Annotated in this window: 52 protein-coding genes (2 of these 52 cut by a window edge); 27 read left to right on the plus strand and 25 right to left on the minus strand. The window is 60.9% G+C overall.

Annotated elements, in window-relative coordinates; translation table 11 throughout:
- Positions 1–313: the beginning of an FCD domain-containing protein gene (locus ACF6ZU_RS22740; RefSeq protein ID WP_392887182.1), read on the minus strand. Its footprint begins 620 nt before the window's first position; 313 of the gene's 933 nt are visible here — the first part of the coding sequence; its start codon is at positions 311–313; the stop codon falls past the left edge of the window.
- A 276-nt stretch (positions 314–589) separates the two neighbouring features.
- Between ACF6ZU_RS22740 and ACF6ZU_RS22745 the strand changes: the two genes are divergently transcribed.
- From ACF6ZU_RS22745 to ACF6ZU_RS22800, 12 genes are all read left to right on the plus strand, one after another.
- Positions 590–1,564 carry a spermidine/putrescine ABC transporter substrate-binding protein gene (locus ACF6ZU_RS22745; protein ID WP_392887184.1) on the plus strand — a complete coding sequence of 325 codons (975 nt, stop codon included), beginning with the start codon at positions 590–592 and terminating at the stop codon, positions 1,562–1,564.
- A 96-nt stretch (positions 1,565–1,660) separates the two neighbouring features.
- A complete protein-coding gene (locus tag ACF6ZU_RS22750; RefSeq protein WP_392887186.1) occupies positions 1,661–2,521 on the plus strand; it encodes an ABC transporter permease in 861 nt (286 codons plus the stop codon).
- A complete protein-coding gene (locus tag ACF6ZU_RS22755; protein WP_392887188.1) occupies positions 2,518–3,324 on the plus strand; it encodes an ABC transporter permease in 807 nt (268 codons plus the stop codon). The genes ACF6ZU_RS22750 and ACF6ZU_RS22755 overlap by 4 nt, the downstream gene beginning before the upstream one ends.
- The gene (locus ACF6ZU_RS22760; protein WP_392887190.1) at positions 3,317–4,396 is read left to right on the plus strand and encodes an ABC transporter ATP-binding protein; all 1,080 of its coding nucleotides are present in this window, start codon (positions 3,317–3,319) and stop codon (positions 4,394–4,396) included. The genes ACF6ZU_RS22755 and ACF6ZU_RS22760 overlap by 8 nt, the downstream gene beginning before the upstream one ends.
- Positions 4,397–4,430: 34 nt before the next feature.
- Complete coding sequence (locus ACF6ZU_RS22765; RefSeq protein WP_392887192.1) at positions 4,431–5,714, plus strand: nucleotide disphospho-sugar-binding domain-containing protein; 1,284 nt, start codon at positions 4,431–4,433, stop codon at positions 5,712–5,714.
- On the plus strand, positions 5,707–6,075 hold the full coding sequence (locus ACF6ZU_RS22770) for a cupin domain-containing protein (protein WP_392887193.1): 369 nt from the start codon (positions 5,707–5,709) through the stop codon (positions 6,073–6,075). The genes ACF6ZU_RS22765 and ACF6ZU_RS22770 overlap by 8 nt, the downstream gene beginning before the upstream one ends.
- Positions 6,076–6,215: 140 nt before the next feature.
- Positions 6,216–6,560 (plus strand): cupin domain-containing protein, encoded by a 345-nt coding sequence (locus ACF6ZU_RS22775; protein ID WP_392887195.1) that lies wholly within the window; start codon positions 6,216–6,218, stop codon positions 6,558–6,560.
- A 5-nt stretch (positions 6,561–6,565) separates the two neighbouring features.
- Positions 6,566–7,633: an aminoglycoside phosphotransferase family protein gene (locus tag ACF6ZU_RS22780; protein WP_392887197.1), complete on the plus strand. Its 1,068-nt coding sequence runs from the start codon at positions 6,566–6,568 to the stop codon at positions 7,631–7,633.
- On the plus strand, positions 7,620–9,128 hold the full coding sequence (locus ACF6ZU_RS22785; protein WP_392887198.1) for an aldehyde dehydrogenase family protein: 1,509 nt from the start codon (positions 7,620–7,622) through the stop codon (positions 9,126–9,128). The genes ACF6ZU_RS22780 and ACF6ZU_RS22785 overlap by 14 nt, the downstream gene beginning before the upstream one ends.
- Before the next feature lie 18 nt (positions 9,129–9,146).
- Positions 9,147–10,112 carry an NTP transferase domain-containing protein gene (locus ACF6ZU_RS22790; protein ID WP_392887200.1) on the plus strand — a complete coding sequence of 322 codons (966 nt, stop codon included), beginning with the start codon at positions 9,147–9,149 and terminating at the stop codon, positions 10,110–10,112.
- Entirely contained in the window at positions 10,105–11,583 is a 1,479-nt protein-coding gene (locus ACF6ZU_RS22795; protein ID WP_392887202.1) for an aldehyde dehydrogenase family protein, read from the plus strand. Before ACF6ZU_RS22790 ends, ACF6ZU_RS22795 begins: the two co-directional genes overlap by 8 nt.
- Positions 11,584–12,104: 521 nt before the next feature.
- The gene (locus ACF6ZU_RS22800) at positions 12,105–12,620 is read left to right on the plus strand and encodes a hypothetical protein (RefSeq protein ID WP_392887204.1); all 516 of its coding nucleotides are present in this window, start codon (positions 12,105–12,107) and stop codon (positions 12,618–12,620) included.
- A 600-nt stretch (positions 12,621–13,220) separates the two neighbouring features.
- On the opposite strand, the gene ACF6ZU_RS22805 is transcribed toward ACF6ZU_RS22800, so the two are convergent.
- From ACF6ZU_RS22805 to ACF6ZU_RS22835, 7 genes are all read right to left on the minus strand, one after another.
- Positions 13,221–14,693, minus strand: a complete 1,473-nt coding sequence (locus ACF6ZU_RS22805; protein ID WP_392887206.1) for an aldehyde dehydrogenase family protein — start codon at positions 14,691–14,693, stop codon at positions 13,221–13,223.
- Positions 14,686–15,513, minus strand: a complete 828-nt coding sequence (locus ACF6ZU_RS22810) for an ABC transporter permease (RefSeq protein WP_392887208.1) — start codon at positions 15,511–15,513, stop codon at positions 14,686–14,688. Before ACF6ZU_RS22810 ends, ACF6ZU_RS22805 begins: the two co-directional genes overlap by 8 nt.
- Position 15,514: 1 nt before the next feature.
- Positions 15,515–16,432, minus strand: a complete 918-nt coding sequence (locus tag ACF6ZU_RS22815) for an ABC transporter permease (RefSeq protein ID WP_392887210.1) — start codon at positions 16,430–16,432, stop codon at positions 15,515–15,517.
- Positions 16,433–16,463: 31 nt separating this feature from the next.
- Entirely contained in the window at positions 16,464–17,606 is a 1,143-nt protein-coding gene (locus tag ACF6ZU_RS22820; protein ID WP_392887212.1) for a PotD/PotF family extracellular solute-binding protein, read from the minus strand.
- A gap of 39 nt (positions 17,607–17,645) precedes the next feature.
- Positions 17,646–18,764: an ABC transporter ATP-binding protein gene (locus ACF6ZU_RS22825; protein ID WP_392887214.1), complete on the minus strand. Its 1,119-nt coding sequence runs from the start codon at positions 18,762–18,764 to the stop codon at positions 17,646–17,648.
- 104 nt (positions 18,765–18,868) lie between these two features.
- Entirely contained in the window at positions 18,869–19,678 is an 810-nt protein-coding gene (locus tag ACF6ZU_RS22830) for a response regulator transcription factor (RefSeq protein WP_392887215.1), read from the minus strand.
- A gap of 269 nt (positions 19,679–19,947) precedes the next feature.
- Positions 19,948–20,154 (minus strand): hypothetical protein, encoded by a 207-nt coding sequence (locus ACF6ZU_RS22835; protein ID WP_392887216.1) that lies wholly within the window; start codon positions 20,152–20,154, stop codon positions 19,948–19,950.
- 232 nt (positions 20,155–20,386) lie between these two features.
- Here ACF6ZU_RS22835 and ACF6ZU_RS22840 point away from each other — a divergent pair, with 232 nt between their 5' ends.
- A complete protein-coding gene (locus ACF6ZU_RS22840; RefSeq protein WP_392887218.1) occupies positions 20,387–20,581 on the plus strand; it encodes a hypothetical protein in 195 nt (64 codons plus the stop codon).
- A gap of 60 nt (positions 20,582–20,641) precedes the next feature.
- Here ACF6ZU_RS22840 and ACF6ZU_RS22845 read toward each other — a convergent pair whose 3' ends face one another.
- On the minus strand, positions 20,642–21,679 hold the full coding sequence (locus ACF6ZU_RS22845; protein ID WP_392887220.1) for an AraC family transcriptional regulator ligand-binding domain-containing protein: 1,038 nt from the start codon (positions 21,677–21,679) through the stop codon (positions 20,642–20,644).
- 9 nt (positions 21,680–21,688) lie between these two features.
- Positions 21,689–22,603: a GGDEF domain-containing protein gene (locus ACF6ZU_RS22850; protein ID WP_392887222.1), complete on the minus strand. Its 915-nt coding sequence runs from the start codon at positions 22,601–22,603 to the stop codon at positions 21,689–21,691.
- A gap of 418 nt (positions 22,604–23,021) precedes the next feature.
- Here ACF6ZU_RS22850 and ACF6ZU_RS22855 point away from each other — a divergent pair, with 418 nt between their 5' ends.
- From ACF6ZU_RS22855 to ACF6ZU_RS22875, 5 genes are all read left to right on the plus strand, one after another.
- Entirely contained in the window at positions 23,022–25,550 is a 2,529-nt protein-coding gene (locus ACF6ZU_RS22855; protein ID WP_392887224.1) for a TonB-dependent receptor, read from the plus strand.
- Between the two features lie 66 nt (positions 25,551–25,616).
- Positions 25,617–27,515: a phytase gene (locus ACF6ZU_RS22860; protein ID WP_392887226.1), complete on the plus strand. Its 1,899-nt coding sequence runs from the start codon at positions 25,617–25,619 to the stop codon at positions 27,513–27,515.
- A gap of 97 nt (positions 27,516–27,612) precedes the next feature.
- Complete coding sequence (tolQ, locus tag ACF6ZU_RS22865) at positions 27,613–28,314, plus strand: protein TolQ (protein WP_392887228.1); 702 nt, start codon at positions 27,613–27,615, stop codon at positions 28,312–28,314.
- Positions 28,315–28,327: 13 nt separating this feature from the next.
- Positions 28,328–28,774, plus strand: a complete 447-nt coding sequence (tolR, locus tag ACF6ZU_RS22870) for a protein TolR (protein WP_392887230.1) — start codon at positions 28,328–28,330, stop codon at positions 28,772–28,774.
- Entirely contained in the window at positions 28,771–29,577 is an 807-nt protein-coding gene (locus ACF6ZU_RS22875) for a TonB family protein (protein WP_392887232.1), read from the plus strand. The genes tolR and ACF6ZU_RS22875 overlap by 4 nt, the downstream gene beginning before the upstream one ends.
- A 49-nt stretch (positions 29,578–29,626) precedes the next feature.
- Here the strand turns inward: ACF6ZU_RS22875 and ACF6ZU_RS22880 are convergent, their stop codons facing one another.
- The 6 genes from ACF6ZU_RS22880 to ACF6ZU_RS22905 form a co-directional block, all read right to left on the minus strand.
- Positions 29,627–29,962, minus strand: a complete 336-nt coding sequence (locus ACF6ZU_RS22880) for a DUF6124 family protein (RefSeq protein WP_392887233.1) — start codon at positions 29,960–29,962, stop codon at positions 29,627–29,629.
- Between the two features lie 350 nt (positions 29,963–30,312).
- The gene (locus ACF6ZU_RS22885; protein ID WP_392887235.1) at positions 30,313–32,499 is read right to left on the minus strand and encodes a lipase family protein; all 2,187 of its coding nucleotides are present in this window, start codon (positions 32,497–32,499) and stop codon (positions 30,313–30,315) included.
- A gap of 12 nt (positions 32,500–32,511) precedes the next feature.
- Complete coding sequence (locus ACF6ZU_RS22890; RefSeq protein WP_392893884.1) at positions 32,512–33,306, minus strand: hypothetical protein; 795 nt, start codon at positions 33,304–33,306, stop codon at positions 32,512–32,514.
- 13 nt (positions 33,307–33,319) lie between these two features.
- Positions 33,320–34,093: a hypothetical protein gene (locus ACF6ZU_RS22895; protein WP_392887237.1), complete on the minus strand. Its 774-nt coding sequence runs from the start codon at positions 34,091–34,093 to the stop codon at positions 33,320–33,322.
- Complete coding sequence (locus ACF6ZU_RS22900) at positions 34,090–34,944, minus strand: DUF4123 domain-containing protein (RefSeq protein WP_392887238.1); 855 nt, start codon at positions 34,942–34,944, stop codon at positions 34,090–34,092. The genes ACF6ZU_RS22895 and ACF6ZU_RS22900 overlap by 4 nt, the downstream gene beginning before the upstream one ends.
- Positions 34,941–37,010: a type VI secretion system tip protein VgrG gene (locus ACF6ZU_RS22905; RefSeq protein WP_392887241.1), complete on the minus strand. Its 2,070-nt coding sequence runs from the start codon at positions 37,008–37,010 to the stop codon at positions 34,941–34,943. The genes ACF6ZU_RS22900 and ACF6ZU_RS22905 overlap by 4 nt, the downstream gene beginning before the upstream one ends.
- Before the next feature lie 389 nt (positions 37,011–37,399).
- On the opposite strand from ACF6ZU_RS22905, the gene ACF6ZU_RS22910 reads away from it, so the two are divergent.
- Both ACF6ZU_RS22910 and ACF6ZU_RS22915 read left to right on the plus strand, forming a co-directional pair.
- Complete coding sequence (locus ACF6ZU_RS22910) at positions 37,400–37,615, plus strand: molybdopterin-binding protein (RefSeq protein WP_392887244.1); 216 nt, start codon at positions 37,400–37,402, stop codon at positions 37,613–37,615.
- Positions 37,616–37,761: 146 nt separating this feature from the next.
- Complete coding sequence (locus tag ACF6ZU_RS22915) at positions 37,762–38,988, plus strand: RtcB family protein (protein WP_392887246.1); 1,227 nt, start codon at positions 37,762–37,764, stop codon at positions 38,986–38,988.
- 9 nt (positions 38,989–38,997) lie between these two features.
- On the opposite strand, the gene ACF6ZU_RS22920 is transcribed toward ACF6ZU_RS22915, so the two are convergent.
- Both ACF6ZU_RS22920 and ACF6ZU_RS22925 read right to left on the minus strand, forming a co-directional pair.
- Positions 38,998–39,426: a hypothetical protein gene (locus tag ACF6ZU_RS22920; RefSeq protein WP_392887247.1), complete on the minus strand. Its 429-nt coding sequence runs from the start codon at positions 39,424–39,426 to the stop codon at positions 38,998–39,000.
- A gap of 118 nt (positions 39,427–39,544) precedes the next feature.
- Positions 39,545–39,958, minus strand: coding sequence for a VOC family protein (locus ACF6ZU_RS22925; protein ID WP_392887248.1), 414 nt, complete (start codon positions 39,956–39,958; stop codon positions 39,545–39,547).
- Between ACF6ZU_RS22925 and ACF6ZU_RS22930 the strand changes: the two genes are divergently transcribed.
- Positions 39,957–40,166: a hypothetical protein gene (locus ACF6ZU_RS22930; protein WP_392887249.1), complete on the plus strand. Its 210-nt coding sequence runs from the start codon at positions 39,957–39,959 to the stop codon at positions 40,164–40,166. The genes ACF6ZU_RS22925 and ACF6ZU_RS22930 overlap by 2 nt on opposite strands.
- A gap of 17 nt (positions 40,167–40,183) precedes the next feature.
- On the opposite strand, the gene ACF6ZU_RS22935 is transcribed toward ACF6ZU_RS22930, so the two are convergent.
- The gene (locus tag ACF6ZU_RS22935) at positions 40,184–40,786 is read right to left on the minus strand and encodes a TetR/AcrR family transcriptional regulator (RefSeq protein WP_392887251.1); all 603 of its coding nucleotides are present in this window, start codon (positions 40,784–40,786) and stop codon (positions 40,184–40,186) included.
- Entirely contained in the window at positions 40,773–41,624 is an 852-nt protein-coding gene (locus tag ACF6ZU_RS22940) for a 3-hydroxybutyryl-CoA dehydrogenase (RefSeq protein WP_392887253.1), read from the minus strand. The genes ACF6ZU_RS22935 and ACF6ZU_RS22940 overlap by 14 nt, the downstream gene beginning before the upstream one ends.
- 166 nt (positions 41,625–41,790) lie before the next feature.
- Here ACF6ZU_RS22940 and ACF6ZU_RS22945 point away from each other — a divergent pair, with 166 nt between their 5' ends.
- The 3 genes from ACF6ZU_RS22945 to ACF6ZU_RS22955 all read left to right on the plus strand — a co-directional run bounded on the left by ACF6ZU_RS22945 (position 41,791) and on the right by ACF6ZU_RS22955 (position 45,563).
- Positions 41,791–42,819, plus strand: a complete 1,029-nt coding sequence (locus tag ACF6ZU_RS22945) for an AraC family transcriptional regulator (RefSeq protein WP_392887255.1) — start codon at positions 41,791–41,793, stop codon at positions 42,817–42,819.
- A 170-nt stretch (positions 42,820–42,989) separates the two neighbouring features.
- Positions 42,990–43,586, plus strand: a complete 597-nt coding sequence (locus tag ACF6ZU_RS22950) for a DUF6338 family protein (protein WP_392893886.1) — start codon at positions 42,990–42,992, stop codon at positions 43,584–43,586.
- Between the two features lie 162 nt (positions 43,587–43,748).
- Positions 43,749–45,563, plus strand: a complete 1,815-nt coding sequence (locus ACF6ZU_RS22955; RefSeq protein WP_392887256.1) for an ABC transporter ATP-binding protein — start codon at positions 43,749–43,751, stop codon at positions 45,561–45,563.
- Between the two features lie 3 nt (positions 45,564–45,566).
- On the opposite strand, the gene ACF6ZU_RS22960 is transcribed toward ACF6ZU_RS22955, so the two are convergent.
- The 3 genes from ACF6ZU_RS22960 to ACF6ZU_RS22970 form a co-directional block, all read right to left on the minus strand.
- Positions 45,567–46,523, minus strand: coding sequence for an alpha/beta hydrolase (locus ACF6ZU_RS22960; protein ID WP_392887257.1), 957 nt, complete (start codon positions 46,521–46,523; stop codon positions 45,567–45,569).
- A gap of 202 nt (positions 46,524–46,725) precedes the next feature.
- Positions 46,726–47,724, minus strand: coding sequence for an NAD(P)H-quinone oxidoreductase (locus ACF6ZU_RS22965; RefSeq protein ID WP_392887260.1), 999 nt, complete (start codon positions 47,722–47,724; stop codon positions 46,726–46,728).
- 42 nt (positions 47,725–47,766) lie between these two features.
- A complete protein-coding gene (locus tag ACF6ZU_RS22970) occupies positions 47,767–48,978 on the minus strand; it encodes a YbfB/YjiJ family MFS transporter (protein WP_392887261.1) in 1,212 nt (403 codons plus the stop codon).
- Positions 48,979–49,090: 112 nt separating this feature from the next.
- Between ACF6ZU_RS22970 and ACF6ZU_RS22975 the strand changes: the two genes are divergently transcribed.
- Positions 49,091–49,963, plus strand: coding sequence for a LysR family transcriptional regulator (locus ACF6ZU_RS22975; protein WP_392887264.1), 873 nt, complete (start codon positions 49,091–49,093; stop codon positions 49,961–49,963).
- Between the two features lie 101 nt (positions 49,964–50,064).
- Here ACF6ZU_RS22975 and ACF6ZU_RS22980 read toward each other — a convergent pair whose 3' ends face one another.
- Positions 50,065–50,787 (minus strand): pirin family protein, encoded by a 723-nt coding sequence (locus tag ACF6ZU_RS22980; RefSeq protein WP_392887266.1) that lies wholly within the window; start codon positions 50,785–50,787, stop codon positions 50,065–50,067.
- A 313-nt stretch (positions 50,788–51,100) separates the two neighbouring features.
- On the opposite strand from ACF6ZU_RS22980, the gene ACF6ZU_RS22985 reads away from it, so the two are divergent.
- Positions 51,101–52,051 carry a GlxA family transcriptional regulator gene (locus ACF6ZU_RS22985; RefSeq protein WP_392887268.1) on the plus strand — a complete coding sequence of 317 codons (951 nt, stop codon included), beginning with the start codon at positions 51,101–51,103 and terminating at the stop codon, positions 52,049–52,051.
- A 179-nt stretch (positions 52,052–52,230) separates the two neighbouring features.
- Entirely contained in the window at positions 52,231–53,724 is a 1,494-nt protein-coding gene (locus ACF6ZU_RS22990; protein WP_392887270.1) for an ATP-binding protein, read from the plus strand.
- A gap of 21 nt (positions 53,725–53,745) precedes the next feature.
- On the opposite strand, the gene ACF6ZU_RS22995 is transcribed toward ACF6ZU_RS22990, so the two are convergent.
- Positions 53,746–56,293, minus strand: the 3' portion of a protein-coding gene (locus tag ACF6ZU_RS22995; protein ID WP_392887272.1) for an ATP-binding protein. It continues 278 nt past the right edge of the window; only the last 2,548 of its 2,826 coding nucleotides appear in the window; its start codon lies beyond the right edge, outside the window; the stop codon is at positions 53,746–53,748.

Raw genomic sequence — 56,293 nt, forward strand, 5'->3', positions numbered from 1 at the left:
CCATGCGGTCGCGCAGGACCGAGGTCGCCAGTTCTTCTTCCTCGGCTTGTGGCAGCGCGGCGTTGAACGCCTGGCCGTCCGGTGCGGCGAGCAATCGATAGCCTTTGCCGGCTTCGTGGCTCAACAGGTTTTCTTCCAGCAGGACTTTCAGGGCGCCACGAATCAGCGTGCGTGATACCTGAAAGGTCCGCGCCAATGCTTGCTCGGCCACCGGATCACCGGCCACCAGTCCGGTTTCCTGGGTGTGCTCCAGGATCCGCCGGGCGAGTTCCAGGTGATTGGTGCGGGGTTTTTTCTCGGGTGTTGTGCTCAAGCGTCTTATCTCTGTTGGTCGCTGCGACTCAGGTGCTCATCTTATGTCATGCACCGTAAAACCGTCAGGCGCAAAAAAACCGTTGACATACTTCCATGCTGGTCCTAATTTCTAAAAAAAAACACATGCAATCGTTTCTCTTTTTGCCGTACTGCCTTCGAACACAAAAAAATAAACAATCGTCGGGTGAGTATTATGAGAAAGCTGAAAGGCCTTATGTGTCTGGGATTGACCGCCTCCCTGGCGATCGCTTCACAGGCCGCAAGTGCAAAAGACATGGTGATTTCCATCTGGGACGGATACATGGCCCCGGATGCGCTGGACAAGTTCAAGGCCGCCAGCGGCGTCGACGTCGACAAGGCGTTGCACGCGACCAACGAAGAAATCATGGGCAAGCTCATGGCATCTGGCGGGGAAGGCTATGACGTGGTGTTTGTCTCCTCTCCCTTCGCCGAAGTCCTGCACAAGCAAGGCCTGCTGGCCGACATCGATCCGGTCAAAGTCCCCAACCTGAAAAACCTCTACCCCGAAGCCACCCAGCTCGAATACGACAAGGGCAACCATTTCTCGGTGCCCTACACCTGGGGCACGACCGGGATCTGCTACCGCTCCGACAAGGTCACTCCGGCGCCGACCAGCTGGAACGAGTTGCTCAACCCGAGCGATGCGCTCAAAGGCAAAGTGACCATGCTCGCCACCGACCGCTGGATGCTCGGCGCCGGGTTCCTGGCCAAGGGCTGGTCGGTCAACGACAACGACACCAGCCACATCGCTGCGGTACGCGATCAGCTGATCGCCACCAAGAAACGCATCCTCGCCTTCGACGACACCACGTTCTATTCCAAGCTCGCTTCCGGCGAATCGCTGATGGCGCATGCCTGGGATGGCTGGTGCAACTACGGCACCCAGGCCAACGCGGCGATCAAGTTTGTCGTGCCGAAGGAAGGTTCCGACCTGTGGGTGGACACCATGGTCGTGCTGAAAAGTTCGAAGCATCAGGAGCAGGCGTTCAAGTTCGTCAACTTCATGCTCGCCAAGGAAAACCACGTCTGGGTCGCGGAAAACATCCTCTACAAAGTCCCCAACCAGGCCGCAATGGCCGGTTTGTCCGCTGACCTGCTCAAGCAATACCCCAACCTGACAATCGCCCCGAGCGAGTTGTTGAAGATGGAGCAATTGCGCGACCTGGGCGGCACTACGCAAAAGGCCTACACCCGGGCTGTCACCGAAATCATGGCGGCGCAGAACTAAGCCTTGAACACGTAAGCCGCAACGATACGAGGCATGCCCGGCATGCCTCGCCACGCTCGCAAGCCGCCTCTGTTCCGGGGCGGGAGGATATGGGTAATGAGTGCTTTGCATGCTGACAGGCGTCTGTCGGCCTGGCTTCTTGCGCCCGGCTTTGGCTGGCTGCTGATCTTTCTGGTGGTGCCGTGTCTGTTGGTGCTGGTCTACAGCTTCGTCGAACGCGGTGCCTACGGTGGTATCGATTGGCTGTTCACCTGGGAAAACTACCAGCGTGCGTTCGATCCGCTGTACCTCGGCATCCTGCTCAAGTCAGCCAAGATCGCCGGGCTGGCGACACTGTTCGCCGTGCTGATCGGCTACCCGGCCGCATACGCCATTGCCCGCGCGCCTCGGCGTCATCAAGCGGTGTTTCTGTTCCTGGTGATGCTGCCATTCTGGAGCAACTACCTGATCCGCACCTATGCCTGGATTGTCCTGCTCAATCGCGAAGGTCTGATCAACCGGATGCTGCAGTTGTTCGGTTACAGCGGCGATCCGATCAACCTGCTGTACACCGAAGCGTCGGTGGTACTGGGCCTGGTCTACAACTACATCCCGTTTGTGATCCTGGCGATCTTCTCCTCGCTGTCGCGCATCAACAACGAACTCTGGGACGCCTCGAAAGACCTCGGCGCCTCGGGCTGGATGACCTTCCGCCGGATCATCCTGCCGCTGAGCGTGCCCGGCGTCGCGGCCGGCGCGGTATTTGTCTTCGTCCTGAGCATCGGCAACTTCATCACCGCCGACCTGTTGGGCGGCAAGCAGGTGCAGATGGTCGGCAACCTGATCTACGCGCAATTCCTCACGGCGCGGGACTGGCCGTTCGGTGCGGCGCTGAGCTTTTTCCTGATCGCGATCATGCTGATCCTGTTGTTCATCCAGGCCCTGGTGGCCCGTCGTGCAGAAGGAGGCCGCGCATGAGCCAGCCTCGCTCTATCGGCGGCACCGTGCTCAGCACGCATTTGGGTTTGGTGTATGCCTTCCTGTATGTGCCGATCCTGGTTTTGATCCTGCTGTCGTTCAACAAATCCGGATTGCCGACCGCCTGGGGCGGCGTCTCGCTGAAGTGGTACGTGGCGCTGGCGCACAACTCGGCGATTTTGTCGGCGGCCCTCAACACCCTGATCGTCGCGTTGTCGGCAACCTTCATTGCCTGTGTGCTCGGAACCTTCCTCGCCCTCGGCATCGAGTTGCGCCGCAAGGGCAGCGAAAAGGGGCAGGTGGTCGACACCCTGCTGATGGCGCCGATGATCATTCCCGACATCGTCCTGGCGATCGCGCTGTTGAGCTTCTTCAACCTGCTCAAGGTCGGGCTTGGCCTGCACTCGATCATCATCAGCCACGCCGTGTTCAACATCGCCTTCGTCTGCGCGGTGGTGCGCACGCGGCTCAAGCATTTCGACTATTCGATTCTCGAAGCCTCGATCGATCTCGGCGCGAGCTGGTTCACCACCTTCCGCCGGGTGCTGTTGCCGGCGATTTTCCCCGGCGTGCTGGCGGGCGGATTGCTCTCGTTCACGCTGTCGGTGGACGAATTCATCATCGCCTTTTTCAACTCCGGTTCCGGCCAGGCTTCCACCACGTTGCCGATGCAGATCTACGCCATGATCCGCTTCGGCGTCACCCCGGAAATCAATGCCCTGGCGACGCTGGTGATGCTGGTCAGCATCACCGCGCTGCTGGCTTCGCAGCGTCTCAACAAGGCTCCTCGCACCCATGAATAATTCATCTGCGGTACTGATCCTGGACAAGGTCAGCAAGTCTTATGGCAACGGCCTGGCGGTCGACGAGGTGTCGCTGAACATCCGCGAGAACGAGTTCTTCGCGCTGCTCGGCCCTTCCGGCTGCGGCAAGACCACGCTGTTGCGCATGCTCGCCGGTTTCGAAACCCCCAGCGCCGGTTGCATTTACCTGGACGGCAAAGACATCTCGCCGCTGCCGGCCAACAAACGCCCGTTGAACCTGATGTTCCAGTCCTATGCGCTGTTTCCCAACATGACCGTGCGCAAGAACATCGCTTACGGCCTGGAGATGGAGCGCTTGCCCGAAGCGGAAATCCGCCGTCGGGTCGATGACGTGCTGAACACCGCGCAGCTCGGCGAACTGGCCGAGCGCAAGCCCGATCAGCTTTCCGGTGGGCAGCGCCAGCGCGTTGCCCTGGCGCGGGCACTGGTCAAACGCCCGCGGGTGTTGCTGCTCGACGAACCCTTGGGCGCGCTCGACAAAAAGCTCCGGGAAAAGATGCAGCTCGAACTCAAGCGCCTGCAACTCGAAAGCGGCATCACCTTCATCATCGTCACCCACGACCAGGAAGAAGCGCTGGTGATGTCGGACCGCATGGCGGTGCTCGACGGCGGCAAGGTCTGCCAGTGCGGCAGCCCCACCGAACTTTACGAAAACCCCAACAGCCGGTTCGTCGCCAATTTCATCGGCGTCAGCAATCTGTTCGAGGGCGTGCGCTCGGGGGCGAGCACGGTGCGGGTCAACGGTCAGGAACTGGCGGTCGAGACCGACACGCCGCTGGTGCCGGGGCAAAAGGTCGCGGTCGTCGTCCGCCCCGAGCGCCTGCAGGTGTTGGCGGCGGAGGAGGAGAGCTGCGCCAATCAGGTGAGCGGCCACATCGTCGAAATCGCCTATCACGGCCTCGACACCAACCTGCATGTGCAGACCGCGCTCAGCGACAAGGCGCTGATCGTGCGGGTGCCGTCCTCGCAGTTCGAATTCGCTCATTTTGCAATTGGCATGAGCGTCCGGCTCGGCTGGCAGGCTCGCCACGCCCGTGTGTTGACGCGCTGAACAATAAAAAGAGACCAGGCAGGAGTACCGCTCGATGAAACAGAAAGTGATCGCCTTCTTTCCGGAAGCCGCCTATGGCCCGGCGCTGAACTCAGTCGGTATCGCCCAGGCGTGCGAAGCCCTCGGCCACAAGGCGGTGTTCCTCACCGACCCCGGCATGAGCGGCGTGTACGCCGGGTATGGTTTTGAAGAACACATGGTCAACATGTCCGCGCCGATGCCGGCCGAAGAAATGGCCCGCTACTGGGTCGACTTCATCAACGGCCACATTCCCAATTTCCGCAAAACCCCTCTGGAGCAGATCGACAACTACGTGAAGGAATGCTGGGCCGCCATCGTCGACACGGCGAAGTGGGCACAGAAGGATTTGCCGGCGGTGCTGGACAAGGTCAAACCCGACCTGATCTGCGTCGACAACGTGATCCTGTTCCCCGCGATCAAGCAATACGGCAAGCCCTGGGTGCGGATCATTTCCTGCTCGGAAAACGAGATCGAAGACCCGGATATCCCGCCGCACCTGTCGGGCATGAGCGTCGACGACAAGGCCGGCCATGCGCGTTTCCGCCAGCGTTTCGAAGAGGTGGTCGGGCCGATTCACGAAGACTTCAACCAGTTCCTGCAAGCCCATGGCGAGCAGCCGTATCCGCTGGGCACGTTCTTCGAAGCCTCGCCTTACATGAACCTGTTGCTGTACCCGGACGCGGTCAAGTTCGAGCGCCGTCATCCACTGCCGCCGGAGCGCTTCCATTACCTGCAAGGCTGCGTGCGTCACGACACTTCCTACGAGATTCCCGAGTTCCGCGCCAACAACGACAAGCCGTTGCTCTACGTCAGTTTCGGCAGCCTCGGTTCGGGCGACGTCGACCTGCTGCAGCGTCTGATCAGTGCCGTCGGCAAGTTGCCGTACCGCGCGTTGTTCAACGTCGGCGAGCACCTCGACGAATACCCGGACCTGCCCGACAACGTGCTGATCTCCAACTGGTTCCCGCAACCGTCGGTAATTGCCCAGGTCGATGCGGTGATCCATCACGGCGGCAACAACAGCTTCACCGAGTGCCTGTTTTTCGGTAAGCCGGCGATCGTCATGTCCTATGTCTGGGACGGTCACGACAACGCCATGCGCGCCGAAGAAAGCGGCCACGGCTTCAAGCTCGATCGCTACGAGTGGAACGAAGCGCAGCTGGCGGAAAAACTCGCGGCGTGCCTCAGCGATGAGGCGATGCGCCAACGTCTGCAGCGCACCAGCGCGCAGATGCAATCACGCAAAGGGCCGGCAGACGCGGCCGCCATTCTCGACAAGGTGCTTAACGATGCCTGATGCAAACACCACGGCGGGTATCACGCCTTACCTCGAAGCCGTCAGCAGCCGCACCGACCTGGTGGACTGGGGCGTACAGAGCGACGCGGTCGAAGGCGTCTCGCACTCCAGCGGGCGGTTGCTGTTCAAAGGCCCGAACAACAGCCCTGAAACCGGGCTCTGGGTGTGTACGCCCGGGCGCTGGCGGTTGTCGATCCCGCGCGATGAGCTGTGCCATTTCCTCGCGGGCGAGGCCACGTACCGCAATGACAACGGCGAAGTGATCGAGATTCGCCCCAACACCCTGGTGCTGTTCCCGGCCGGCTGGACCGGCGAATGCCACGTCCGGGAAACCCTGCGCAACGTTTACATGCTGGCCTGAATCCGAAATGCCCTGTGGGAGCGAGCCTGCTCGCGAAAAACGTTTGGACGACGCGGTCATGCAGACAGCACGCGTCATCGTTGACGTCCATCGCCAGCAAGCTGGCTCCTACAAAAAACCAATTTATGTGGAGAAAACCAATGATTACCCCGTTCCTGTACAACCCGCTGAGCATCACCGACGTCAAAGACTGGGGCGTGATCCCGACCATGCTCGAAGGCGAATCCCGTGTCTCCGGCGTGGTGCTGCACAAAGGCCCCGAAGGCCAGTCCGAGTGCGGTGTGTGGATCTGCACGCCGGGCAAATGGTTTTGCCACGTCACCAGCGACGAGTTCTGCCATTTCCTCGAAGGCCGCTGCACCTACGTCCACGAATCCGGCGAAGTGATCGAGATCAAGCCCGACACCGCAGCCTTTTTCCGCAAGGACTGGAAAGGCGTGTGCACCGTCCACGAGACGGTGAAAAAGGTCTACATGATCCGGTGAATGCCATGACTGAGACACGTGCGTCATCGCCCGACCGCGAAGCCCAGCGCGCTGCCTTCCTGGCGCGTGCCGGTTTCGCCGGGGCGCCACTGATCGCGTTGCCGGCGGATGCTTCGACCCGGCGCTATTTCCGTTTGAGCGGTGAAGGCTTGCTGCTGATGGATTCGCCACCGCACAGCGAGCCGATCGGGCCGTTTGTCCAGGTTGCCCGGCACTTGCACGGCCTGGGGCTTTCCGCGCCGGCCCTGTTGCAGGTCGACGAGGTGGCGGGGCTGGCGTTGATCGAAGATTTCGGTCACGACACCTACACCCGTTTGCTGGCGGCGGGGCATCCACAAGCGGCGTTGTATCGGCTGGCGGTCGATGCGCTGGTGGCGTTGCATCGCGCACCGTCCACGGCCGAACTGGCGCCCTATGACGCCGGGCAACTGAGTGACGAGTGTGCGCTGTTCATCGATTGGTACGCGCCGTTGCTGATTGGCAAGGACGCGGCGTTGGGCCTGCGCGAGTCGTTTCTGGCGCTGTTCGCCGAAGCCTGTGGCGATGTCGCGCAGCGTCGTGAAGCGCTGGTGTTGCGCGACTTCCACGTCGACAACCTGATGCTGCTCGAAGGCCGCGAAGGTGTGGCGGCCTGCGGCCTGCTGGATTTCCAGGATGCCTTGATCGGCGCGGCGGCGTACGACTTGATGTCATTGCTCGAAGACGCCCGCCGCGATGTACCGGAAGCACTGCGCGTGGCGCTGTTGACCCATTACCTGATGCAACGCCCGGAACTCGATGCACCGCGTTTTCTCGAGGATTACCGGCGGCTGGCCGCCCAGCGCCACGCCAAGGTGCTGGGGATTTTTGTGCGCCTGGCGGGCCGCGATGGCAAGCACGCGTACCTGGCGCATCTGCCGCGCACCCTCGGGCTGTTTGTCCGCGCGCTCGACGCCGAAGCCTTTGCACCGCTACGCGCATGGCTCAACGGGCATGTGCCGGGCTGGCGCGATGAACTGCCGGCCGCAACCCTCGCGATGTTGCGCGAAACCCCTTATCGACTGGTTCAAGGATCTGCCCATGGCCACCTTTAACACTGACGCTGCCTTGCGTTTCATCAACTCCGAATTCCTGCCACTGACGAATGCGCGCACCCGCGAAGTGCTTGACCCGGCAACCCTGCAACCGGTCGGGCAGGTCGGCATTGCGGGTGAAGCCGACGTGCAAGCCGCCGTCGACGCCGCCACCGCCGCGCAAAAACAGTGGCGGCTGATCGACGCGAAAAGCCGCGCCGCCCGTTTGCATCAACTGGCCAATGCCATCGAACAGGACGTTGCCTGCAACCGTGAAGTGGCGCGGTTGATGACCCTGGAAATGGGCAAGCCGTTCCCCGAAGCCACGGGTGAACTGGCCAACTGCGCGCCAATCTTCCGCTACTACGCGGAAATGGCTCGGGACGACGCCGGCAAGGTCGCCGGCACCACCCAGATCGGCTCGTTCCAGCACGTGCGTTATGAGCCCTATGGCGTCAGCGTGCACATCATGCCGTTCAACTTTCCGATCCTGTTGATGTGCTGGACGGTCGCGGCTTCGTTGGCGGCGGGCAACGCCTGCATCATCAAACCGGCAGAAGCGACGACCCTGTGCACGCTCAAGTTCATGGAGCATTTCACCTCGTTGATGTCGGGGCTGGTGTCCTGTGTGCCGGGCGATGCGCAGACCGCGCAATGGCTGGTGAAATCCACCGGCACTCACGCCGTGGCGTTTACCGGCAGTGTCGCGGCGGGCAAAGCGGTGGCGGTGGCCTGTGCCGAACAGATGAAGCCGTGCGTGATCGAGGCCGGTGGCAGCGACCCGTTGATCATCTCCAAACACGCGCCGCTGGACGTCGCGGCGGCAGGCGCGGTGACCGCCGCGTTCCACCTGAGCGGGCAGATCTGTACCTCGGCGGAACGCTTCTACGTGGTCGATGACATCCACGACGAGTTCGTCGCGAAGTTCGCCGAGCGCACCCGCGCGCTGCGTATTGGCCATGGCCTGGAACATACGGAAATCGGGCCGATGGTCAGCGAAGCCGCGCGCAACAAAGTCATGCGCCTGGTCGACGACGCCGTGGCCAAAGGCGCCACGCTGGTGTGTGGTGGACGGATTCCGCCGCAGCACACGGTCGGTTGGTTCTACGAGCCGACCATCCTCACCGGCGTGACCGGCGACATGGCGATTCTTCAGGAAGAGTGTTTCGGCCCGGTCGCGGCGATCTGCCGTGTCGGTGATTTCGACGAAGCGGTGCGTCTGGCCAACGATTCGCCCTTCGGGCTGGGCGCGTCGCTGTTCTCCATCGACCTCGCCGAAGCCATGGAGGCTGCCGAACGTCTCGAAGCCGGGATGGTCTGGGTCAACAACCCGCTGATCGACAACGACGCGCTGCCGTTTGGCGGCTGGAAGGCGTCCGGCCTGGGCCGCGAACTTGGGCGTCAAGGCCTGGAAGCATTCCGGCGCTCGAAAATGGTCATCATCGATCACCAGCCGAAGATTCAGGACTGGTGGTACCCGTACGCCGACGACGTGTTCTATCGCGATCAGGTTTAACTCTTGGGGAGGGTCGCCATGAGCGACAACATTTCCTGGCCGACCCTGGCGGTGATCCTCGCCGCCGGGCAGGGCACGCGCATGCGTTCGCAGCTGCCGAAAGTCATGCACCTGGTGGGCAATCGCCCGCTGCTCGGTCATGTGCTGGCGGCGGTCGAAGCGGCGAACATCGAGCAATGCGCGGTGGTGCTCGGCGCTGGCAGCCGGGCGGTAGCCGATTATTTGAAACAGGCGGCGCCGACCGCGCGGACCTTCACCCAGCTCGAACAGCTGGGCACGGCCCATGCGCTGCTCGCCGCGCGGGCGGCATTACAGGCTCACGAACAGGGTTGCGTGCTGGTGCTGTTTGGTGATTCGCCGTTGATCAGCGCGCAGACCTTGATGCAACTGCGCCAGGCGTTGATCGACGGTGCCGCGGTCGCGGTCGCGGGATTTCACACTGAACAGCCGGGCCCGTACGGGCGCTTGCTGGTGGAAGAGGGGCGCTTGCTGGCGATTCGCGAAGCCAAGGACGCCAGTGCGCAGGAGCTTGAGGTCAACTTTTGCAACGGTGGCGTCATGGGATTGCGTGCGGACACTTGCCTCTGGCTGCTGGAGCGCATCGGCAATCAAAACGCCCAGGGCGAGTATTACCTCACCGATGCGGTGGCGACTGCCAACCATGCGGGCCTGACCGTTACGGCCGTCGAGGTGGATGAGACGGAAGTGCTCGGGGTCAACGATCGCGAGCAATTGCACGTGGCTGAACAGCTGTTCCAGCAGCGCCGACGCCGTGCGGTCATGCAATCGGGTGTCAGCCTGGTGGCGGCGGACACGGTGTTTTTCAGCGCTGATACGGAGCTGGCCACGGACGTGCGCGTCGAGCCGTGCGTGGTGTTTGGCCCGGGCGTGAGCGTGGGCAGCGGGGTGCGGGTCGACGCGTTCAGTCGCCTGGAGAATATTCGGCTGGAGCAGCCGGTGAGTGAAGGAGTTTGCCATGCGTGACTATCAACGGCTGTACATCGGCGGCGAGTGGATCGCACCGGTGCAGCGCGGCGTTTTCGAGGCGTTTGACCCTAGCGATGAGTCGGTGCTGGCCCAGGTCGCCGCCGCCACGGCGGAAGACATCGACCTGGCCGTCGCCGCCGCGCGCAAGGCGTTCGACGAAGGTGACTGGCCACGCTGGAGCGGTGCACAGCGTGCGCAAGTGCTGCGCAGAATCGCTGACGGCATCCGCGCGCGGCAGGACGAACTGGCCGCCATCGAGGTGCGGGACAACGGCAAGCCGCTGCCGGAAGCCCTGTGGGACATCGCCGACACCGCCGGTTGTTTCGACTTTTATGCCGGGTTGGCGGAAGGCTCGGATCAACACAGCGAACAGGCGATCAAGCTGCCCGATGAGCGCTTCAGCTCTTCGGTGATCAAGGAGCCTGTCGGTGTGGTTGCCGCGATTATCCCGTGGAATTTCCCGATGTTGATGGCGTCGTGGAAAGTCGCCCCGGCGCTGGCGGCGGGTTGCACGGTGGTGCTAAAGCCTTCGGAATTGACGCCACTGACCGCCCTAGAACTGGCCGGGATTGCCGATCAGGCCGGGTTGCCGGCGGGTGTGCTGAACGTCGTCAGCGGGCTGGGGCGCGAGGCTGGCGCGCCACTGGCTGAACACCCGGACGTCGACAAGATCGCCTTCACCGGCAGCGTGCCGACCGGGCGCAAGATCATGCAAGCGGCGGCGGCCGAGATCAAAAACATCAGCCTGGAACTGGGCGGAAAATCGCCGTTCGTGATCTTCGCCGACAGCGATCTCGACGCGGCGGTGGAATGGATTCTGTTCGGGATTTTCTGGAACCAGGGGCAGGTGTGTTCGGCGACTTCACGGGTGTTGGTGGAGCGTGCGTTGTACCCGGCCTTGCTGGAGCGGTTGGTCGCGGCGACGGAACAGATCCAGATCGGCCAGGGTTTTGCCGAGGGGGTGAAACTTGGGCCGCTGGTGAGTCAGGGGCAACTGGACAAGGTGCTCGATGCCATTGCGCTGGGTCAGCAAGAGGGCGCGCGGCTGGTGTTCGGCGGTACGCGTCCGGCGCATTTGCCGAAGGGGTATTACCTGACCCCGGCGATTTTCGCCGATGTGCCTGAAGAGAGTTCGGTGTGGCGCGAGGAGATCTTTGGCCCGGTGGTGTGTTTGCGTGCGTTTGACAGCGAGGCGGAGGCGATACGCCTGGCGAATGACTCGCCGTTCGGGTTGGCGGCGGCGGTGATGTCCCGGGACATTCCGCGTTGTGAACGGGTGGCGCGGCGTTTTCGGGCGGGGATTGTCTGGGTCAATTGTTCGCAACCGACTTTTGTCGAGGCGCCTTGGGGTGGTTACAAGCAGAGCGGGATCGGGCGGGAGTTGGGGGAGTGGGGGTTTAACAATTATCTGGAGACCAAGCAGATTACCCGATATAGCGGTGAGGCTTGGGGGTGGTATTTGGGGTGAGGGTACGGTTGGCCTGCTTGATTGAATGGGGGGTATATCCGTTGCTGCGGTAACTGCGGCTGACGGTTTCGCCCTTACGGCGAGTTACTTGGAAAAGCGCCAAGTAACCAAGCGCTTTTGCCCCTTTCGTTCGGTGCCTCGCCATGGCTCGGCATCCCCTCGTTCCGGTCCTGCTCCGTGGGCACGCCGCGATCGGCCATCCCTGGCCGTGCGCGGCTAACCCGGCATCCATGCCGGGTTGCCCACTGCGCAGAACCTCCACTCGGCCTCTCGAGGGGGCGACCACCGCCACAGCCGCCGAGGCGGCCTTAAGGCCGACCTGGCTCTCTTGTGTTCGCGTACCCTCATATCCGGATATGTACACCGATCCTCTGTAGGAGCCGGCTTGCTGGCGATGGGGGCCGTCCAGTCAATACATTCGTTGTCTGACCCACCGCCATCGCCAGCAAGCCGGCTCCTACAGTTGATCGTATTTCTCCAAACACACATGCATTTCCCTTGTAGGAGCCAGCTTGCTGGCGATGGACGTGAACGATGACGCGGGTTGTCTGGATGAACGCGGTGTCTTGGCGTTTTTCGCGAGCAGGCTCGCTCCTACAGGGGATGGGGTTCACACGTGCAAAATTGTAGGAGCCAGCTTGCTGGCGATGGACGTGAACGATGACGCGGGTTGTCTGGATGAACGCGGTGTCTTGGCGTTTTTCGCGAGCAGGCTCGCTCCTACAGGGGATTGGGTTCACACGTTCAAGATTGTAGGAGCCAGCTTGCTGGCGATGGACGTGAACGATGACGCGGGTTGTCTGGATGAACGCGGTGTATTGGCGTTTTTCGCGAGCAGGCTCGCTCCTACAGGGGATTGGGTTCACACGGTCAAAACTGTAGGAGCCAGCTTGCTGGCGATGGACGTGAACGATGACGCGGGTTGTCTGGATGAACGCGGTGTCTTGGCGTTTTTCGCGAGCAGGCTCGCTCCTACACGGGGATTGGGTTCACACGGTCAAAATTGTAGGAGCCAGCTTGCCGGCGATGGACGTTAACGATGACGCGGGCTGTCTGGATGAGTGCGGTGTTTGGGCGTTTTTCGCGAGCAGGCTCGCTCCTACAGGGGGATTGGGTTCACACGGTCAAAACTGTAGGAGCCAGCTTGCTGGCGATGGACGTCAACGATGACGGGGGTTGTCTGGATGAACGCGGTGTCTGGGCGTTTTTCGCCAGCAAGCTGGCTCCTACAGGGATCGCGTACGCTTTTGATCTTCACCACTCATCAGGCCGAGCGTCAGCTCGCCTTTCGCTTTTGATCTTGCGGTGCACGCCCCCTCGAGAGGCCGAGTGGAGGTTCTGCGCAGTGGGCAACCCGGCATGGATGCCGGGTTAGCCGCCCCCGGCCATGGATGGCCGATGGCGGCGGGCCCACGGAGCAGGACCGGAGCGAGGGTATGGCGAGCCTAAGCGAGCCACCGAACGAAAGGGGCAAGAGCCCTTGGTTACTTGGGGCTTTTCCAAGTGACCCGCCGTAAGGGCGGAACCAATAGCGGCCGTTACCGCAGCAACGGATATGTACACCCTCAAAAAAAACATCGCCTGACACACAGCCATCGCGAGCAGGCTCGCTCCCACATTGAATCGCCCAAAGACGCCTACTTCAGATACCAGCCCCAAGGCTGATCACTGACATACTCAGTCACCTGCTTCACCTCCAGATAATTGTGCAGCCCCCATTCCCCCAGCTCCCGCCCGATCCCACTGTGTTTCATCCCTCCCCAGGGCGCCTCGACAAAGGTCGGCTGCGAGCAATTGACCCACACAATCCCTGCCCGCAACTGATTGGCAACCCGAGCCGTCCGTTGCAAATCAGCACTCATCACCGCCGCAGCCAGACCAAAGCGACTGGCATTGGCCATCTGCACCGCCTGCTCCTCAGTCTTGAAGCGCTTGATGCACAACACCGGCCCAAACACCTCTTCACGCCACAGAATACTGCTGTGCCCAGGCTCGTCGAAAATCGCCGGTTCGATGAAGTAACCCTCCGGCAAATGCGCTGGCCGCTGACCTCCTGTGAGCAGACGGGCACCACTGGCAAGCCCCTGATCGATGAACCCCAGCACCTTCTCATGCTGACCCTGACTGACCAGCGGCCCCAGCAACACACCCGCGTCCATACCCGGTCCAATAGTGATCTTGCGAGTCTCCTCGACCAGTCGTTCGATCAACCGCGCAGCAATGTTGTCCTGCACCAGCAAACGTGAAGTGGCACTGCACACCTGACCCTGATTCCAGAAAATCCCGAACAGAATCCACTCCACCGCCGCGTCGACATCGGCATCGTCGAACACAATAAACGCCGACTTGCCGCCCAGTTCGAGGCTGATATTTTTAATGTCGCGAGCCGCCGCCGACATGATTTTCGCCCCGGTCGGCACGCTGCCAGTGAAGGCCAGTTTGTCCACACCAGGGTGCTCGGTCAGCGGGCCGCCCGCGTCGGCGCCCAGACCGCTGACCACATTCAACACCCCGGCCGGCAGACCAATACGGTCCGCGGCGGCCGCCAGCTCCAGCGCCGTGAGTGGCGTCAATTCGGACGGCTTCAACACCAGCGTTGCCCCTGCAGCGAGGGCTGGCGCGACTTTCCAGGCCGCCATCAACAGCGGGTAGTTCCAGGGAATGATCTGCCCGGCGACACCGATCGGCTCATGACGGATGCGGCAGCGAAAGCGCGCATCCGGCAACGCCAGCGGTTGATCCTGCTGCTGATCCAGTTCCCGGGCCAAACCGGCGTAATAACGGAAGCAGCCGATGGCATCGCCAATGTCCCACTGCGCTTCGGGCAAGGGTTTGCCGTTGTCGCGCACTTCCAGCTCGGCCAGATCCTGTTGACCACTTTCCAATTCATCGGCCAGCGCTTCCAGCCACTGTGCACGCTCGGCACCGGTGGTCTGGCTCCAGCCGTTGTCGAACGCGCGCCGGGCCGCGCGCACCGCATGGTCGACGTCTTCTTCGGTGCCCGCCGCGACCCGATGGAAAACCTGCCCGGTGGCCGGGTCGATGACGTCCAGGTAACCGCCCAGGTCCGGGCTGACCCACTCGCCGTTGATGTAAAGCTGATCACGCATGGTGAGACTCCTGGACGCCGGTGCGGCGGTTTTGCAGAGAGCGGGAAGTGAAGAGCAGGGCCAGCGAGGCGCAGATGATCACGGTCGACACCGCGTTGATTTCCGGCGTCACGCCACGGCGGATCGAAGAGAAGATGTAGATCGGCAACGTCGTCTCGGAACCGGCGACGAAGAACGCGATGATGAAATCGTCGAAGCTGAAGGTAAACGCCAGCAGAAACCCGGCCATGATCGCAGGGCTGATCTGCGGCAACGTCACCCGCCAGAACGTCTGCATCGGCGGTGCGTAGAGATCGGCCGAGGCTTCCAGCAAGGCCTTGTCCAGCGAGTCGACGCGGCTGCGCACGATCACCATGACCAGTGCCATGGTGAACAGCGAGTGCGCGGCGATCACGGTGAAGAAGCCCATGTTCAGGCGCGGAATATTCGGCAGCCAGCTCGCCAGCAACGGGTTGATCAGGTCGAACAGACTGATGAAAGCAATCAGGGTCGAAATGCCGATGACGATCCCCGGCACGATGATCGCGCAATAGGTCAGCGCATCGAACAGCAGGCGTACCTTGGGCCCGGCACGCTGCAAGCCGAACACGGCGAGGGTGCCGAACAGCGTCGCGATCACGGCGGAGGTGAAGGCAATGAACGCGCTGTTGCCCAGCGCTTCCATGATGAACGGGTTGCCGAACGCGCGACCGAACCATTGCGTCGAGCAGCATTCGAACGCCAGGCCACTGCGCCCGGCGTTGAAGCTGAACAGCACGATCAAGGCGATCGGCGCGTAGAGAAACAGGTACAGCGAAGTCGAATAGCTGCGCAGCCACATGTTACAACCCTCCGTCGGCAGGGCGGCCGCCGTAGCGCGCCACCAGTTTCAAATACACGCCGATGATCAGCAGCATCATCGCCACCAGGGTCATCGCCAACGCACTGCCGAACGGCCAGTTGCGCGATTGCAGGAACAGGTCGACCAACGCGTTGCCGACGAAGAACACCTTGCCGCCGCCGAGAATCGCCGGGATCAAAAACTCGCCCATCAACAGGATGAACGCCAGCATCACCCCGGTGATGATCCCCGGTGCGGAAAGGGGCAGGGTGATCCGCCGGAAGCTTTCGAACGCACTCGCGCCCAGGTCCGCCGACGCTTCGAGCAAGCGCTTGTCGAGCTTTTCCAAGCTGACGTAAATCGGGAACACCATCAGTGGCAGGTAGCCGTAGACGATGCCGATCAGCACCGCCCACGGCGTGTTGATCAGCCGCACGTCTTCCAGGCCAAGGCTAGCGAGCAAGGCCGGAATGCCCTTGCCGCTGAGGATGAAAATCCATGCGTAGGTGCGGATCAGGAAACTGGTCCAGAACGGCACGATCACCAGCGTCAGCAACAGCGAGCGGTTGCGGGTGACCTTGACCGCGAGGAAATAGGCCAGCGGATAGGCCGCCACCAGGCATACCAGCGTGCCCAGCGGCGCCAGCATCAGCGTGTTGCTGAACGCCGCGCCCCGGGAACCGAGGTTCAGGTAGTTGGCCAGGGTGAAGCCACCGGCATACCCGCCCACGGCACTGCGCTCGCCGAAGCTGAACACCAGAATGATCACCAGCGGCATCAACAACAGCAGCAGGAACCACAAGGTCGACGGCAAGAGCATCAGCAGGGTGATCCGCCGGCCGAGGCTGCGCCGCTGGCGCACCTCGACTGACAGGGCACTGCCCGGCTGCACCGTTTGCGGGTGGGCGGCGGCGTTCATGGGTGACTCCTCGTTGGCCATGGTCAGGCGATCAGGCGGACTTGAAACGCGCCATCAGTTCGGCGCGTGCCGGGCTGGTGAGCGTTGCGGCCGCGCCGAATTCCAGTGGGCTGAGTGCTTCGGCGGCCGGGTACATGATCGGGTCGCTGAGCATCGCCGTGGGCAACAGGGCGTCGACGCGTTTGTCGCCGCTCGGGTAGCCGTGGCTCAACACTTCAAGCTTGTTGTGCTGCGGATCGAGAAGGTAGTTGATGAAGGCGTACGCCGCGTCCTTGTGCTCCGAGCTTTTCGGAATGGCGAAGAAATCGCTCCAGAGTTCACCGCCTTCCTTGCCCAGTTCGAACTGCATCTGCGCGTTGTCGCGATGCAGCTGCGAGGCGTCGCCGGTCCAGGACATGGCCAGCCAGGCATCGCCGCTGCGCATCGACGGCTGGATGTCGGAGTTGATCGCGAACAGGTGCGGCTTGACCTCGATCAGCAGTTTTTCGGCGTCGGCCAGTTCTTTCGGGTCGAGGGAGTTGAAGCTGTAGCCGAAGCTTTTCAGGGCGTTGCCGATGGCGGTCAGCTGGTAATCGTGGACCATCGTGCGGCCGCTGGCCGGGCCTTGGGCGGCGGCCCAGAATTCTTTCCAGCTGGTGGGGCCGTTCTTCAGTTTGCCGGTGTCGTAGAGCATGCCGGTGGTGCCCCAGTTTTTCGGCACCGCGTAGACCTTGCCGTCCACCGTGCCCTGGGCCATGAATTTCTGCTGGAACGCCGAGGCATCGAAATTGGGAATGCGCGACAGGTCCAGCGGTTCGATCAGGCCCAGGCCGACGTAGGTGCTGATGGTGTAGTTGGTCGGTACCAGCACGTCCCAGCCGCTGCCGCCGGCCTGCAACTTGGCGAGCATTTCTTCGTTGGAACCGAACACGCTCATCGACACACGGGCGCCGGTGGTTTTGCCGAAGGCATCGAGGTTTTCCTGGCTGTGGTAGTTCGGCCAGGTGGCCAGCGACAGGCGATCACCCAGCTTGGTTTGCTCGGCCGCCTCCGCGGTGGAGGTCAGCAAGCCAGGCATGTTGGTGGCGACCACCGCGGCGGCAATCCCCAGGCCGGTGCGGCCAAGAAACTCGCGGCGGCTGATCGAGCCGTTCTGCCAGCTGCGCAGGGTTTTGATAAACGTCTTCTGGTCCATAGCACGCTCCACATCCGGTTGATGAATTGATTCGATGTCTTACAACGCCATGGCCAGGCCGTTGGCGTGATCCCAGCCGACGCTCACTGCCGCGCCGTGTTCGAATGCATTGGCGCCGTGATCCTGCTGGCGCGGCACCCGCACGCAGACCACGCCGAAAGCCTGGGTGCGCACGCGGTACTCGGTGGAATTGCCGAGGTAGATGCGGTCTTCCACGCAGCCTTGCAGCTTCACTTCGCGGGCCAGTTCGGCGTTGGCGGCGGCGATGCTGATCAGCTCCGGGCGCACGGCGATGCAACCGGCGGCGTCGGCGCTCAAAGCCTTGCCGGTGGGCGTCAGCGGGCTGGTCAGTTCCAGTCCCTGCTCGGTGCGCAGCACCACTGAGTTGCCCTGAAGGTGGCGCACGGTGCCGTTGAACAGGTTGGATTCGCCGATGAAATCCGCGACGTAGCGGCTGGCTGGCGCTTCGTAGAGTTGTTCCGGGGTGGCGGTCTGGATGATCGAGCCGTTGTGCATCACGCTGATGCTGTCGCTCATCGACAACGCTTCTTCCTGGTCGTGGGTGACCAGCACAAAGGTGATGCCGACTTCCCGTTGCAGGCGCAGCAGTTCCGATTGCATCTCCTTGCGCAACTTGCGATCGAGTGCGGCCAGCGGTTCGTCGAGCAACAGCACGGTGGGCTTGTTGACCAAGGCCCGGGCGAGGGCGACGCGTTGCTGTTGACCACCGGAAAGCTCGCTCGGTTTGCGTTGACCGAAGCCGCTGAGGCGCACCATTTCCAGGGCTTCATCGGCCATGCGCAGCTGTTGTTTTTTGTCGGGGCGCGGGGTGCGATAACGCAGGCCGTAGGCGATGTTCTGCGCCACCGTCAGGTGCGGGAAGAGGGCGTAATGCTGGAACACCATGTTCACCGGCCGCTCGAAGGCCGGCACGCCGGCGACGCATTTGCCGGCCAGTTTCACTTCGCCGCTGGTGGGTTGTTCGAAGCCGGCGATCATGCGCAGGGTGGTGGTTTTGCCGCAGCCCGAACCGCCGAGGAAGGAATGAAACGAGCCACGGCGCACCGCGAAATTCAGCCCGTTGACGGCCGACACCTCGCCATAGCGTTTGACCACATTGCAGAATTCGATATCGCTGGGCGAATTGTCGTTGTTCACGAGCGGGCTCCCTTGCAGTGATGAATCAGTGCGTCGAGGGCCAAACTAGCAATGGGGGTTTTGCGCTGTATATATCCCTTGGGGGATAGAGTCGTTTTCAGGTGTCAGGCGTCGACGACCAGCTCCTGGCCGGTGAGGTCGCGGATGAACAGCCCGAGCAGTTCGGACTGGCTGCCGATGCCGAGCTTGGCGTAGATGTTCTTGCGATGGATCTTCACCGTGCCGGGGCTGATGTTCAGTTGTTCGGCCACGGAAGCACTGGAGTGACCGCGCAACAGCAGCTGGACGATTTCCTGCTCGCGCCCGGTGAGGATGTGCGCGCCGAACTGATCGAAGGCTTCGCGGATCTTGTAGTCCAGGTCCTGCGCAGGGCGCGGCTGCTGGGCCTGACGCAAACGCCAGGCTTCGTTGATCACCTGTTCGACCACGGCTTGCGCGCACTCGATCAGCTGCATCTCGTCACGACTGAACGCACAGCTGGCGGAAGAGCGCATCAACGACAGCACCGCCATCGCACCGTCGCCCAGCTCGACGAAAAACGCCACTTCTTCCGCCAGGCCGGTTTGCTGGTAATAGGTCAGGTAGTACTCGCCGAGGTAGAAGTGGTCGGGCGCAAACTGACGCAAACGCCACAACCCGGGCGCCTGCCCACGGGTGCAGGCCAGGTAGAACGGATCGAGCAGATACGGCCCGCACTGATAGTCATCGACATACACCGCACGCTTGTCGGCGGCGAAGGTGTCGAACAGCGCCAATGGCCGGTGATTGCCTTCGTAGACGAACAGCACGAAATGATCGACCGGACACACCTGGCGCAACCAATGGCTCAGGCCCGCCAACCGCGAATGCCCTGCAGGCAGGTCAAGCAGATGGGCGACGCCGGTGGTCCAGAGTTTGAGTTCCTTGGGGCGCATGACGACTTCGGGCTGGATGGGATCCGTTTTAAATGCACGAATTACGCCATGGGCGTTTTGGCCTTGCGGGACGGGAGGCGTGGCGAAAAGTGATTTAAAAGACGCACCGCAACAGGGCCGGATGTTACCGAGTGCCACACTGTAGGAGCCGGCTTGCTGCGGGCGGCGTTCCGACGATCGCGGTGTGTCAGATAAGTAAATGCTGACTGAACGGACGCCATCGCCGGCAAGCCGGCTCCTACGCGGATCGATGTAATAATTCGGTGCGGTCAGATCGCGTAACCCGCCACCAACCCAATCGGGGCGTCCTGCGCATTCACGATCAGATGCAGCGGCACGCGAGGTTGTTCTTCAATCGAGGAGACTTCGAAACTGCCCACCACAATCGGTTGGCGTTCACACATTTCGGTCGACTCTCCCGCCAGGCTTTGCAACATTTTCGCGTGATTCGCTGCGATTTCACTGAGAGTTGACACGGTACATCTCCAGGGCGGATGACCCAGCGTCTCGCTGGTGTCGGTGAGTATAGATGAGGGCGGCGACGTCAGAATTACGTCGTTCTTGGGCCGCTACGGCAGCGTCTGCAAAGCTTGAGCCAGAGGCTGTGGCAATTTTATGACGGAGGCTTCGAGGCGACGAATGGTGACCGTTTGCAGCACCCGAATCGGGCGTAAACTGGCAGGGCACTTCATCAAAAGGAGCCGCACCATGATTGCCGACCGAATGACCGCACAGACATCCGCGGACAAAACCGTCTGGGATCAATATTTCTGCTCTGCCCTGATTGCGGAAAGCAATCTGACGGCGCCGGTGGTAGGAGGGGCTACTCATGAGGACAGGCAGAATCTGTTGATTGAAAGAGCCAAGGCGCTCGCCGACAAAATGATGGATACGCGCCAATGAAAGGACACATGTTCGATACCTCGGCCCAACCTGTTCAGGTTGGGCTTTTTCATGGGCGTCCTAGCCCGACGTGAACAGCTGGCGGATCAGGTTCGGTGTGGTGCCGGTCCAGCGTTTGAACGATCGCCGGAAGTTCGCCGCATCGTTGAAGCTCAAGTACTCCGCGACTTCTTCATTGCTGAAGCCCTTGATCTGATACAGGTACAGCGCCACGTGCTTGCGCACCAGGTCTGCCTGTTGCTGAAAACCTGTGTCGTGTTTTTGCAGTTTGCGCTTAAGCGTGGCCGGGCTCATGGCAAAGGCCTGGGCCGCCTGTTCGAGGCTCGGCGCTTGTCGCACATGGGTTTGCAGGTAGCGATAGAGACCATCGACGAAACTTGAGGAAAAACCCAATTGATCGATTTGCCCCTGGGCTTCCTGGCGGGCGACCTGGCCGGCGGTGGCCGACGCCGCGGGCCAGGCCAGCGCGAGGTATTCCCGGGGGATGCGCATCAGGTCCAGCGGGCGTTTGAACTGCGTGTCCTCGCCCAGATGCACCCAATACTGCTCGACATAACGCGGCTCGGCATGGCTGAAACTGCACTCCCACGGCAGGCGCTGGCCGCTCATTGCCCGACTCATGGCCACCAGTGACGTCATGCTCGCTTCCAGCAGGAAACGCCATTGCTCGCCGGCCCCGCAACTGTCCAGCCAATAGACCCAGGCGTGTTTTTCATCGACCACCAGCCGCGGTGTCACCAGCGGGCTGAGCAGCGCCTGTTGTTGCACCAGCGTGTCGAGGGCCTGGTGCAGGTTTTGCGCATGGCGCAAGGCGTGGCTGGCCGGGCCGTAGTGCCCCGGCAGCAAGCGCTGGCCAAACAGGAAACTGCTGTCGTCGGCATCCAGCAAGCGTCGGCTGTTGCTGATCAAACCGAAAAACTGCTGCGGGCTGAGGCGGGTCTGACCGGCGAGAATGTCTTCGTGAAACAGACCGGTTCCGCGCAGCAAGCGATGGCTGTCGATGTCGCGCGACAGGGCGAGATCGATCAGCGTCGCAGGCTGGTAATGCCCGGGAATGAAACGGCTGTCGTTTTCGTACCAGGTGGTTTTCAGGGTCATGGGCGCGCCTCAGGCCGTTTTTGCCAGCGGCTGCCTGACACGTGCCAGCGCGAGGTTGAGGCGTTTGAGCAGGGCCTCTGGCGTCTCGTTGACGGCCATGACCACGGCAGTGCTGGCCGACAGGTGCACACGTTCGCCGTGCTGCCGGGTTTTGTGCGCCAGGCCTTGAACCGCCTGTTGCAGCTCCAGCGCCAGGAGCCGTGCCTGGCTTTCGCCGGTGTTGGGCAGCAGCACCACGAAACGGTCGCCGGCCAGTCGGCAGAGCAAGTCCTGGCGGCGCAGGTTGAGCAGCAGCAAATGGCTCAGGGCCTGCAACACTGCGTCGCCTTCGGCATGGCCGAAGGTCTGGTTGATCGCGGTGAAGTCATCGACGTCCAGCGCCAGCAGCGACAGCGGCTGTTGTTGCTGCTGACTCTCTTCGAGACTGGCGGTCAGCTGGCGCTTGAGGTAGTCGGCGCCACCCAGGGGCGTGAGCTTGTCGAACAGTCGGTGTTCGCGGAACAGCTTTTCGCGCTTCTCCATTTGCGCGCTGATCGCCAGTTGTTCGCGGTGCCAGTGATAAATGCCGAGGGTCAGCAGAATCATGCCCACCGGCATTGGCCCGGATTCCAGCCAGTGGTCCCAGGTAATACTGTCGGGCAGGCGGATGAACTCGTCGAGGCTGTCGATCCACCAGGAGAAAAAGATCCCGCTCAAACCGAGCGCCAGGTAATTGGTGACGCGCCCGGCCGGACGACTTTTCAGCACCAGCCCCAGCCAGACCAGCGCCAGCAGGGCAGAACCGCCTTCGCCGATGATGTCCAGCCAGACCCATTCGCTGACGCTTTTCAACTCACCGGACGCCAGGTGCAGCAGCAGTCCCGCGTTTGCCGCCAGCAACAGCAGGGTGAGTTTCCAGCGATGGGGTTTGAGCACCGAGAACATGGCCGTGATCCTTTGGCAAAGAGGCAATGGGCGTCAGCACAGCAGATGTTTGTGACAGCGGGGTGACGGCGATGAAACACAGGTATGAGGTCGAATCAGCTCACCGGCCCACAGGATTTTTTGTAGGAGCGAGCCTGCTCGCGATGCACTCAAGAGCGCCACGTTCAGCCAGCAAACACGCGTTATCGTTAACGACCATCGCGAGCAGGCTCGCTCCTACGGAAAGCCGGATTCGCCAGCATTGGCTTCATTTGCGGGTCATATCAGCTCAGTTTGACCTTCGCCCCCCGGCAAAACCCCGATTTACCGCGCTTCCCGCCCACCGGTGTCACAGAACGGTCATCCCCCGACCCTAGCGTGCCCTCCCAGTTGCCGGGCCACTTGCCTGGCGTTAACGGACTCTTGGGGGAGGACCACCATGTACCAGCGCAGCAGCACTGCCGGGCTCGTCAGCTTCACGCTCACCGCATTGGCCATGGCGATGGCCAGCGAGCGCCTGAGCGCCGCCGAAACCACCGCGAACACCGAACACGTCGAAGTGGTGGGGCAGGCAGCGAGCATCGACCAGGCGCTCAAGGAACAACGCAACTCCGACAGCATCAAGAGCGTGGTGCATGCCGACGGCGTGGCTCAGCTGCCGGACGAAAACGTTGCTGAAGCGGTGCAACGCTTGCCGGGCGTCAGCGTCGAGCGCGATCAGGGCGAAGGGCGTTTCGTCAGCGTGCGCGGCCTCGGGCCGGACCTCAACAGCGTGACCATCAACGGCACGCTGGTGCCGTCGCCGGAAAGCGAACGCCGCGCCGTGGCCCTCGATGTGTTGCCTTCGGAACTGGTGCAATCGTTGTCAGTGATCAAGACCCTGACCCCGGACATGGACGCCAACTCCCTGGGTGGCACTGTCGATGTGAAAAGCCTCTCGGCGTTCGATCACAAAGGCCTGTTCTACACCGGCAGCAGCGAAGCCAGCTACGACAAGAACACCCACCAGACCAGCCCGAAATTTTCCGGCGCGATCAGTGACCGCTTCAGCCTCGGCGACGGCATCGACAACTTCGGCGTGGCCGCCGCGCTGAGCTGGCAGAAGCGCGACTTCGGTTCGGACAACGTCGAAACCGGTGGTGCCTGGGATTTCCAGCAGGGCGCCAAACTCGAAGAGTTCGAGCAGCGCGACTACGACATCAGCCGCGAGCGCGCCGGTGGCGGTCTCAACTTTGACTACAAGCCTGACGACCTGAGCAGCTATTACTTGCGCACCCTCTACAGCCGCTACAAGGACAGCGAAACGCGCAACGCCGCCAGCCTTGAATTCGCCGACCCGCAGGCGCCAGGCGAGCTGGGCGACGCCGAAGGTTCGCGCAAGCTCAAGCAGCGCGAAGAGACCCAGGAGATTCAATCCTACGTGTTGGGCGGCGAGCGCATGTTCGGTCTCTGGACCCTCAGCGGCCAGGCCGGTTACAGCCGTTCCAGCGAGGACAGTCCGGGGCACATCGCCAATGCCGCGTTCGCCGGCATCGATGACTTCGCCGACACAGGTTTCTACGACAAGGACAAGCCACGGCCGATCATCGGCCAGGGGTTTTATGACCCGGCCAACTTCAGCCTCGACAAGGTCGAATGGGAAAAGCAGAACACCACCGACACCGAAAAAAACCTGCGCCTGGACCTGGCCCGGGACTACGACTTCAAAGGCTACGCATCCCAGGTCAAATTCGGCGGCAAGGTCAGTCGACGCAACAAGGACAACGACCTCGACGCCTGGGTCTATGAAGATTTCGACACCCTGGGTTTCAGCGACGATCAGCTCAACCTGACGCAATTCAAGAAGGGCACCGTGGACTATCGCCTCGGCCAGTTCGGCCCGGGCATCAGCGGCAGCGCGATCAAGCAGTTGATCGGCGGCCTCAATCAGGCGGACTTCTATGACGAAGTCGAATCGCGGGTCAACGACTTCAAGATCAGCGAAGACATCAACGCCGGCTACCTGATGAACACCCTCGATATCGACGACTGGCGCTTCATCGCCGGCCTGCGCTACGAGGGTACCGAGTTCGAAGCCAAGGGCACCGGCGTGACCGATGGCGCGTTCCAGGCCACCGAGACCAAGCGCAACTATCACCACTGGCTGCCGGGATTGCATGCGCGCTATCAACTGGACAAGAACACCCAGGTGCGCGCGGCGTGGACCAAGTCCGTGGTGCGCCCGACGTTCGGCCAGCTGGCGCCGGGTTTTGTCATCGACGATGACGAAGCCACCTTCGGCAACCCGGAACTCAAGCCGCTGGAATCGAGCAACCTGGACCTCGGTATCGAGCACTACATGGGCCGCGCTGGCACCGTCTCGGCGTTCGTGTTCTACAAGGACATCAAGAATTTCGTCTACAACACCGACCTGGCGGGCACCGGTGCCTGGGTCGATTTCACCGAGGCGCACACCTTCGCCAACGGCGACAGCGCCAAGCTCTATGGCCTGGAACTGGCGTACTCGCAGAAATTCGACTGGTTGCCGGCGCCCTGGAACGGCCTGCTGATTGGCGCCAACACCACCTTCAGCCGCTCGGATGCCGAGATCAAGGGCTTCGACGCCGCCAGTGGCATCAACCGCAAACGCAGCATCGATTTGCCCAACCAGTCCGACACGGTGGGCAACCTGATGCTCGGATGGGAAGACGACAAGCTGAGCCTGCGCCTGTCGGCCAACTACAAGTCGGACTATCTCTATGAACTGGCCTCGATCAACGACAAGGCCCACGACCTGCACGTCGATGCCCAGACCTTCATCGACTTCAGCGCCCGCTACTCGCTGACCAAAAACCTGCAAGTCAGCTTCGAGGCGCAGAACCTCACCGATGAGCCGTACTTCGTCTACACCGGCCACCGCTCCTACAACGGCCAGTACGAAGAATACGGCCCGACCTACAAGCTCGGCCTGACCTTCACCCACTTCTAAACCCCGCCTCCGTAGGCACCGGCTTGCCGGCGATGGCCGCGACACGATTCCAGGACAATGACTTTCATGAGTATTCCGTTCAAGCACCACTGGCTGGCCGTTTTGGTCAGCCTGACCAGCAGCCCGTTAATGGCCGCTACCCCAAGCCTGACCCTGACCCCCTGGGCAGCGAACCTGTCGGTCGATGCCGTGGCGTTTCTGCCCGGCTCCGAACGCCTGGCCGCCAGCGAGCGTGACGGCTTGCTGCTGCTCGATGCCCAAGGCCAGGAGCTGGCGCGTTTGAAGGGATCATTCAGCCGCCTGGACAGCCGCGTCGCCGACCAGCACGCAGTGGTTGCCAGCCTCGACACCCGTCGTCAGCAAGCCCTGCTGGTCAGCGTCGATCCGATCAAGCGCAGCTGGGGCCAGCCGGTGTACCTGCCGGCGCGGGATTACCCGGTCAACGGCCTGTGCCTGTACCGCGACGAAGCCAGCAACCTGTTCCTGTTTCTGGTGGGCGAGGAGGGCAAGGGCGAACAATGGCTGGTGGGTAACGGCGCGACGCTCAACCCGCAACCCCAGCGGGTGCGCGGGTTGCCGCTGCCGCCGTCCGCCACGGATTGCCGGGTCGACGACGGCGCCAATCAACTGGTGGTCAACGAAGAGAACGTCGGTTGGTGGGCCTACCCGGCACATCCCGAAGCGGACGTCAGTCGCACACCCGTGGCGATGCGCGAACCGTTCGGCGAGGTCAAAAGAACCGCTGGCGCCATGGCGTTGGTGCCCGGTGGCGTCGTTGCGCTGGACCCGAAAGCGGCGCAGTTGCATGTCTATCAACAGCAAGGCGAACGCTGGATCGCCGAGGGCAGCATTGCGCTGCCCGGTTTGAAGGAGCCGGAAAGCCTCGCCCTGCGCCCGAGCGATAAAGGCCTGCAAATACTCCTGCGCGACGATGACGACGGACGTCTGTACCAGGGCGAGCTGAACTGGCAACCGACACCGGTGCCGCTGGCGCCGGTGCTGGCGAACGTGAAAGCACTCAGCCAGAGCGACCCGGTGGGGCGTCAGGGCGATGCGGCGGATGATCCGGCGATTTGGATTCACCCGCAGCAACCCTCGTTGAGCCGTGTACTCGGCACCAATAAAAAGCAGGGATTGCTGGCGTATGACCTGCAAGGCAAGTTGCTTCAGGAGTTGCCGGTCGGCCGCCTGAACAACGTCGATGTACGAGCGAATTTCAAACTCGGCCAACAGACCGTCGACCTCGCCGTGGCGAGCAACCGCGATCACAACAGCCTCAGCCTGTTCAGCATCGACCGCCGCAGTGGCGAGCTTCGCGAAGCCGGCGAGATCGCCACGCCACTCAAGGAAATCTACGGCATCTGCCTGTTTCAACCTGCCAGCGGCGAACTCTATGCGATCGCCAACGGCAAGGACGGCACGTTCCTGCAATACCGTTTGAGCGCACCGAACGGCACCGTGCAAGGTGAGCTGGTGCGCCAGTTCAAGGTCGACAGCCAGCCCGAAGGTTGCGTGGCTGACGATCAGCGCCAACGGCTGTTCCTGGGTGAAGAAGATGTCGGCGTGTGGGCGGTGGATGCCCGTGCCGATCAGCCGGCGACCTTGACCAGCGTGATCAAGGTCGGGCCGCAACTGCATGCCGATGTCGAAGGCCTGGCGCTCTATCAAAGCGCAGCCCATGACTATCTGGTGATTTCGAGCCAGGGCAACGACAGCTATCTGGTGCTGGACGCCGAGCCGCCGTTCGCGGTGCGTGGTGCCTTCCGCGTCGGCCTGAACGCCGCGCTCGGCATCGACGGTGCGTCGGAAACCGATGGCCTGGAAGTCACCTCGGTGAACCTCGGCGGGCCATGGGGCCAAGGTTTGCTGGTGGTGCAGGACGGCCGCAAGCGCATGCCCGAGCAGACGCAAAACTTCAAGTTCGTGCCCTGGGCCGAGGTCACCCAGGCCCTGAAGCTGCCCTGATCACGGCCCGTCATCAACCTGTCATCGCACTTTCATCCAATAGCTCAACGGCCGTCGCGCATCGACGGCCCGCGAGCGCCACACAAGGAGTTTCACCATGCAGGCCACGCTCGAACACATGACGATCTGGGGGCTGATCAGCGACGCCAGTCTGTTGGTCAAGGCGGTCATGCTCACCCTGTTGCTGGCGTCTTTGATCAGCTGGTACTTGATCATCCAGCGCGGTCGCGTGCTGCAACAGCGCGAGCGGCAGATGAATGCGTTCGTACAGCGCTTTCGCGGCGCATCCGACCTGTTGCCGCTGTACCGGGAAACCGCGGGCAACGACAGTGGCGTGGCCCCGGTTTTTCATGCCGGGCTGCACGAGTTCAATCTGCTCAATCAGCGCTCGGGCAATTCCCCTGACGTGGTGCTCGAAGGTGTCGAGCGCGCGTTGTACGTGGCCATCAGCGAACAGGAAGTGCAGCTGGAAAAAGGTTTGCAGTTCCTCGCCACGGTGGGTTCGGTCAGCCCTTACATCGGTCTGTTCGGCACGGTGTGGGGGATCATGAATTCCTTCCTCGGCCTGTCCCAGGTGCAGCAAGCGACGCTGTCGACCGTAGCGCCCGGCATCGCCGAAGCGCTGATCGCCACGGCCATCGGCCTGTTCGCGGCGATTCCGGCGGTGATGGCCTACAACCGTTATTCCTCTCGTAGCCAGACCTTGCTCACGCGCTACTACGCCTTCGGCAACGAGCTTCAGGTGCGTCTGCATCGCACGTTGCACGGCACGCCGATGAACCTGGCCGCCGCCGCTTGAGAGGAGCGTGAAAATGTTGATCAAACCGCAACGCAAGCACGGACCCAAGGCCGAAATGAACGTGGTGCCGTACATCGACGTGATGTTGGTGCTGCTGGTGATTTTCATGGTCACCGCGCCGATGCTGACCCAGGGCGTGAAGATCGAATTGCCCAAGATCGCCAGTGAAGCCCTGGCCACTGATACGCGCCAGCAGATACTCACGTTGTCGGTGAAGGCCGAGGGCGGTTACTACTGGAACCTAAGCGGTGAACTGGACACGCAACACCAGACCGACAGCGCCGTGAGCCTCGACGACATGCGGGCAAAAGTGGCGCAGATCGTGGCCGAGCGCCAGGACACCCAGGTCTACATTCGCGCAGACAAGGACGCCGGCTACGGCAGCGTCGTCGCGGCCATGGCGGCGTTGCAGCAGGGCGGCGTCAGCAACCTCGGGCTGGTGACCGAGGCCCCGCAATGACGGCGATGATCATGCACAGCCCCTCCCTGACGTTGCCGCGCATGGTTCGCAGCGGGTTCTGGCAGAACAGCCTGGCGGCGAGTCTCGCGCTGGCGCTACACGGGATCGTCTTGGCGCTGCTGGTGCATGGCTGGTCGCCGGAGAAACCGCGCGTCGAGCCGCCTGCCGTGTTGCGGACTCAACTGGTGATGTTGTCACCGGCGCCGCAACGTGTGGCACCTGAACCGGCACCGGCATTGGTCGAACCAGCACCGCCCGAGCCGGTGATTGCTGCGCCCGCCAAACCCGTTGTCGATCCACAGATCCAGGGGCAAAAACTCGAACAGGCCGCGTTGGCGCGCAAGCGTGTCGAAGACAAGAAGCGCGACCTTCAGGCCGAGCAGCAACGCCAGCGTCTGGACGCGGAAAAGCGCAGCCGCGAGGCGGAACAACAACGCCTTGCCGAACAGCAAGCGCAACAGGCGCACCAAGCCGAACAGGCACGCCTGAGCGCCGAGCGCGCCCGCCAGCAAGCGGCACAGGCCGCCGCCAACAGCCGCGAATATTTGCCCTTGAGCAAGGATGCACCGGACTACCCGCAACGGGCGCTGGACAAGAACATCGAAGGCGACTGCACCGTGGAGTACACCGTCAATCCCCAGGGCAAAGTGGAAAATCCCAAGGTGCTCGACGGCTGTCATCCGCTGTTCATTCGCCCGTCACTGGTGGCGGCCAACACCTTTCGCTATCAGCCGAAAGTCGTTGGCGGGCAGGTGGTCTCGGTGCCGGCGGTGCGTAATACCTTTCACTATCGGATCAAGTGATTGGGTCAGTAGCGTGACGAGGAAACATGCCCTCGCCACAGGACAGCACTTACTCGACCGGATCGAGTTGATCGAGCGCCCGGTTCACACTGAGTTCGGCCAGCATGATGACCTGGGCAATGCCCAACAGGGCATTGACGCTGGTCCCGTAGGTGCGATCCGCCAGATCCATGGTCATGACATGGGCCGAGGCCAGTGATACGCACGCATCGTCCAGTAGGGTTTGGGTATCGATTTGCGGGTCGATGATGTACATCGTGCAAGGTTTGCGTGGGGTGGCGCGGATGTCGGCGGCGGAGGGGATGCGGTCGGGGTCTTCGGGGTGGTTTACGGAATCGAGATTTTCGGGGGCTGTTTCTGGCGGATTGGGTGTTGGCTTAATCATTGATGAAACTCCTGGGATGTAAATGAGGAGCCATCACCCTTCGCTACCAAACGAGTGGGTGGCAGCCATACGCAGGTTGGTAGACCGGTCCAGGAACCCGGCGCGTCCGAAGACGCCCCGCGCATGGCCACCATAATGCAGCAGTGCTCAAGCTACTCTGCAAAGGGTGGCGCGATGCGCCTGGAAAATCCGGGCTACCAAACCCGATCACTGATTTTCAGCGACCGACCCACGATAAAACCCGACCCCAAGGCGCACAAGCCGGCGGATTCTGGCGTAACCGTAGGCAATGACGCAAGGCGCTGTAGCTTTCGTGAAGTAACCGGTGGGGCTTTTAAACACGGGCGTGTTTAACAGATTGAATCGATATCCAGCGTGTACGGCGCACCGACTGTGTGCCCATAAATCGAAGCTGTCAGCGCGTCATCTTCAGCGGTTTCCGGCGCCGTAGCGAACGGGTCTTCAACCTTGTTCTCGGGATGCGCCAGCCAACGATCGACGTTCTTCATCAGCTCTTCGGGCTGCTCGTATAGCGATCCGTAGAGCGCTTGTGCGCTGATCCTCTCAGGTTGAATCTTTTTGAGCCGGTTAACGGTGGTTTCGATCTTGCTCCGCTCAACTCTCAGCGCGGTGATGATTTTTTCTCGCGTGCGAGCATAAGCGTCCGAACGCCCGGGCAAATTATTTTCTTCATCCCTGAGCTGCCGAGTAATTCGTGCCAGCGAACTCGTGATCGAATTAAATTCGATATCGGTAACTCTCGACTTTTTCGATTCGTGCGCAACCTTCCACCGCAGCAAAACAGCCCAACACGCCGGAACATACCCGCCGGTCATCGAATGATTCCCAGCCTGGAAAATCTGCGCCAGCAAGGACGGTCGATCCGGCAACCCGTTTTTCTGTTGAATCGCCAAACTGCACGCGGCATGTTGAGTAATGGTGTCGCAGCCAGGGTCCCACAGGATTGCGGACATTTTCCCACGCTCAAACTCCACCGGCATGAAGTGCCGCAACGAACCATGGTGATCGTAGGGCTCGCCAGTCCAGTTAGTGATGCCCGCAAAAAACACCGACAACCCGGCCGGCACGTGGGCAAACGTCAAGGCCAAACCTGCCGTGAAGACGCCGGCCTTGGTGTCCATCCAGGTGCCCGGCACGCTCGGCACCGGGTCGTTGTGATTGACGATGCGGTGATGCACCAGGTCCACAGCGTTTTTGATGAAGTTGGCATCGCCGGCACGGGGTGCGCCGTAGGTGTAGAGCTGGAGGGTGTATCCCTCAGTTCTGCGACGCAGCATTTCCGAAAGTATCAAAGCCACTGCGCCACCGAGGCTGTGGCCGCAGATCACGAGGTTTTGCCCTGAGTAGAATTTATCCAAGTATTTCAAGACGAAGTCGTAAGCTTTTTGCGCAGACTCGTAGAAGCCACGATGGACCTTGCTTTCCGTATCTTCAAAAGGCACTTGGGAGGCATCGGCATCGCGCAACCCATCCGCCATAAGTTCGGACGTGCCACGCACGGCAATCAGGATCAATTCGTCATTGTGAGTAATGAACGCTTGGGTATCCGTCGTTTTCTCTCCCTGCTTTCTGTCATCGAGAAAGTGAACTTTCGCAGGGTTTTCCTGATTGTCTTTTAGACCAGGTTTGTTGACGGCATACAGGTTTGGATCGAATGGCACGATTTCCAGACGTTTGGAGTACGGGACATCCTCGTACAGTGGGTAGAAAGCTTTTGTTTGCGCCGCATCGACACGCCACAGCTCATCGGCCTTAGCTAATGCATCTCCAAACCAGTTTCCGACGCTCGGTTGGAAAGGGAATGATACTGACCCTGATTCAATGGGACGTTTTTCAGGTTTCATGCCGAACGGGCAATAGCTCAATGTCGCCATCAAAGCGAGTTGATAGAGATTCAGTACACAAAACTCGGGGCTTATAGACAGCATTGGGCGTAATGCCCGAAGAGGGCGCACTTCCAGCACAGTGTGTTTTTGCGGCATCAGGGCAACGCCTAGCTTGCGGTGTTGGCCCATAATCTTCGCGGTGCCCGTGCTGTGGGGAAAATGTCGATAAACTTCGGGAGGTAAGTGCGTGACATGCTCAACCAGATGGCACACTTCTACCTGGAGGAATATGTCGGCACAGTCTTGGGCTGGATTATTTTTGGTGCGGGTTGAATTCTTGTTCAAATAGCGGGTTTGTTCGGCGCGTACCTGGAGTTCAGTAATTTTTAACGGGTAATGAGGTCTTTCCTGTAGAAGCGAGTAGTATTTTTCAAGACCTTCGTACTGTTGGTTAAGCAGGAGCGCCACTGGCCCCGCAGAATGATTTTCTATTGTGGCCGCGCCAGTAATGTCCAGATTGCCACTGTATTCGAGCCCTTCCGAGTCCACAGCAGTAAATGTTAGTCCAGCGTAAGGCTCCCCTGATCCGGATTCGTCGACCAACTGAAAGCTAGTCCACTTACCCTGAAGCGGGCAGCCAAGCACACGATTGCTCAGCCTGGACTCCATCTCTTTTTCCAAGGATGTCATATCAAAATCTCCTTATTCCGTGCACCCGGGGTAAATAGTGCAGACGCGTCCATCCACCATTTTGAAGCTGCTAAAGTCTTTATGATTTCCGAAGCAAAACGCGTATTGATCTTCAAAGTTATCGCCCATACAGCGCTTCCAACCATCAGGAACTTTGACCCAAGTGTCACCAATGGCGGGCCTTTCCACTTCCGCCAACGTGATCTTCATTTTTACGGTCTTACCTGGCAGTTGGCTGAGGGTGTAAGCCGAGAACGGATGGCCTCGGTCCAACTCGCCATTGGCATCAGTTGACTTGCAGTCAAGAATTTTTCGGAGGATGCGAGGCTTACCTGAGGTGCGAAACAGCCACTGGCATTGACCGTAAAAGACACTTTCTCCCGTTTCGTCGAAAGTACTTCTGTACTTGCTTTCCACCTCATCGCGAATGACGACTGTTGCGAAATCTCCACTGAAATCGCCTCTTTGTTTGCCGTAAGAGGAGTTGATTTCGAGATCAATTTTCCAAATAACCAACGGACAGCCACTGACTCTCCTGTACATAGGGATTTCAGAGTTCGGCGTGTAACTTTCACGCCATTTCATGTTGTACCCAACTTCAGTGTTTCTTCCCCCCGGCACGGTGCAGGTTTCGCTCTTGGCGGGGACGTATACGGCAACGGCTTGATAGGCAAAATTGGGCGGCAAATCCGCAGTGAAGGTGAATGTGTCCCGCTGGTTGTTTGCGCACCCTGTGATTAACGCAATGGAGCAGCTGACAGCAGAAAGTTTCAGCAGAAATTTTTGCTGCGAAGAAAAAATTGGCATGTGATCAATGTCCTTATTCCGTGCAGCCTGGGTAAATAGTGCAGATGCGGCCATCTGGCATTTTGAAAGTGCTGAAATCAGAGCGATTTCCAAAACAGAACGCATCCTGATCTTCAAAACTTTTCCCCATGCATCGCTTCCATCCACCGGGTACTTCGACCCATGTGTCACCCCAGCCTGGCTTTTCTTCCGCAGCCAAACTGATCTTCATTTTGACGGTTTTGCCTTTCAACTGATCGAGGCTATACCCCGCAACGGGGTGGTCGCGTTCCGTCTCACCTCGGGCGTTCGCTGTCTTGCAATCAAGGATTTTGACAATGCGTCGCTGCGCACCTGAAGTGCGAAACAGCCACTGACAATGACCGAAGAAAGTGCTTTCACCTGCTTCATTGAACGTGCCTTTGTATTGTTCCTCCAGATCATCGCGGACGATGACCATTGCGCTGTCCCCACCGATGTCCCCTCGATGTGTCCAATAGGAAGCTTTGATATCCAAATTGATTCGGCTGATTACCAGCGGACAGCCACTGACTGTTCGATACATGGCAATTTCAGAATTTGGTAGGTAGCCTTCGCGCCATTTCAAGTTGTACCCCACGGCCGTATTCCTTCCCCCCGGCACGTTGCAGGTTTCACCCTTGGCGGGCATATACTCGGCGATGGCCTTGTAGGCAAAATCGGGCGGTAAATCGGCGGTAAAGGTGAATGTCTCCGGTTGCCCGCCAGAGCAACCCGAGACCAACGCAAGGCAACAACCCACACCTGCAATGCCCGTTATCAGTCTCATATCGACACATCCTCCTTCCAAAAATCGACTAACAATCTCACCCGTTCAACATGCTCCACCGGACTCTCATCCTCTTTCACCCCCCACTGCGGCGACAGCGCAAACCCCGGTGCCTGCAAGCTCTGAATCAACAGAAACGCCAACTGCTCCGGCTCAACCCAACCCCACTCATCCGCCAGCGCCAAACGCTCCCGCAACCACACATCCGGGTCATGCACTTCGGCAAGGTTGGCGTATGCCTCAACATGCTCGGCCAGCAAGTAACGATGGGCGTTGAGCCGCCGTATTTCCGAGGCTTGGGGGTGGGGCAGGGGCGTGTGCAACCAGAGTGGGTTGTCCGGCACGGGATACGTTTTAGGGGCGGGGTTTTGAGCGGTTTTCCAGGTCGTGCCGTCCCAGTAACAGACGCTGATCGTTGGTCCCAGAAAGGCCGGATATTCTTCTGGCGGAAGATGTTGCAGCGCGCGGCTCAACACTCGGTTGTCGTGAAAGCGGTACAGCGCCTGATAGGGCCGCGTCCCGACAATCAAGCGCTGTTGCCAGTGATTGACCAATCCACGCAAGGCACCTTTTTCCACGCTCGCGAGCCAGCCCCAGTTGCGTTCGGGATGATCGAGCAGGTCGTCGAGGCGTCTGTCGCCGGACTGTTCCAGGGTGAAAATAAACGGACCGGCATCGGCCAGATTCGCGAGGCTGGTGCCGTTGTAGACGCTCAGGTATTGGTCATGTCCGCTGGCTTTCATCAGTAACTGACGGGTGTGGCGTTCGTTCTGCGAGTCCAGCACCAGACACAGTTCATGGCCAAGGCGGCGTTGTTCGTTCATCCATTGGCGGGGGATTGGGTTGATCATGCGGCGGCTCCTTGGGTTGGGCAGACGCCATCTCGGCAGGCTTCGCAGATCGGGCAGAAGTCCGCCGCCAGTGCGTTGCTTGCGGCCATCAGTGCGGGTTGGGAAGAGGCGAGCATGGGCGGTAGCGCCGGGGGAACAGACAAACCATCAACTGACCGAGGTGCAGCGACCGAGGCGGCTGGCACGTGCATCGGCGCGCCACCGATCTGGTAGGCGCTGCTGCCGAATATCCCGCCGCCACCTACCTGTAAATGTTCACCACCGCCTTCGATCAAGACCTTGGTTGAGGCTTTCAAAATGATCAGATCGGCTTCAATAACAATGGCCCGGCCAGCACTGAAGGCCAGCGTTTGATCAACATGGGTGTGGCTGTTGCCGGTCACTTGCAGGTAATCGTTGGCCTTGAGCTGCGTGTGCCGATCACCACTGGTGGTGCGGTGCTCCGTGGAGTGAAGCACGGTCATGCTGTCGCCCTTGACGGTGATACGCTGCTCGTTGCCGACCTCGAGGCGGCTGTCGTTTTCGATCCGTTGTTCCATGTCCCGCTGGGCGCGCAGGTAAATCAATTCCTGGCCGGCGCGGTCTTCAACGTGCAGCTCGCTGAACCCGGTGCTGTTCGGTGTACTGTGCGAACGGAAGACGCTGCGGGTTTTGTTGGCAGGTAATTCGTAGGGCACAGGATTGGCACTGTTGGGGAGACAGCCGCTGATTTCCGGGTGATCGGGATCGCCGTTCTGAAAGGAAACCTGAACTTCCATGCCGACTCTTGGCACGGCGAAACCACCGAAGGCATTGCCGGCCAGGAGCGACGAAACCCGCAGCCAGCAGCTGCTTTTATCGTCGTGACGACCTTCGCGGTCCCAGAAGAACTGCACCTTGACCCGACCGAAATCGTCGCAGTGGATTTCCTCGCCTTTCGGGCCGGTGACCACGGCGCTCTGCACGCCGGCGATGCGCGGTTTGTCGCGGGTAAGGGGAGAGCGGTAGATCACGTCCCAGGGCGTGGCGAGGAACTGGTTGCGATAACCCTGAAAGCCGTTTTCAACGCCGGCGCCGGTGTAGGCCGCGTACTGCTGCAGGACTTGCGGCTGCGCGCCTTCGTGCTTGATCTCGGTCAGCAACCACAGGTCGTTCCACTCTTCGTCCGGGTGCTCGGACAACGGCAGGAAGTGCCCGCAGAGCAGCATTGGTTGATCGCTTTTGCCTCGCGCCACCCGGCACTCGGCGCCGTGACGGTCCTGCGCGCGTCGGCTCAACTGTTTGCCGCGCTCGCGCTGGGTGAAACGCCCGGGGTATTGGTAATCCTCCAGCGCCGGTTGAGTCCCGGAAATGTCGGATCGGCTCTCTGCCTCCAGCAAGATTCGCGCTTTTTTGAAGTCGTAATCGCGGCGCGTTGTACGGTGGGTGCCGGCTTTCACCTCTACGTCAAAATGGTTGATCACCGGCGTTTCAGCGACCAGGCCATTGTCGTGTTTAAAACGTGTCGGACGGTCGAGGCGGGGAAATACGGTCTGGTCGTCGCCGAACACCATCAGGTGTTTTTCGCGGCTGTGCTGGAAGTGGTAGTGCAGGCCTTCCTCCTGGCAGAGGCGTTCGATGAAGGCTCTGTCGGATTCGTTGTACTGAACGCAGTACTCGCGATCCGGGTAAACACTGCCCAGTTGAAATTGGTGGAAATCTCGATGGATGCCGTGACTTTCGAGCACCTGCGCAATGATTTGCGGGACGCTCAGTTGCTGGAAAATCCGGCAGTTGGTGCGGTGATCGAGGTACGCCAGTCGAGGCACCAGCGTCACGCTGTAGCGGGTCAGGCCATGGCCGAGACTGCCTTTGCCCACGCAGTGAATTTGCCCGTGAATACCGTCGCCAATGTTGTTGAAGGCTAGGAAGGCCAGTTTGTTCAGCAGCTCGTTCGGGTCCAGGTCGCGCTTGTCGCTGACCAGTTCGATCTCAAAGGCGTAGGGCTTGCTGATGCATTCCTTGCCGGTGAACTTGAGCACCTGCAGGTCGTGTTGAACGTCGTTGATCGTGAGGTTGAAGGCGGCATGCGGTTTTGCGTTAAACATCCAGGGTTCCTTTTCCTGTGACGTGGCACAGGCTCCGGGACGTTGGTGCAACACGTGTAAATGACCGTCCTTGGCCAGATAAACAGAACGTCCCGTTGCCGGGTTCTGTGTAACGCTACCAAGGGCTGGTAGGAATTGATGTCGGACGGTTCCCAAATTGCTGTTACATGTCTGTAGGACTTGCCGGCCATGGGGGCTTTGAGATCGCCATCGCCAGCAGGCTGGCTCCTACAGGTTTTTGTGTGCGCGACGAGCGCAGGCAAGCCTTTATATTTCTAAAAGGTATAAATAGATAATTATATATTCCTTTTAATGTTATTCCCTGAGGTGCATTTTGAGTGCCTGGCCATCCGTTCGGATGTGTTCGATCTCATACAGGAAGCTTCAACATGACCATCAAAGCGATCAACGTCCGTAACCAGTTCAAGGGCGTCATCAAGGAAATCGTCGAAGGCGACGTGGTCTCGGAAATCGACGTGCAAACCGCTTCCGGGATCGTCACTTCGGTGATCACCACCCGTTCGGTGCGTGATCTTGAATTGAAGGTCGGCAGTGAAGTGATCGCGTTCGTCAAATCCACCGAGGTGTCGATCGCCAAGTTGTGAAGCTTCGGGGGCGCCGAGGACACCCGGCAGCTCCGTTGCAGCGGTTCGGGCTGGAAGCGTGGTTTCGCTGCGATACTATGAAGACTCAACGGACGGCTCAGTCTTCATAAACTCGCCGAACATCGGCCAGCGCAAAGAACCGGATCATGCAAGACCGTACCTATCAACTGCTCGAAGTCGCCAACGGCAAACCGATCAAGCTCTGGACCGAAGGCGTGCCGGTAGAAACCGAAGCCAGGCAGCAATTGATCAACACCGCGAAGATGCCGTTTATCTTCAAGCACCTGGCGGTGATGCCCGATGTGCACCTGGGCAAGGGCTCGACCATCGGCAGTGTGATTCCCACCCTCGGCGCTATCATCCCGGCCGCCGTCGGGGTGGACATTGGCTGCGGCATGATCGCCGCGCGCACCTCGCTGACCGCTGCGGATCTGCCGGATAATCTGCACGGTTTGCGTTGCGCGATCGAAAAAGCGGTGCCCCATGGGCACACCGTCGGTCGTGGCGTTCGGGACACAGGTGCCTGGGACAACGTTCCCAGGCAGGCCGATCGTGCCTGGGGTGCATTGCACCCACGGTTCAAGGCGATTACCGACAAATACCCAAAATTGGCCAACACCAACAATCGCGCACACTTGGGCACGCTGGGCAGCGGTAATCACTTCGTTGAAGTTTGCGTGGATGAGGCCGACCGGGTCTGGTTCATGCTGCACAGCGGTTCACGCGGGGTGGGCAATGCCATTGGCAACCTGTTCATCCAATTGGCTCAGGCCGACATGCGCCAGCACCTCGCCAATCTGCCGGACCGGGACCTGGCTTACTTCAAAGAAGGCAGCCGGCATTTTGATGATTACGTCGAAGCCGTGGATTGGGCCCAGGATTTCGCCAGGCAGAACCGTGCGTTGATGATGCAGTCGGTGATTCAGGCGACCCGGAAAGTGATCGGCAAGCCGTTCGACGTCGCCCTGGAGGCGGTGAACTGCCACCACAACTACGTGCAGAAAGAGCGGCATTTTGGCCAGGAAATTCTGGTCACCCGCAAAGGCGCGGTGTCGGCGCAGAAGGGAGAGCTGGGGATCATTCCAGGGTCGATGGGCGCGAAAAGCTTCATTGTGCGCGGGCTCGGCAATGAACAATCATTCTGCTCTTGCAGCCACGGGGCGGGTCGCACCATGAGCCGGACCAAAGCGAAAAGCCTGTTCACCGTCGAAGACCAGATCCGCGCCACCGCCCACGTTGAGTGCCGCAAGGATGCGGCGGTGATCGATGAAATACCGATGGCCTACAAAGACATCGATCACGTGATGCACGCCCAACGCGAGCTGGTGGAAGTACTGCATACCTTGCGTCAGGTGGTGTGCGTCAAGGGTTAAGCGCGGCCGCTACCGGTACTTGATCACGATCCCCTTGAGTTTGCGCCCTTCAATGGTTCTGACATCGCGAGCCCACAGCGGCCCGTTGACGTAGGCGCCCATCGGCTGGATATGGTCATAGACCACCACCACGGCATCACCACCGAGCTTGGCCGATTCGTCCCGCAGTTTTTCTTCGACCTGAGTGATGGGCGGGGCGGGATCAACGCTGGCGTCGATCAGCACTTCACCCAAACGAATGTGCGGACGAAGGGGTTCGGTGCGCAACACCACGACCTCACTGGCCATCGTCGGCGCGGGATGTTCGACGCCCACATAAGCGGTGGTCTGGGCATCGACCGTGGCGCAACCACTCAACGCCAGCAGGGCGGCGACAAGTGCTGTTGCCAGCAGCGATATTTTTAAACGGGTGGACCAGGGCGCGTCATAGGCAGGCATGGTGGGGTTCCTCCGGAGCGGCTGCGCGATGCGGGGTGGCCTGTTGACGGTAGCAGACGGTCCGGGAGTTTCCAGAAAGCCCAGCCTTTTCAGGTTGGGCTTTTTCATGCCTTGGGGCTCACTGATCCTTTTCGCAGTTGACCATCCACGACACGCCAAACCGGTCGACCAGCATGCCGAAGCGTGCGGCCCAGAAGGTCGCTTCCAGGGGCATTTGCACGCTGCCGTCTTCGGCCAGCGCGTTAAAGACCCGTTCCGCCTCGGCAATGCTGTCGACGTTCAGCGAGACCGAACAACCGGCCATGTCATCAGTGGGGCGATCCGGTGTAGTGTCCGACCCCATGATTGCCTGATCGCCCACCGACAGGCGGGTGTGAATGATCAGGTTGTGCAGATCTGCCGGGACGTGCTCGCGCGCCGGGGTTTCGCCGAAGGTCATCATGGCGTCGAGCGTGCCCTGCAGCGCCTCGGCATAGAAAGTGAACGCGGCTTTGCAGTCGCCGTTGAAGATGAGGTAGGGATTGATTTTCATGTTTGCTCCCGTTGACGAAGGCGGAGGTTTTCCCTGTAGGAGCGAGCCTGCTCGCGATGGTCTCCAGAACGCCGCGTTTACCCAGACAGCACGCGTTATCGTTAACGACCATCGCGAGCGAGCTCGCTCCTACAACGGCATCAGCAAAGCCTTAGAGGGGGAGATTGGCAAAAATCGTTTAGATGGTTTTTCTATTGAACCGCTTTGATTTATCGCGCGCCGCCATTAGGCCGCATCCCGTGGCGCCGAGGGACGCAACAAACGTTCGATGGCCCCACCCACGAGGTTTTCCAGCATTTCGTCGCGCTCATGTTCATTCAACGCCTGGTTCGCCAGCCAGCAGGGTGCGCTGTTGAGCAGATTGGCTATGGTGTGTCCGACGGCCTGTTGCGCCTGTTCACTGAGACGGGATTTGCTCCCGAGCATCCGCAGCAATGTGCGTTCGTACTGTTCGCGCAATTGCCGGACCCGCGCTTGCTGTTCGTCATTCAGACAACCGCTGTCGCGTTCCGTCAGGCGAAAATGCCAGGGCATTTCCTGATGCAAAGTCAGGTGCGCGCGGATCAGGCAGCTGAGCCTGTCGCGTTTTGCCGGCGCCTGTTGCTCGATGCGCCCCAAGGTTGCCAACAGCTCCTCGTAAAACTCCTCGATCAGGTCGAGCAGCAAGTGCTGTTTGCTGGGGTAATGATGATACAACGAGCCCGGGGAGAGCCCCAGGCACGTCGCGAGCTCACGCATGCCGACCTGACCGAAACCCTTGCTGGCAAACAGTTCCAGCACCTTGTCCCGGTACTCGGCAAAGCGCGAGCAACGCTCAGGCATAGGCATGGAAGCCACGCCCCGTTTTGCGTCCCAGATAGCCGGCGGCGACCATTTCCTTGAGCAGTGGCGCAGGGCGGTATTTGCTGTCGTTGAACCCGTCGTAGAAGGCTTCGAGAATCGCCAGCACGGTGTCCAGGCCGATCAGGTCGGCCAGGGCCAGCGGGCCGATGGGCTGGTTGCATCCCAGGCGCATGCCGGCGTCGATGTCGTCGGCGCTGGCCAGGCCTTCCTGAAACACCAGGATCGCTTCGTTGATCATCGGCACCAGAATCCGGTTCACCACGAAGCCCGGGCGGTTGCCGGCGGTGATCGCGGTTTTGCCGAGGGTGGTCGCCATGTCCAGCGCCAGGGCGTGGGTCGCGTCGCTGGTTTGCAGGCCGCGAATCACTTCGATCAGGCCCATCACCGGCACCGGATTGAAGAAGTGCAGGCCGATGAAGCGTTCAGGCTGGCTGACGCTGGCAGCGAGCTGGGTGATGGACAGTGACGACGTGTTGGAGGCAATCACACACTCGGTGCCGACCTGCGCGGCGATCTGTTGCAGAACGCGCAGTTTCAGGTCGAGGTTTTCAGTGGCCGCTTCGATCACCAGTTGTGCCGACTGCAAGCTGCTGTAATCGGTGCTGGTGCGGATCTTGTCGAGGGTGGCGAGTTTCTGTTCTGGCGTCAGCGTGTTCTTGGCGATCTGCCGATCGAGGTTTTTGCCGACGGTCGTGAGGGCTTTTTGCAATGCGCTCTCGGAGATATCGATCAAGGTCACGTTGAAGCCGGCCTGGGCGCAGACTTGCGCAATGCCGTTGCCCATGGTGCCGGCGCCGATCACGCCAATGTTTTGCAGATTCATCTACACGTCCTTCCCGTCAAACCCTGCGATACCTTGGCCGACACACTGGCCGAAGGCGTACTATTGGCCGCGAGTCTAGAACCGGCGGGGCGGTTGTCCTATGCCGAAACTGTTCAACGGTGCTGGTGTTTTTTGCCATTCGGGTGATGGGGAGCGAAGCGTTCAAATGCGGGAAAAGGACTCGGTGGCCGCCTACTTTGTGCAGGCGATGATCCATGGGCTGGGGGACAATCCGCAGCGCCTCGGGGTTGCACTGGAACAGGCCGGTATCGACCCCGCGTTGATCGGGCAGCCAACGGCACGGGTGCCGGCCAGTGCGTTCGCGGCGTTATGGCTGATCCAGATCCGCGAACTGAACGACGAGTTCTTCCGGCTCGACTCCCATGGCATGCCGCCGGGCAGCTTCGCCCTGATCTGCCGGGCCCTGATTCAGGAGCCGGACCTGCACAAAGCCATGCGCCAGTGCCTGAACAACTTTGCCCTGTTTCTCCACGACTTCCGCGGCACGCTGACGGTGCGTGGCAAACGCGCGGTCATCAGCCTGGAAACCCGGGCGCAAAATGATGATCTGGCGCGGTTCGGCGAAGAGACGTTCCTGGTGCTGATGATCAGCCTGATGTGCTGGCTGGGCGGGCGGCGCATTCCCATCGACCGCGCGGACTTCCGTCATGAACGGGTGTCGCTCAGTGATGACCGTTTGCTCTGGGGCCCGAACCTGACCTTCGGCGCTGAACGCACCGAAATCGAATTCGCCAGCCACTACCTGCGCTTGCCGGTGGTTCAGGACCTGGCCTCGCTGAAGGTGTTCCTGCGCACTGCGCCGCAATGGCTGGTGATCCGCTTTCGCAACCAGCATGGGCTTGCGTCGCAAGTTCACCAGCGTTTGCGCAACAGCCACTACAGCCAATGGCCGACGCTGCAGGCCTTCGCACTGGAACAACACCTCAGCCCCAGCACCTTTCGCCGCAAGCTGGAGCGGGAAGGGTGTTCGTACCAGGAGATCAAGGATGAAGTACGCCGCGGGGTTGCGTTTGAACAGTTGCGGCAGAGCAAGGCCAGCATTGGCGACATTGCCGAGCAACTGGGTTTTCAAGAACCGAGTGCGTTTCACCGGGCATTCAAGAAGTGGACGGGGGAGAGTCCTGGGCGGTATCGGGCGCGGTTTTCGGAACAGGTGACGTCGGACACGGATTGAGTTTTTGTCCTGTTTTTCTTTGTTGAATGTAGGAAGATTTTTCGCTTGTAGTCCCACTTGTAATCCCGAAATTTCTTGTGACGACAGCACGTGCGCGGTGGATGACACAGGCCGTAGAGGTGCTGTATTTATTTGCCCTGGATCGAATTTTCAATGGATTGGAAAGGGCAATGGACAGCTTGATCAAGGAAGTGATCCCGCTACTGCAGTATTTGCTTCCGGGGTTTTTAGCGGCGTGGATTTTTTACTCGCTCACGGCGTTCAACCGACCGGATACCTTTGTACAGATCGTTCAGGCGTTGATTTTCACGTTTGTGATTCAGTCGCTGGTGGTCGGTTTGGAAGGGCTGTTGCTATTGGCGGGAGAACGGCTTTTTTCGATCGGCGTGTGGGACAGGAAATCTGAGGCGTTGTGGTCGGCGGTGATTGCGCTAGTGATGGGGTTTCTTTCCTGTCATATCGCTCATGGCGACAGGCTTCATGCGTTACTCAGGAAACTGAAAATAACGGCTAAAAAATCGTTCCCTTGCGAGTGGTACAGTGCTTTTTCATCGAGGCAAGAGTTTGTGATATTGCATTTGATCGGTGGAAGGCGTCTGTTTGGCTGGCCAAGCGAATGGCCGTCGACACCTGCGACCGGGCAGTTTGTTCTCGAGTTCCCTCGTTGGATCGATAGCGACGACAATCCGTTACCTAGCAGGGCCAAGGCCGTTGTTATTGATGCATCAAAAGTACAGTGGGTCGAATTCGCAAAAACAATAAGGTGATCAAATGACATGCAAAGCACCGCAAGAAATGCCGCCTGAGCTGAGGCGGTTAATGGAAGAATGGGAAAATGGCGGTCCTCCTCCCCCCGGATTGGTGATTCCAATCGGCCCTCCGCCTTTAAGAAGAGAATTCGAGAGACCGCGCAAGCGCAACCGATAAACATGCCTGCGCCCCTTTCCCGCGTCACCTCATTGCTCGACCAGGCCAGACGCGCCTTGCTCCTTGTCTGGGCCACTTCGCGCGGGTTGTTTCTGGGCCTGGTGCTGGCGACCCTGATCGCAGGCGTGCTCCCGGCGTTGGCGGCGTGGCTGGGGCAGCGCATCGTCGACGCCGTGGTGTTCGCCATGCAATTGCATGCGCAGCAGGGCAGTGCGCCGTTGTGGCCGGTGGTGCGTTACGTGCTGTTCGAGGCGGGGGTGCTCGCCTTGCTGTCCGGGACCCAGCGAGCGCTGTCGGTTCAGCAATCGCTGTTGCGGGTGCAGTTGGGGCAGAAGGTCAACACGATGATTCTGGAGAAGGCCCAGACGTTGTCGTTGGTGCAGTTCGAGAACTCCGAGTTCTACGACAAGCTGGTGCGGGTCCGGCGTGAGGCGTCGACCCGACCTTTGGCGCTGGTGATGAAGTCGCTGGGGCTGGTCCAGAACCTTATCGTGCTGATCAGCTTTGGCGTGTTGCTGGTGCATTTTTCACCGTGGGCACTGGTGTTGCTGGTGGTCGGTGCGTTGCCGGTGTTCTTTGCCGAGGCGCATTTTTCCGGGGATGCGTTCAGGCTGTTCACCCGCCGCGCACCGGAGAGTCGGCAGCAGAACTACATCGAGACGCTCCTCTCCCACGAGGCCTACATCAAAGAGGTCAAGCTGTTCGGCTTCGCGCCGCTGTTGCTGAAGCGTTATCGCGAGACTTTTGCGCGCCTCTACGCCGAAGACCGCCGGTTGACCTTGCGCCGCGATGGCTGGGGTTTTGTGCTGGGGTTGTTGGGAACTGGGGCGTTCTACCTGGCTTACGCGTGGGTAGTCGTCGATACGGTTCACGGCAGCATCACCCTCGGCCAGATGACCATGTACCTGGTGCTGTTCAAGCAGGGACAGACCGCTGTGAGCAGCAGCTTGAGCGCCATCAGTGGTCTTTACGAAGACGGGCTGTATCTGTCGAGCCTCTATGAATACCTCGCCGAGCCCGTGGTGACCGACACCGGCAGCCTGACCGTGGGGGCATTACCCGGCGATGGCCTGCGTTTCGAAAATGTCGGTTTCCGTTATCCGGGCGCGAGTCGCGCGGCGCTGGAAGGTGTCGATCTGCATCTGGTGCCGGGGCACAGTGTTGCGCTGGTGGGGGAGAACGGTTCGGGCAAGACCACGCTGATCAAGTTGCTGACGCGGCTGTATCGCCCGGATCAGGGGCGGATCCTGCTGGACGGCAGCGATTTGCAGGCGTGGGAAGAAGATGCCTTGCGGCGGCGCATCGGTGTGATTTTCCAGGACTACATCCGTTACCAGTTTTCCGTTGGCGAGAATATTGGTGTCGGCGACACCCTGGCGTTCAACGATGAACAGCGCTGGCAGACCGCAGCCGCCGAGGGCATGGCCGCGCCTTTCATCGAACGGCTGGACCGTGGATATGCCACACAGTTAGGCCGTTGGTTTGCTGGCGGTCAGGAGCTGTCCGGCGGGCAATGGCAGAAGATCGCCCTGTCACGGGCTTACATGCGCCGTGACGCCGACATCCTGATTCTCGATGAACCGACCTCGGCCCTTGACCCTGCGGCGGAGGCGGCAGTGTTCGAGCATTTCAGCGCGCACACCGAAAACCGCATGACGCTGCTGATTTCCCATCGGTTTTCCAGCGTGCGCAATGCCGACCACATCATCGTGCTGGATCAGGGAGCGATTCTTGAGCGAGGTAACCACGACAGCCTCGTGGCAGCGGGTGGGCGTTACGCGCAGTTGTTCAACCTGCAGGCGCAAGGCTATCGCTAACCGTCAGGAGTCCTGAGCGCCACGGGTGATTGCAGGCCCCGCCATTTGCGGCGGTTTTGCCTTCATCAGGTTTTCGAGCGCCTGGCGGTACTGGGTGCTGCCCAGGCTCATGCTGTTGTTGTGTGTACCGCCGGGCACCAGCAACAGGCGTTTGGGTTCGCTGGCGGCGTTGAACAACTGTTGGCTGAAACGTGAAGGCATGAACGTGTCCGCCAGGCCATGGACCACCAGCAGTGGCATGTCGATATCGACGATCTTGTCGATCGAATCGAATTTCTGCGACAGCAACCAGCGTACCGGAAGCCATTTCACCGGAAGGTTGCTTTCGGCCACTTGCGCCACGGCATCGCCCAGGGACGTGAAGGTGGACTCGATCACCAGGCCGCGCACCGGGACGACGGCGTGGTCCTTTTTCGCCTGTGCGGCCAGATCCGCGGCCAGGTCGATGGCCACGGCACCCCCCAGGGAGTGGCCATAGATCAGGCGTTTGCCGGGATCCGGTTGCATCGTTTTGAAGCGCTCCCAGGCGGCTCGGGCGTCTTCATAAACACTGGCCTCCGACGGCAGATCACCTTTGCTCTGGCCAAAACCGCGGTAGTCGATGGCCAGCACGGAATAGCCCATGGCGCGCAGTTGCTCGATGCGGAAGGCCTGGCCGGTGAGGTTCCAGCGCACCCCGTGCAGATAGAGAATCGACGGCGCATCCCGTCGTGCGGCCGGCCACCACCAGGCATGCAGGTTCTGCCCGCTTTTGAAGCTGGCGGGCTTGATGTCGAATTCCTGCACGTCAGTCGGTAAACCGCGGTACCAGCCTGCGGTGCCCGGTTCGATGCGAAACAGCAGTTCGCGCTCCGTGTGTTGAAGCACGCCGCAACTCACCGGCAGGCCGACAATCAGCGTGGCCATGCACAGCGTCGTCAGCCAGCGACGGCGCAGAAGTGAGAGGAGGGGGGAGAGCATGGGGCGGTCTACCGGTCAGTCACTGAAGTTCGGTTTTTAACAGAAGCGTCCGGGTTGTGGGAACATTTTCGACAGTCGTCCAAAGAGACCCCTGTAGGAGCGAGCTTGCTCGCGATGGTGTGTCAGCCAACATCGCGGCGCCTGACACACCATCGCGAGCAAGCTCGCTCCTACAGTGATTTGTATTGCTCCATATTGCAGATCAGTCCACCCGCAACACAATCTTGCCAATGTGATCACCCGCTTCCATCCGCGCATGCGCCTGCGCGGCATCCGCCAGTGGGTAAACCTCATCGATCATCGGCAGGCAACGCCCGGCCGCGAGGACCGGCCAGACATACTCGCGCAACTGCTCGGCAATCGAGGCTTTTTCTTCCGCGGTGCGTGGGCGCAACAACGAACCGGTCACGATCGCGCGTTTGCTCATGATCGCCAGCAGATCGACATCTTTGGCGTGGGCGCCACCCAGGAAGCCCAGCATGACCAGCCGGCCTTCCATGCCCAGCGCCGCGATGTTCGCGTTCAGGTACGAGCCGCCCATGATGTCGAGGATCACGTTGACGCCCTTGCCGGCGGTTTTTTCCTGAATGACCTGGGCGAAGTCCTGATCGCGGTAGTTGATCGGTTCTGCGCCTAACTTGCGGATCGCCGCGCACTTTTCCTCGCTGCCCGCGGTGGCGAAGGCTTTGACCCCGAACTCGCGGCACAACATCAAGGCGGTCGTGCCGATGCCACTGGTGCCACCGTGAATCAAGGCGCGCTGGCCCTTGCTGGCGCCGCCCATGTCGAACAGATTCGCCCACACCGTGAAGAATGTTTCCGGGACTGCCGCCGCCTGTATCCAGTCCATGCCTTGGGGAATCGGCAGTGTCTGGCTGGCCGGGGCCACGCAGTATTGCGCGTAGCCGCCGCCGTTGGTCAGTGCGCAGACGTTGTCGCCGACGATGAATTCGCTGACGTCTTTGCCGACCGCCACCACTTCACCGGCCACTTCCAGGCCGGGGATCGGGCTCATGCCGGGTTTCATCGGGTACTTGCCGGCGCGCTGGATCACATCGGGGCGATTGACCCCGGCGGCGTGCACGCGAATCAGCACCTCGCTTGCGCTAACCGTGGGCAAGGGCGCCTCGCGCGGTTTCAATACCTCGGGACCGCCGGGTTCGGTGATTTCAATCAGGGTCATGCGGGTGGGCAGCGTCATGGAAGCGTCCTGTCTGGAAGGTGTTCAGTAAGTGGGACCACATCAGTTCAAGGCCGGTTGCAGCCGATTATCCCGGTTCACCAGGCGCATGCCCTGTTCCAGCAGCAATGCCACAACAATGGCACCCGCCGCGATCATGAACAACAACCCGTGATGACCGCCGCTGGTATTGAACAGTGCCGAATAGGCAAACCCGGCAATCGCCTGGAACGTGGCGAACGACACGGTGGCGCGGCTCCAGGCGATCTGCTGGCGATGATGGTTCGGAATCAGTTCGTGAACCCGGGCCAATGCCAGCGGCACGATGCCTGGCGGGAACGAGCCGAGGATTACCGCCAGCAAGGCCAGTGCGGTGAATGAACTGGAAATCGACAACAAACCCACGGCAATGGCCTGGATCACCAGCACCAGGCGAATGCTCAACCGTGCGCCCAGTTTGTCGGCCAGAAAACCGTAGCTCACCGGCCCGATGATTGCGCCTATGCCGTACATCACCCAGATCAGCGCGCCAACGTGCGATCCGGCACCGAGACCACGGGCGACGTAATCCACCAAAAACACCATGGCCGGCACCAGCCCGGCGGCCATGAAGGCGTATTGGGCGAACAACAGATAAACCTGAGGGTCGGTCGGTACCGCATGCGTTTCATCCGACAATGGGGCAGCACCCGCCTGCGAGGCGGAAGGCCAGCCGAACCAGCTGGCCGCGGTCAGTACCAGTGCCAACACACCGAGGCCGAACCAGGTGTCCTGCAAGCCCAGGCTCAGCAGCGGCGGAACGATGGTTCCCGACCCGGCAATGCCCAGGCCGATACCCAGAAAGATCGCACCGCTGGCCAATCCTCGGCGGGAAGCCGGTACATGCGGCAGCACGGTGGCAGCGACCAGCACCATGATTGCACCACCGGCAATGCCCGACAGCAGGCGCCAGCCGAAGAACCAGCTCACCGACAACGGAAAGCCACAGGCGAAAAACGACAGCGTCACCGCCAGCATCATCAGGCGCAATGCGCTTTTGTTGGAGGTTCGGCGGGCCAGCGGGTGACCGATCAAGGCGCCGATCAGGTAGCCCACCAGGTTGGCGGCGCCGAGGTAGACCACGTCACTGGCGGAAAACCAGTGGGCCTGGATCAGCGAAGGAATCAGCGGCGTATAGGCGAACCGCGCCAGGCCGATGCTGACCAGGCTGGCGCAGAGGCCGGCGAATATGGGCAGCCAGATCGCGCTGCGCGGGGTGGTGGATGTGCTGAGCATGGGCGCTCTCCAGTGGATTTTTCTCTGGTGCCCAGCTTATCTAGAATTGTTGCTGCAATAGCGCAGCGAGTTTGCGTTATGGTGATGCGAATATGCATCAGTGGAGGCGGGTATGAATTGGGATGATGCGCGGGTTTTTCTCGCCGTGTGCCGGGAGTCGACGCTCCGGGGCGCCGCGCGGGTGCTGGGGGTTGATCAGGCCACCGTCGGCCGGCGGATCACGGCGCTGGAAAAGTCCTTGAGCGCGACGCTGTTTCTGCGCACATCCGAAGGCTACGCGCTGACGGCCGTCGGCGAAGCGGCGTTGAAGGCCGTGGAGAAAATGGAGCATTCCGCGCTGGAGCTGCAGCGCCAGATTCAAGGCCTGGACGACCGATTGACCGGCATCGTCCGGGTCAGCACCACGGATTCCATGGCCATCGATTTCCTGATCCCGGCGATTGCCCGCCTGCATGCGCTACACCCCGATGTGCGGGTGCAACTGGACGCTTCGACGCAGATTCTCAGCCTGGCGAAACGCGAGGCCGACATCGCCGTGCGCAATACTCGCCCGGATAACCCGGACCTGATCGCCCGGCGCATCGCCCGGTGGCCGGTGGGGTTGTTTGCATCGCGGGACTACGTCGACGCCCACGGCGAGCCGGCGCCGGGTTCGGCGTTCGAGGGGCATGATCTGGTGGTGTATCAGCCTTACTTGCAGGGCAATAAGGACATGACCCTGGTCTCGGAACCGCTGGGGCGCGGGCGCATTGTCTCGAGCCTGAGTTCCAGCCTGCTGGTGCGCCGAGCCATTGCTGCGGGCATCGGGCTGGGGGAAATTCCGGTGTACATGGGGGAGCGGGACGGGCTGGTCCGGCTGTGGCCGGAGCGCACGCGGCCGTTGCCGTATGACGTATGGCTGGTGACGCACGCGGACTTGCGGCATACCGCCAGGGTGCGGGTGGTGATCGATGAAATAGTCGAAGGGTTCGCCGAGGCTTTGTAGGAGCGAGCTTGCTCGCGATGGTCGTCAACGATAGCGCTTGGTTTCAGGGTGTACGCGTCGTTTTTGAATCCATCGCGAGCAAGCTCGCTCTTACAGAGAAGTTACGGCATTTCAGGCAGTTCTTGCGGCCGCAAATCGAACACCAGCACTTCAGCATCCACGCCATTGCTCAAGGTCAACAGCTGCTCATCCCGAACCCGCACGCCATCGCCTTCCTTCAGTTGCATGCCATTGAGTTCGACGCTGCCGCGCGCCACATGCACGTAGGCATAGCGATTGGCGGCCAGTTCCAGCGTGGCGCTTTCCTTGCCATCGATCAGTCCGGCGTACACCCGTGCATCCTGACGCACCTTCAGTGAGCCGTTTTTCCCCTCGGGAGAAATGATCAGTTGCAGACGCCCGCGTTTTTTCTGGGTGCTGAAATGCTCTTGCTGGTAGCGCGGTTTGGCACCGCTGACATCCGGCACGATCCAGATTTGCAGGAAGTGCACGCCACGCGTTGCCGAGTGGTTGAACTCGCTGTGTGCCACGCCACTTCCGGCGCTCATCAGCTGCACGTCGCCGGGGCGGATCACCGAGCCGGTGCCCAGGGTGTCCTTGTGTTCCAGCGCGCCTTCGAGCACATAGGAGAAAATCTCCATGTCGCGGTGCGGGTGCTGGCCAAAGCCCTTGCCGGCCGCGACGCGGTCATCGTTGATCACCAGCAGATCGGAGAAACCCTGTTCTTTCGGGTTGCGATAGTTGGCGAAGGAAAAGGTATGGAAGGACTTCAACCAACCGTGATTGGCCAAGCCGCGATCGGAAGCTTTGCGAAGGGTCAGCATGATGAAATCTCCTGAGGGGACGTTGATTCGTCCGAGTGAGGAGAAGGTTAATGGTTATCCTTTGGTGCAATAAGTAGATGAAAATTGAAATACTGTCCCCTTATAGTTGACAATAATAAACAGGCTGTTCCCGTCACACTTGGCCATAATGAAGCATCGCCATACCTCGCCCTGTAGGAGCCGGCTTGCCGGCGATAGCTGTGTGTCAGTCGCCAACAGCATTGGCTGATAGACCGCTATCGCCGGCAAGCCGGCTCCTACAGGTCGAGGTACGGCCAGTGTTCTTTTATTGATTTGAAGTGATGTGTAAACGATGAAAACCGTGGCTATGGTGCTGTTTCCCGACTTTCTCCTGCTCGACATGGCCGGGCCGATGGAGGTGTTTTCCATCGCCAATCGTTATCTGCCCCCCGCCGAGCGTTACGAACTGTCGACCATCGGCACCGAATCGGGCGCGTTGCGTGCCTCCAACGGCGTCAATGTTCACGCTGATGTGCACATTGCTCAGGCGGATCAAGCCTATGACCTGTTGCTGGTGCCGGGCGGCCCCGGCGCCTACAACGAAAAACATCCGCCGCTGCTTGCCTGGCTCAAAGGGGCTGTCGCCCGGTCCGGCAGTTATGGCTCGATCTGCACCGGCGCGTTTGTGCTGGGGCATGCCGGCCTGATCGACGGGTATCGCGTGACCACGCACTGGCATTACACCGAGCGGCTGATCAAGGGCTTCCCGAGGGCGACGGTGGAGACTGACCAGATTTTCGTGCAGGACCGCAACCTCATTACCTCCGGCGGCGTCACCGCCGGCATTGACCTTGCCCTCGCGGTAGTCGCCGAGGACCATGGCAAGAAAGTCGCCCAGGACGTAGCCAAGGTGTTGCTGGTGGTGATGAAACGCCAAGGCGGGCAGGCGCAGTTCAGTCCGTTGATGGCGACCGTCGCGCCCCATGAAACCGCGGTGACCCGCGTGCAAAATCATGTGCTCGAACACCTCGACGAAGCGTTCAGCATCGAGCGCATGGCGAGCCTGGCCACCATGAGCGCCCGTCATTTCGCCAGGGTGTTCGCCCGGGAAGTGAATATGACCCCGATGGAGTTTCTGCAAAGCGCCCGCATTGACCACGCCAGAAATCTTTTGGAAACCAGTGACTTGCCGCTCAAGACCGTGGCCTTCAAAAGCGGCTTCGGCAGCGTGCGGCACATGCGCTTCCTGTTCAGCGAAAAGCTCGGCCTGACCCCGACCCAATACCGCGAACAGTTCAGCTAGAGCCTTCTTGTCCGTTAAGCGCACCGGGATGGCCGTGACGCTCCCCCCGTGGCAGTTGTTCCGTCACCGAGGCCTGCGAAGATACCCGTTGAACTCTTTTCGATGGAGGTGTGCGAGTCTGGCGCGCGACAGATTTTGCTGTCTGTTGAGTTGCCTCGGGTTTGCACGCGTGAATGAGCATGAACAGCCTCACAGACATCCACAGCGATACGGTCCTGCAATTCGGCCCCTACGCTTTCCACTTGCGGCAACGCCTGATCCTGGAAGGTGACCGGCCGCTGCGCATGGGCGGGCGGGCCCTGGAGATTCTGCAGGTTCTGGTCCAGCGCGCAGGCACCGTCGTCAGCAAGGACGAGCTGATTGCGCTCGTCTGGCCGACCTCGGTGGTCGAGGAAATCAACCTGCGGGTGCACATCGCCGCGCTGCGCCGTGCCTTGGGCGACGGGCAGAACGGGCAGCGCTACATCGTCAACATTCCCCAGCGCGGTTACAGCTTTATCGCGCCGGTGCAGCAAGTGCCGGCGGGTTCGCTGGCGTCGATCGAGACCGTGCAGGAAACCCAGCACAATTTGCCCGCGCGGCTGACCCCGGTGACCGGCCGCGACTCGATCGTCGGCAGCCTGGTTCGTCAGTTACCGGTTCGGCGCCTGATGACGCTGGTCGGGCCCGCCGGTATCGGCAAGACGACCGTGGCGCTGCGCGTCGCCGAGTTGCTCTTGCAGCATTATCGGGATGGCGTCTGGCTGGTGGATCTGGCGGCGATCGATGACCCCGCGCAAGTGGTCGATCAACTGACGCGCACGCTTGAGTTGGACGTCGGTACGACCCTGGATACCCTGGCGAACTGGCATGCGTTGCTGGTGCTGGACAACTGCGAGCACCTGCACGAGCGCTGCCGGGCATTGGTCGAAGACTTGCTGATATCGGCCCCGCGGCTGTCCATTCTGGTGACCAGTCGTGTGCCCTTGCTGGCCTCGGGGGAAACGGTCCAGCATTTGCCACCACTGGCGGTGCCGCCGGCGTCGGCGCTGCACAGTGTGGCCGAGGCCATGGGCTATTCTGCGGTGCAGTTGTTTGTCAGCCGCGCCCGCGCTCGCCAGCAAGGGTTCACCCTGCGCGAACAGGACCTCAAGGGCGTGCGCGAAATCTGCCGCCGGCTCGATGGCCTGCCACTCGCCATCGAGCTGGCGGCCGCGCAGATCGATGCGCTGGCGCTGGTGGGGCTGCAAGCCCAGCTCGACAACTGTTTTGAGCTGCTGACCCAAGGGCGACGCACCGCCGTACCCCGGCATCAGACTCTCAAAGCGGCGCTGGACTGGAGCTATGAACAGCTCTGCCCGCTGGAGCAGACCGTGTTGCAGCGTCTGGCGGTGTTCAAAAAGGCCTTCACGCTGGATGCGGCGATTGGCGTGCTGGGAGGCGCAGCGCTGTTGCCCGGTCGTCTGGCTGAAGTCGTGGAAGGCCTGGCGCTGAAGTCGTTGCTGTCGCTGGAGCAGGGCAGTGGCCTGAGCCGTTACCGTTTCCTCAACACCACACGCAGCTACGCCCTGGAAAAGCTTGAACACAGCGGTGAGTTGCGGACCTTTGAAATGCGTTACGCCCATTACATCAGCCGCACGCATTCACCTGTAGGAGCGAGCCTGCTCGCGAAAAACGCACAGGCAACGCGTTAATCCAGACAGTACGCATCATCGTTAAAGACCATCGCGAGCAAGCTCGCTCCTACAGGTGCGCTGAAGTTCGTCGAGCAGTCGGCGTACTTTTCGCAGGTCCGGCGTGGCGAAACCTTCAGTGAACCGGTTGTAGATCGGCGTCAGCAACGTCAGCGCCTGTCGATGCCGCCCCTGTCGTTGCCACATCTGCGCGAGCGAGGTGGCGCTGCGGAGTTCCCAGGCCAGGGCACCTTGGTGTTTCGCCACGTTCAACGCGCGGATCAGCACGGCTTCGGCGGCCGCGGTTTGCACCGGGCAATCTTCAGCGAGCAGTTCATCGGCCCGGGCGCGCAGGATCTCAGCGGTGCTCCAGCCCGCCGTGCCGGTGTCTGCGCGTTGCAGCAGGTCGTCATCGACGAATCCGCTGTCGAGCGTGACCATGATGTCCTTGATCAGCCCCGTGCCGGGTTGAAGTGGGAGCGGTGTGGCGGTGCGATCGATCACCTGCGCGTAGTGCCGGGCCCAGGTGTAGAACAGCAGCACCGAATGTTTCTGCGCTTGCTCCAGCAGCAGGCGCAGGAGTTCACGGGCCGTGCGCGCATCGCCGTTGTAGTGCGCGATCAGGCAACCGGCCAGCGCCAGGGTGTAGCAGATGGACGTGCCGTGGTTGATCTGGATCGCGATGTCCAGCGCCTGTCGGGCGGTGCGCCAGGCCTGTTCCGGCTGACCCTGCAACCAGAGAATGCGCGCGAGAATGGTCAGTGAGGCGACGCTCTGGTCGTACTGCACGCCAAAACCATGGGTGAAGCGGTTGAGGTGCCCGCTCTGGGCCATGCGCTGCAGCACCTGCTCGGCATTCAGCCGCGCCTGGGGCTGGTCCCCGGCGAAGTGCAGCGCCAGCACCCGCAAGCGGTGGGTGCTGAGGGACAACACCGCATCGCCGTGCAATCCGAGGCGATCGAATTGCTGGCTCTGCGCCAAAGCCATCTGATAGTTCGCGCAACTGAGGTTGACCGCCATGTGGCCGGACACCGCGCGCAATTGTCCGGGCAGGTCGTTGCACTGTCGGGCCAGGGTCCTGGCACTGACAAACGCCTCGATGGTTTCCGCCGTGCCGCCCTGTGAGTGATAGCAGGAGCTGCCGAGGGCTAGCTTGAGGGCGATTTCCAGGCGAGGGCAGGGTTCGGGCGAGGCGTCGAGCAGGGCCAGCGCCTTGCGCACATACACACCGTGCTCCTTGAGCAGCGACAGTTCCTGCCATAGCGGTGTGGATGTTGCGGTCAGGCGGATCGCCAAAGCCTCTGGGCCTTGCGTGTTGAAACCCCAGTCGAGGGCCGAGCGAATGTCTTCCAGGCCACGGGCATAACGCTCGATCCAGGTGCCTGTCGGAATCAGCTCCCAGTCGTGTTGCGCTGGATGCATCAGGGCCAGGCAACGCTCGGCATGACGCTCCCGGGTACCCGCCAGATCGGCTGCCAGGTCGAGTTTTTCCAGGGCATAGCTGCGCGTGGTGTCGAGCAGGCGGTAGAACACATCTTCGTCGCCCACTTCCACGTTCAGCAGCGACTTGGCCACCAATTGCGTGATCGAGCCAAACACTTCACGCGGGGCGATGTGTTCGCCGACGATCACCGCTGCCGCCGATTCCAGAGTGAAGCCGCCTCTGAATACACCCAACCGGCGCAGGCAGGTTTGCTCGCAGGCGCTGAGCAGCTCGTAGCTCCAGTCCAGCGTGGCGCGCAGCGTCTGGTGCCGGCCCAGCGTGGACTGACAGCCCTGGGCGAGCAGACGAAAACTGCCTTGCAGTTGCGTCAGCAATCCGTGCACACCCAGGCTGCCGACTTGCGCGGCGGCCAGTTCGATCGCCAGTGGAATGCCGTCCAGGCGCCGGCAGATTTCAATCGCCAGCGGCAACTCGTCATCGTTCAGTTCGAAGCTGTCGTGGCTGGCCATCGCCCGTTCGACAAACAGTTGCAGCGCGGAAAAGGTCAGGGCCTGAGCGCGGTCGAGCACTGCGATGGGCGGCGGGCAGTCCAGTGATTCCAGGCGCTGGACGAACTCGCCCTCGGCCCGCAGGCTCTCGCGGCTGGTGGCCAGGATGTGCACCTCGGGCGCGGCGCGCAGGATGCTTTCGCTGAGCAGGGCGATGGCGTCGAGCAGGTGCTCGCAGTTGTCGATCACCAGCAGCATCTGCCGGTCACGCAAAAATGTGGCGAGGCCGTTCATCGGCTCGTCGTCGTGCAAGGACAGTTCGAGCAAGGTGGCCAGGTGAGCGCTGATCATCGACGGATCGTTGATCGGCGCCAGGTCCAGCAGGCGGATGCCGTCCCGGTAGCGCCCGATCAGTTGCTCGGCGACGCGCAGGGCCACGGTGGTCTTGCCGATCCCGCCGGGGCCGACGAGGGTGATGAAGCGCTGGCGAGACAGTTGCACCATCAGGCTGTCGACCAGGGATTGCCGGCCGATCATGCGGGTCCGCCGCACGGGCAGGTTGTGGCCACTCGGGGGCAACGTCTGATTCGTCGCCGGTTGCTCGATGTGCTCCAGCGAGTATGGCGCGACAAAACTGTAGCCGCGCTGGGCCACGGTG

This window comes from Pseudomonas migulae, assembly GCF_043225285.1.
GTDB classification, from domain to species: domain Bacteria; phylum Pseudomonadota; class Gammaproteobacteria; order Pseudomonadales; family Pseudomonadaceae; genus Aquipseudomonas; species Aquipseudomonas migulae_C.

Bases quoted from the DNA above. Each gene is read 5' to 3' on its own strand.
- ACF6ZU_RS22745 (WP_392887184.1), top strand. From the start codon at position 590: ATGGTGATTTCCATCTGGGACGGATACATGGCCCCGGATGCGCTGGAC.
- ACF6ZU_RS22750 (WP_392887186.1), top strand. From the start codon at position 1,661: ATGAGTGCTTTGCATGCTGACAGGCGTCTGTCGGCCTGGCTTCTTGCG.
- ACF6ZU_RS22755 (WP_392887188.1), top strand. From the start codon at position 2,518: ATGAGCCAGCCTCGCTCTATCGGCGGCACCGTGCTCAGCACGCATTTG.
- ACF6ZU_RS22760 (WP_392887190.1), top strand. From the start codon at position 3,317: ATGAATAATTCATCTGCGGTACTGATCCTGGACAAGGTCAGCAAGTCT.
- ACF6ZU_RS22765 (WP_392887192.1), top strand. From the start codon at position 4,431: ATGAAACAGAAAGTGATCGCCTTCTTTCCGGAAGCCGCCTATGGCCCG.
- ACF6ZU_RS22770 (WP_392887193.1), top strand. From the start codon at position 5,707: ATGCCTGATGCAAACACCACGGCGGGTATCACGCCTTACCTCGAAGCC.
- ACF6ZU_RS22775 (WP_392887195.1), top strand. From the start codon at position 6,216: ATGATTACCCCGTTCCTGTACAACCCGCTGAGCATCACCGACGTCAAA.
- ACF6ZU_RS22780 (WP_392887197.1), top strand. From the start codon at position 6,566: ATGACTGAGACACGTGCGTCATCGCCCGACCGCGAAGCCCAGCGCGCT.
- ACF6ZU_RS22785 (WP_392887198.1), top strand. From the start codon at position 7,620: ATGGCCACCTTTAACACTGACGCTGCCTTGCGTTTCATCAACTCCGAA.
- ACF6ZU_RS22790 (WP_392887200.1), top strand. From the start codon at position 9,147: ATGAGCGACAACATTTCCTGGCCGACCCTGGCGGTGATCCTCGCCGCC.
- ACF6ZU_RS22795 (WP_392887202.1), top strand. From the start codon at position 10,105: ATGCGTGACTATCAACGGCTGTACATCGGCGGCGAGTGGATCGCACCG.
- ACF6ZU_RS22800 (WP_392887204.1), top strand. From the start codon at position 12,105: ATGGACGTGAACGATGACGCGGGTTGTCTGGATGAACGCGGTGTCTTG.
- ACF6ZU_RS22805 (WP_392887206.1), bottom strand. From the start codon at position 14,693: ATGCGTGATCAGCTTTACATCAACGGCGAGTGGGTCAGCCCGGACCTG.
- ACF6ZU_RS22810 (WP_392887208.1), bottom strand. From the start codon at position 15,513: ATGTGGCTGCGCAGCTATTCGACTTCGCTGTACCTGTTTCTCTACGCG.
- ACF6ZU_RS22815 (WP_392887210.1), bottom strand. From the start codon at position 16,432: ATGAACGCCGCCGCCCACCCGCAAACGGTGCAGCCGGGCAGTGCCCTG.
- ACF6ZU_RS22820 (WP_392887212.1), bottom strand. From the start codon at position 17,606: ATGGACCAGAAGACGTTTATCAAAACCCTGCGCAGCTGGCAGAACGGC.
- ACF6ZU_RS22830 (WP_392887215.1), bottom strand. From the start codon at position 19,678: ATGCGCCCCAAGGAACTCAAACTCTGGACCACCGGCGTCGCCCATCTG.
- ACF6ZU_RS22840 (WP_392887218.1), top strand. From the start codon at position 20,387: ATGATTGCCGACCGAATGACCGCACAGACATCCGCGGACAAAACCGTC.
- ACF6ZU_RS22845 (WP_392887220.1), bottom strand. From the start codon at position 21,679: ATGACCCTGAAAACCACCTGGTACGAAAACGACAGCCGTTTCATTCCC.
- ACF6ZU_RS22850 (WP_392887222.1), bottom strand. From the start codon at position 22,603: ATGTTCTCGGTGCTCAAACCCCATCGCTGGAAACTCACCCTGCTGTTG.
- ACF6ZU_RS22855 (WP_392887224.1), top strand. From the start codon at position 23,022: ATGTACCAGCGCAGCAGCACTGCCGGGCTCGTCAGCTTCACGCTCACC.
- ACF6ZU_RS22860 (WP_392887226.1), top strand. From the start codon at position 25,617: ATGAGTATTCCGTTCAAGCACCACTGGCTGGCCGTTTTGGTCAGCCTG.
- tolQ (WP_392887228.1), top strand. From the start codon at position 27,613: ATGCAGGCCACGCTCGAACACATGACGATCTGGGGGCTGATCAGCGAC.
- tolR (WP_392887230.1), top strand. From the start codon at position 28,328: ATGTTGATCAAACCGCAACGCAAGCACGGACCCAAGGCCGAAATGAAC.
- ACF6ZU_RS22875 (WP_392887232.1), top strand. From the start codon at position 28,771: ATGACGGCGATGATCATGCACAGCCCCTCCCTGACGTTGCCGCGCATG.
- ACF6ZU_RS22880 (WP_392887233.1), bottom strand. From the start codon at position 29,962: ATGATTAAGCCAACACCCAATCCGCCAGAAACAGCCCCCGAAAATCTC.
- ACF6ZU_RS22885 (WP_392887235.1), bottom strand. From the start codon at position 32,499: ATGACATCCTTGGAAAAAGAGATGGAGTCCAGGCTGAGCAATCGTGTG.
- ACF6ZU_RS22890 (WP_392893884.1), bottom strand. From the start codon at position 33,306: ATGCCAATTTTTTCTTCGCAGCAAAAATTTCTGCTGAAACTTTCTGCT.
- ACF6ZU_RS22895 (WP_392887237.1), bottom strand. From the start codon at position 34,093: ATGAGACTGATAACGGGCATTGCAGGTGTGGGTTGTTGCCTTGCGTTG.
- ACF6ZU_RS22900 (WP_392887238.1), bottom strand. From the start codon at position 34,944: ATGATCAACCCAATCCCCCGCCAATGGATGAACGAACAACGCCGCCTT.
- ACF6ZU_RS22905 (WP_392887241.1), bottom strand. From the start codon at position 37,010: ATGTTTAACGCAAAACCGCATGCCGCCTTCAACCTCACGATCAACGAC.
- ACF6ZU_RS22910 (WP_392887244.1), top strand. From the start codon at position 37,400: ATGACCATCAAAGCGATCAACGTCCGTAACCAGTTCAAGGGCGTCATC.
- ACF6ZU_RS22915 (WP_392887246.1), top strand. From the start codon at position 37,762: ATGCAAGACCGTACCTATCAACTGCTCGAAGTCGCCAACGGCAAACCG.
- ACF6ZU_RS22920 (WP_392887247.1), bottom strand. From the start codon at position 39,426: ATGCCTGCCTATGACGCGCCCTGGTCCACCCGTTTAAAAATATCGCTG.
- ACF6ZU_RS22930 (WP_392887249.1), top strand. From the start codon at position 39,957: ATGTTTGCTCCCGTTGACGAAGGCGGAGGTTTTCCCTGTAGGAGCGAG.
- ACF6ZU_RS22925 (WP_392887248.1), bottom strand. From the start codon at position 39,958: ATGAAAATCAATCCCTACCTCATCTTCAACGGCGACTGCAAAGCCGCG.
- ACF6ZU_RS22935 (WP_392887251.1), bottom strand. From the start codon at position 40,786: ATGCCTATGCCTGAGCGTTGCTCGCGCTTTGCCGAGTACCGGGACAAG.
- ACF6ZU_RS22940 (WP_392887253.1), bottom strand. From the start codon at position 41,624: ATGAATCTGCAAAACATTGGCGTGATCGGCGCCGGCACCATGGGCAAC.
- ACF6ZU_RS22945 (WP_392887255.1), top strand. From the start codon at position 41,791: ATGCGGGAAAAGGACTCGGTGGCCGCCTACTTTGTGCAGGCGATGATC.
- ACF6ZU_RS22950 (WP_392893886.1), top strand. From the start codon at position 42,990: ATGGACAGCTTGATCAAGGAAGTGATCCCGCTACTGCAGTATTTGCTT.
- ACF6ZU_RS22955 (WP_392887256.1), top strand. From the start codon at position 43,749: ATGCCTGCGCCCCTTTCCCGCGTCACCTCATTGCTCGACCAGGCCAGA.
- ACF6ZU_RS22960 (WP_392887257.1), bottom strand. From the start codon at position 46,523: ATGCTCTCCCCCCTCCTCTCACTTCTGCGCCGTCGCTGGCTGACGACG.
- ACF6ZU_RS22965 (WP_392887260.1), bottom strand. From the start codon at position 47,724: ATGACGCTGCCCACCCGCATGACCCTGATTGAAATCACCGAACCCGGC.
- ACF6ZU_RS22970 (WP_392887261.1), bottom strand. From the start codon at position 48,978: ATGCTCAGCACATCCACCACCCCGCGCAGCGCGATCTGGCTGCCCATA.
- ACF6ZU_RS22975 (WP_392887264.1), top strand. From the start codon at position 49,091: ATGAATTGGGATGATGCGCGGGTTTTTCTCGCCGTGTGCCGGGAGTCG.
- ACF6ZU_RS22980 (WP_392887266.1), bottom strand. From the start codon at position 50,787: ATGCTGACCCTTCGCAAAGCTTCCGATCGCGGCTTGGCCAATCACGGT.
- ACF6ZU_RS22985 (WP_392887268.1), top strand. From the start codon at position 51,101: ATGAAAACCGTGGCTATGGTGCTGTTTCCCGACTTTCTCCTGCTCGAC.
- ACF6ZU_RS22990 (WP_392887270.1), top strand. From the start codon at position 52,231: ATGAACAGCCTCACAGACATCCACAGCGATACGGTCCTGCAATTCGGC.